This is a genomic window from Streptomyces sp. TBY4 (assembly GCF_024213195.1).
Lineage (GTDB): Bacteria > Actinomycetota > Actinomycetes > Streptomycetales > Streptomycetaceae > Streptomyces.
The window spans coordinates 115343-172575 of sequence record NZ_JANAVF010000016.1; the positions used below are offsets into that span (position 1 = coordinate 115343).

The window sequence follows — 57233 nt, forward strand, 5'->3', positions numbered from 1 at the left end:
GCTGGAACACCTCCAACCACGTCCCGGCGGCCAAGGCATGTGTGGCGCTCCTGTCGGACTGGTTCCCCGCGACCACCGGGGAGATCGTTCACGTCGACGGCGGGGTCAACATCATCGGTGCCTGATCGCTCGTCACACAATGTCGTCACGCTGTACGGACAAGGAGATCGACATGGCAGAGATAACCGGCGACGTCCGGGAAATCGTGAAGAAGATCGTCTGTGACATTCTGGAGGTCGAGGACGGAGAGCTGACGGAAACGACCGTCTTCTCCGAGGACTTCGGCGTCGACTCGCTGGCGATCATCGAGATCATGACGGCCATCGAGGATAGTCTCGACATCACCGTCGACCAGGGCGAGGCCAAGCGGATGGTGAGCCTGGCGGCCATCTACGAAGTCCTGGCCGAGGCATGACCGGTAGGTCGGAGCGGGTCGTCGTCACGGGCCGCGGCCTGGTGTCGAGCATCGGCATCGGCGTGGCAGAGTTCACCGCGGGGCTGCGGGCCGGTCGCAACGAGGTCGCGCCCCTCACCGCGTTCGACACCACCGGTTTCGCCTACGCGAACGGATCCGAAGTCATGGGGTTCGATCCCGCCGACTGGATCACCAGGACCCCGGTGGAGACGCTCGGCCGGGCGAGTGCCTTCGCCGTGGCCGCCGCCGGCATGGCCCTGGCCGAAGCCGGACTGGCCGGCGAGGACCTGCGGGACCGTCCGGGCTACATCGCCGTCGGTACCGCCGACGGCGAATCGCGGGACATCGACGCGCTGGCCGCCGAGACGGTGGCGCACGGAGTGGACGCGGTGGACCCGGAGCTCGTCGAGCGCGCAGGCACCCATCGGCTATCCGCCTCCATCGCATGGGAGTTCGAACTCGAGGACGCGGCCCCGATGACGTTCGCCACCGCCTGCTCGGCGGGCAACTACGCGATCGGGGACGGGTTCGACGCCATCCGGCTCGGTGACGCCGACTACGCCCTGGTCGGCGGCGCCGACGCCATCTGCCGCCGGTCGTTCGCCTCGTTCTACCGGCTGGGCATCATGTCCCCCGACCGGTGCCGCCCGTTCGACGCCGACCGCCGGGGCATCCTCAGCGGCGAAGGAGCGGGAATCCTGCTCCTGGAGAGCCTGAGCGCGGCACGGGCGCGGGGAGCGCACATCTACGCGGAGGTGCTCGGCTACGGGTTGAACTGCGACGCCCACCACGCGTTCGCACCCGAGGAGAAGAGCATCCAGGCGTGCATGGAGATGGCACTGCGCGACGCCGGTGTGCGGCCCGGCGATGTGGACCTGATCTCGGCGCACGGGACCGGCACCAAATCCAACGACGTGACGGAAGTGCGCGCGATCAAGTCCGTCTACGGTGACCGGCCACCGCCTGTCGTCTCCCTGAAGTCGATGCTCGGACACACCATGGGCGCGTCCAGCGCGCTCGGCGCGATCGCCTCGTCGATCGCGATCACCGAGGGCTTCGTGCCACCTACGGTCAACCACAGGACGCCGGACCCGGAATGCGACATCGACTGCGTTCCGAACCGGTCGGTTCCCGCTGACCTGAGCATCGTGCAGAACAACGGCTTCGCCTTCGGCGGCAACAACGCCATCGTCCTGCTGGGCCGCTACGAGGAACCTCGATGATCATTACTGCTTGGTCCGCCATGTCTCCGTACGGAACGAACGACCGCGACTTCGCGCAGAACATCGTGTCGGGCCCTCCGCTTCCCGACGGCCCCCGGCCGGTGCCGGACTTCGAACCGCGGGAGTTCCTCGGGCGTGAGGGCACCCGGACCATGAGCCGCGCCACGGCGCTCGCCGTGGCGACCGCCGCCCGTCTGCTCGCCGAGGACGACGATCGCGCGCGGACGGGGATGGTGCTGGGCACGACGAACGGCAGCGCGCAGAGCATCCTGGAGGTCAACCGGGCCTCGCTGCTCCGAGGGAAGCCGTACCACATCCAGCCGTCGGCCATCCAGAACGCGGCCATGAACAGCGTAGCCGGGCAAATCGCCATCCGGCACGGTCTCAAGGGACCGAACGCCACACTCGCCGGCGGCAGGACAACCGGGTTGCTGGCCCTCGGGTACTGCAGACGGCTGCTGCTGACGGGCCGTGCGGACACCATTCTCACCGGCGCCGTCGAGGAGCTCACCGAAGCGCGTTCCTGGGTTCGTGACGACACGGCCCCGCTGGCGGAAGGCTGCGCCATGCTCCGCTTGGAGCCGAGTGCGCCCCACGGCTTGGCCGAAGTGCTTGCCGTCACGTCAGTGGTGGCAACGGACGGCGACATCGGTTCCGCGGTGGTCAAAGCGGCGAACAGGGTTCTGACCCGCACGTCACCCGACCGCGTCTGGGCCGCTGTCGGCTCGGGAACGACGGATGACGCGGAGTCCAAGGCCCTGGTCACGGTGTGTCCGGAGGCGACGTTGCTTCCGCCACTGACGGAGACTCTGGGGCAGGTCCATTCCGCATCGGGTGCCTTCCAGTTGGCGGCCGTCCTGAGCCACGCCGCCGCCGCGGGTGCCGCTGAACGATTCGCCTTGCTCACCTCGGCCGAACCCCAGGGCATCGCGGTCGCCGCTGTCCTGCGGATCAAGGGAGATCCCATTGTCATTTGAGACCGCGTTCGCCGTCACGCCTTCGAGTTCGGGCTTCCTCGGAACGGTCGGCGAGGAATGGATGTTTGCGGGGCGCGTCTTCGGCGGCTGCGTAGCGGCGTTCGCCAGCGAGGTGGCCAGGGCCACCTCTCCGCATCTCGTGCTGGGCAGCATCCAGGGCTCCTATCCGCGAGCGGCATCGCCCGGCCCCATCGAAGGCCGCGTCGAAGTCATCAGGAAGGGCAGGAGCACCGAGTTGCTCCGCATCGAGTTGCTCCAAGGGGACGAACTGGTCTTCACCGCTGACGCCTGGATGGTCGATACCCGGCTGGTACCGGCCGACCAGACCGTCGCCGGCGCGGAACCTCCGGCATCAGCGCCCCTGGTGACGTGGCTGGAGGACGAGGTCGCCTTCTTCAAGAATCTCGAGGTCCGGGCGATCGACTACCCGCTCACCCCGGCCGGGCTGGGTGACGGTGTCCCCCGGTGCGAGGTCTGGGTGAGGGGCCGCCCGGACCTGATCGGTGAGGCGACCCACGGGGCGGCTGTCGACTTGCTGCTCTTCGATGCCTTCTTGCTGGAGTGCGTGTTCCGCAGTGAAGGAGTCGGCACCGTCCAGCCGATCACCCTGGATCTCGGAGTCCGCTGGACCCGGCACCTCCCGATCCACGCGTGGCGTCGCCTCACCACGGAAGCGACCCTCACCGAGGGGATCGCGCTGGCCGGGGGGACCACCCGGACCGCCGACGACACCCTCCTGTCGAGGGCCACCACTCTGGGGAGGCTGCTCCGGCGCGCCGACACCGAGGTGGAAGGAGGTCCGAGGCCGGTATGAAGATCCGCATCGGTATGGGGAACGTGCCCGTTCGCGGGGCGCCGGGCGGCGATCCCGATCCGGCCTGTCTGGTGACGGAGCTGGAGACACATGGGGTCGACTCCGTGTGGTTCTCGGACCTGGTCTCGGCGCCCGGCGTGGTCGATCCGCTGATCGGTGTCGCGTACGCGGCGGGTCTCACCGAGCGGCTGAAGCTGGGCATGAGCGTGATCGTCCTGCCCGGGCGCAACCCGGCGGTGGTCGCGGCGCAGCTCGCGAGCCTGGCAGCGCTCGCCCCGGGCCGCGTCCTGCCGGTCTTCGGCGTCCGCCCCGCCCGGCACGCCGACCGGACGGTGTTCCCCGTGCCGAACGAGCACCGCGCCGAGGTGTTCGAGGAGGCCCTGCGCGTGGTGCGGGCACTGCTGACCATGCCGGTCGTCACCCACCACGGCCGGTTCTTCCATCTCAGCGAGGCCTCGGTCGCCCCGCTGCCCGCCAAGCCCGTGGACCTGTGGCTGAGCGGCCGGGTGCCTGCCGCCCTGGACCGGATCGGACGGCTCGGTGACGGCTGGCTCGGCGGCAACATCACCCCGGCCGAGGCGGAAGTCTGCCGCACCTCGATCGTCCGCGCCGCCGACCGCGCGGACCGGACGATCGAGGAGGACCACTACGGCACCTACGTGACGATCGTCCAGGACGACGCCGAGGAGCACACCGTGGACGCCCTGCTGGCACGTCTGCGCCAGGACCGTCCCGACGTGGACGACCCACGCACCCTGCTCTGCTGGGGCTGGGACGACGCCCGGGAACACCTGCGCCAGTTCACCGACATCGGCCTGTCGAAGTTCGTGGTGCGCCCGGCCGGCACGGTGACGTCCCGCCGCGCCTTCCTCGAAGCGTTCACGACCGAACTGATGCCACTCGAGAACCGGTGACATCGCTGGTACTACAGCCGGAGATCTTGTGACCGTGCCCTGTCAGCGTTGACCGGGCACGATTTACCACGGCACCCTCGGCGGCCAAGCAGTCCCGCTTCTCGCAGACTGCGCAGGACAGCGGTAGGGGCCTCCTGAGCAGGGCTGTAGAAGCGGTATCCGGTCGTCCCGTCAACCCACGCCGGCCGCAGAACGCGGCAGTCGTCGTAGAAACGCAGGGCACTCGGAGCGAGACCGACTCGCCGCACGAAGGCGCTGATGCTCAGTAGTTCCGTGGTGCCGTCTATGGACCCGATTGTTGACCTTCATCCAACTTGAAGGTCAACTCACCCTTCGGCCGGGTTCCACGCCACCACCTGGCACGGGAGCTTCCTCAGCGTCAACCCCCGAAGGGCTTCCGAACTCGACCGCTTAGGTACGGCTTGAGTTCCTCGGGCTCGAGATCACGAGGCACAGGCATCCCGGGCAGCTCCCGCAGCGGGTCCAGGGAACTCACGTATGCGCGGGCCCACTCCAGCCACTGCCAGGTTGAGACTGCTTCCGGAGCTGTCGAACCACATGATGCGTCGATCCGGCGCTCCAGGGCATCGCAGTACTGGCTCAGCGCCCTCGCCTGATGCCAGTCATTCGCCTGCTCACGCAGGATAGTTGCGAGCTGGGCCTGGTCCGCTTGCTCCCGCGCCGAGTCCATCGCCGCCTGCCACCGGACCTTCCGGTCTTCCTCAGCCCGCTTCTCCTCGATCCGGCGTTGGACGTCCTCCCTCGAACGGACCTCGATCTCGCGCAGGACAGCTCCGAGGACGTCCTCCAGCCTCCACCGCTTCCGGTCGGCCCACTTGCCTTGGCGGCCCGATCGGCTGTACGGGAGCTCGACCATCAGACTCTGCGCCCGCTCCGGGTCCTCGGACTGGGGAAATTCCTGCTTGATGGTCACCGTGTACGTGAAGTCGCCGACGACCAGGTCCACCTCACCCTCGCGCCGGGGGGACCGACAGGCGATGGATGCGCCGCCGTACCCGTAGGCCCGGCTGCGGTGGCTCTCATCCATCGGGTTCTCCCGTACCCCGTGGCCACGCTTCACCGCCTCCGCACACAAGCCCTGGAACAGGCGAAGAGCCCTGCCCCGAAGAGCCGCGGACACGGCGAGCCGGTAGCGGTCCTCCTTGATAGCAGCCACCACGGGGTGAAGGGAACGCAGTTGGACGGGCACAGGGATGGGCGGCGCACTCTGCGGCCTCTCGCCCTTCGCGTTGTGATGCGGACCGTCTTCGAGAGAGATCTGAAGGTCGCGGTTCCACAGACGGAGCTTCTCGATGCGCTTCCCCGGCGGCGTGAGGTTGTGCCGCTTCGCGTAATCGACGGCCCGCCGATACTCGACCCCCGTCTCCTCGTCGGGCTCCGGGATGACCACCCTCCCTTCAGCCACGAGCCGCTCGACCAACTCCGCCGCCCTGGTGTACAGCGGATCCTCGGGATGGCGACCGTTCTCCAGATAGAACTTCCCGGCCGCGGTGACCTCGGCCCGCACCGAGCCGTCACGGCGCACAACGGCCAGCAGCCCTCGATCGCGCAGCGCATACGCGGAGAGCCGTTCAGTCGACGCCGAGCCCAACTCCGCGCCGGCATCCAGCCGCCGCAAGAGCGCTAGTTGGCGGTCGTTCAACGGGGACCAACGGCGCATGCGCCCACCTCACGCTCTCAACCGGCAGATACCTCCGCTCTACCGGCCATCGGCGGGCATCGCGCCGAGAACCGGCGAAATGACCCCGACTTGACCGGCATCGGCTAGATGTTCCATCCACGGAGATAGAGACGGCGACCAGGACGGCAAAAGACAGGCTGAGGGGTCTGACCCCTACCGCTGACGCGGGCAGCGGCTAGCCGAAATTGCTACGGAGTGCAACCGGTAGAGGCTCAGGCGCATCGAACCGGCAAGGCCGGCATTCGGCACCACGGCACGCAGAAAGCCGCCCCCCGGCCGGACACACGGTCCAGCCAGGGAGGCGGCTCACGACACTGACGCTGCGTCAGCTTAAGCTGACACCCCATCAGGAAACGGCTCCAATGAGCGTCGAACGAGCGTCACGAGCGTCACGAGCGTCAGATCAGCGTCAAGATATCGCCCGTAACGCCCACAACGCACATAATGCACATCGACAAACCCGCAGGTCAGGCGTCCTTCACGACCCGCTCCAGGATCGCCACGCACTCCACGTGGTGGGTCATCGACATCAAGTCGAGCACCTCCTGAGTCAAGGGGATCTCCGACATCCTTGTGCCCGAGGTCACGCCCCAACCAGGCACGAGACCGACCTGTCCTGACAGAGCCCAGCCCTGTGGGGCAAGACCGGACGGCTCTGCCCTCGAGGGTGGCCATGACGACGTCACCGCTGACGCGCCAAGTTCGGGTAGTTCGACGCAAGGAGGTCAACCGCCTCCTCCCAGCGGAAGCGGTCAGCACCGCCCCCGGATTTCGGGCGATGCGGCATGTAGCTGCCGAACATCACGCCCATCTCACGCAGCTCATCAACGCTGCGCCGATACGCGCGGTGGGCAGCGAGGGCGGTGTTCACGTAGGGGAGCACCACGGTGGGGATGCCCATGCCGGGTGCCTCGCAGAGGATGCCGAGGGCGAGGTTGTCCGCGAAGCCGGCCGCCCACTTGTTAACCGTGTTGAACGTGGCTGGTGCGACTGCGATGGCGTCGGCCCGCGGGTACGACCGCGCATCACCCGGTGAGCGCCAGGCAGAGCGGATCGGGCAACCGGTCTGGTTCTCGATCACCTGGCTGTCGAGGACGTCGAAGCCCTGTGGGGTGGCCACAACTACGACCTGCCAGCCCCGTTCCTGGGCGACGGTGATGAGTTTGCCGACATCGCCGGCGATCCCGGCCGCGCACACGATGACGTACAAGACAGACTTGCGCTGCGGCTCAGTCACGGGGCGCTCCCAGTCGACGGCTGAAGTGGCGGAACTCTGGGCAGCGTACGGCGGTGGCCCCGAGCAACAGCAGACTCGCCGAGCTCCCCCAGTCCCGCCTTGCCACTCCCCTGAGTAGCCTGTCGTGAGCGACGTTGGGCGGCCCCCGACCTGCGGTGCTCCTCTTGGCGAGACAGTGTCCGCTGGGGGGAATCTGGGGGGAATGAGGCCTCGTGGGGGGCGGCTGGGGGGAATCGGCTGCATATCCGGGGAGCAGGCTGAAAGACTCGGAAAGGTCGATCGCTGCAGGTCAGACCGCCTGTGCAGGCGATTTCCGCAGGTCAGCGGTGTGAGGGCGACGACTTCAAGAAGATCTCCTCGTGGGCCGCCATCCTCTTCGCCCCCACCCTGGTCGGCACCATCTACGGCATGAACTTCGAGGACATGCCGGAGCTGAAGTGGGCAGGGGGCTACCCTTTCGCAATCCTCCTGATGGCGGTCGTCTGCGTCAGCCTGTACGTCATCTTCAAGAAGCGCGACTGGCTTTAGGAGCAGGGGACCGGACCGTTCGTCGACGGTGCAACCACCGCGGAGAATCACGCTTTACGCCGCCGGCTGCCACACCCGCTGGTGGGCCCGGCTCACATCGCGCACGGGTCGCACCCACCCGCGACCCTTCTGTGAAGCGCGTGTGAACCCAGGGCGTTTTGCGCTGTCTGTTCACAAAAGCGAGGGTCCTTCGGGCTGCTGAATGCGCGGTGTGGTGCAGATCGGTGTGGGAAAGCTCTCTTTTTGCGTGGCGGTTCAGCGGTGAGGGTAGGCAGCGCTGGCCATCACTGTTCGATCTTGCAAGAAAGAGTTGTTTTGAATATCTCCACGGCGACTGTCGGCGTTGACCGGCGGGTGTTGACGGCTATTTTTTCTCGGCTTCGGACAGAGGAGGGACAGTCGGATCCATTGCCAGTCTATCGGCAACTCGCGAAAATGGGAGAGATTATCCCGGCACCATGGGGCGGATACATCGTCACGTCCTACGCTCTCTGTGACCAGATCCTTCGGGACAAGGCTTGGAATGTTCCCGACGCCGACTGGCGGACGAGCCACTCGGCTCGATGGAATTCACCCGCCTCACAGCAGATGGCCGCGTCCCTGCCGATGCTCAACCCGCCCCAGCACACGAGGGAAAGACGGTCCCTGGGGAGCCTCTTCCCCCACAGCTCGCTCGCAGCCCTGCGTCCGTCCGTGGAGCGGGCCGTCGACCGGTTGCTCGCCGAGTTTACGGACCAACTGCGCCACGGGCCAGCCGATTTCCACACAGTTGTCAGCGAAGAACTGCCCATCATCACCATCGGCGAGTGGATGGGGATACCTGCCGCCGACTATGGACTCCTACGCACTCTGACGCATGACCAGGTCTTCGCGCAGGAACTCTTCCCCACGCCGAGCCAGCTGACCCTCTCCGACAGTGCCACCAGGCAACTGAGAACGTACTTCACCGAGTTGATCCGTGCGCGCCGCAAGAATCCGGGGAGCGACCCGGTTTCGGCGTGGCTTCGGACCTGGGATGCGCTCGAACCTGACCGGGACCGCGCAGACGAAGCCGTTCACGCTCTCGCGCTCTTCATGATTCTCGCGGCGCTGGAGACGACTTCGCATGTCCTGTCCGCGTCGGTGCGTCTGCTCCTCGAACACCCCGAGCAACTGGAATCACTACGCCGTGACCCCGGGCTCATCCCGGACGCCGTCGATGAAGTCCTGCGCTACGACGCCCCCATCCACATGATCAGCCGTGTGGCCCCGACGGAGACCCGGCTCGGAGACATCCTGGTACCGGCCGGCCACATGCTGCAGCTCATGGTGGGGGCCGCCCATCACGATCCCGCACGCTACCCCGACCCCCATCGTTTCAGCCTCCGCCGCGGAGCCTCCCATCTGGCCTTCGGAGCAGGAATCCACTACTGCGCAGGCAACGCCCTGGCCCGGCTGGAAGCCATCACCCTGCTCACCTCGCTCCTCAGTCGCTCGATACGGCCGCGCCTGAGCGGGCCCCCACGATGGGCGCCCCGCGTAGCCTTCCGGCGGATGACGTCCCTGCAACTCACCCTCACCTGACCACCCACTCGAGAAACGAGACAAGGCCCCACATGTTCACGGATTTCAAGACCCTCCAGGTGAGCGACGAAGGGCCCATCCTCCGGGTGGAGCTCAACCGCCCCGAGACGGGCAACAGCGTCGACGGCCAGATGCTCAGCGAACTGCTGGTGGTCCTGCGCGCCCTGGAGGACGACAACACCGTCCGCGTGATGGTGCTGTCCGGCGCGGGAGACCATTTCTGCCAGGGGGGTGACCGCGCGGAGTTCCCCACGCTGCTGGAGAGGGATCCATCCGGCTCCGAGCTGAGGGCCCTCGCCGACAAGGCCCAGCGAGTGTGCTCGACGCTCTCACAACTGAGAGTTGTCACCATCGCCCGCCTCCACGGCGATGTCATAGGCGCCGGCCTCGGCCTCGCGGTCTTCTGCGATCTGCGCGTCGGAGCAGACACCTGCCGGTTCCGGATGCCGGAGGTCGGCCTCGGCGTCCCGCCCGCCTGGGGCGGTGTGCTTCCCCGCCTCGCCGAAGAGGCGGGGCAGGCTTGGGTTCGACGGCTCCTGCTCACGGCCGAGCCGTTCGACGCCGCCAGGGCGGAGCAACTGTCCATCCTGCATGAGGTGGTGCCTGCAGATGATCTCGACGCTGCAGTCGCGCGCTGGGCGAAGCCGATCATTCGTCGTGACCCGACTACCGTGCGGATCACGAAGGGCATGCTGAACGCGCGCGCCGGCGCAACGCAGCTTGCCGTCGCCTCGCACTTCGACGACGAGTTGCTGACGGCTGCTGTCGCCAGGCGGGCATTGCACCGGCGGTGACTTCAACGGAGCGAGGGAGAGTGGATCCGCTGCACCTTCCCAGCGTCCGCGGCGCTCCACAGGGCCGGCGTGCGGTGGTGCTGGGCTCGCCTGTTGCATGGTCTTCGCGGTGTTCGCCATGGAACGCGTCCGGCTGCACTGGAAGTCCTGGCGGGCCCGGCGGAGGTTGTCGGCGGTACGGGGCGGTTCGGCGGAAGACCCATCCGTCGGCGGGTGCTCGAACGGTACGGCGCGGCGGGCTTCGGCATCGTAGGACCCGCCCTCTTCAGTCCCGGTTCTTCCTGGGGGACCAGCCGTTGGCGAAGTCGCAGTTGAGGTTCGTCCAGTGGTGGAGGTCTGCGGGGGTGTGGGTGGGGTGGCCTAGGTCGGCCGTGGCCCGGGACCAGGGGTGCCACAGGCCGTCGGGGGCCGTGTAGCGGGTGGCGTGGTGGGTGCCCAGCCGGGTGTCCAGGCGGAGGAGCGCGCCCAGGGCTGCGGGCTGGTCGTAGGGGAGGTCGGTGCGCGGGAGGTAGCGGTCGAGGTAGGCGGTGAGGATCTCGGCGTCCGCGTGCGTGCCGAAGCGGGCCAGGGCGAAGCAGTATGCGGTGCCCGAGTGGCTGACCTCGCTGGCCAGGAGCAGGTCCGCGATGCGGGTCCGGAACCGGTCGCGGCGGCCGACGCCGATCAGCCAGGCGGCGGTGAGGCGCGCGCGCCATTCGTAGCCGAGGAGGGCTTGCAGTTCCGCGTCGGTGATCGCGGCGGCGTCGGCGATCAGGTGGCGGGTGAAGCGGGTGGCGTGCCGCCACCGGGGGCTCAGGAAGTGCCCGCTGTTCAGTACGAGGTAGCGCGGGAGGCCCGAGTACGTCCTCGTCACGTAGCTCTCGATCACGTGGACGTGGCCGGTCTCCTCGGGGTTCTGGAACGGCACGGGGTCACCTCTCCGGGTGCAGGTCGGTGCGGTCGATCCAGGTGGGGGTGACGAAGACGTCGTCGCCGACGGGAGCTTCGGCGGCCTCGAGGAGCGACCATGTGCGGGCCTCCTCGACCAGGTGCTCCCAGGGCTTCGTCCAGTCGTGTTCCCAGTCGGGGGTGGTGGCGGAGAGGCCGTACGCAGTGCCGGCCCGTACGCGCCAGAACTGGGAGTGGAGGATCAGCTGGTCGTGATCGGCCAGGTCGTCGACGATCCGCGCGAAATGGGCGGTGGGCCAGCCGGGGCTGTCCGCTCCGGTGCCGGCGCGGAGGCCGGCGGTCAGGGAGGGGACGACGGGGGTGCGGGCGCCCAGGTCGGTCAGGGCCCAGCGCAGGGCGACGGGTTCGCACTCGTCGGGAGGAGTACGCCGCTCCAGGCAGGCGCGGTAGGCGCGGCGCAGGGGCTCCACCGCTCCTTCGATCTCCAGGCCCGCCAGGGCCGTGGCGGCCCACTGGCGGACCGTGGGGTTCTCGCTGACGAGCAGGCCGATGAGCGCGGGACCGCAGCGTGGGTCGGCCACCTCCTCGAAGACCTCGATGGCCGTCAGCTGCCCGAAGCCGCCGAGGGAGGGGAGTCCGGCGATGACGGTGGGGACGGCCCCGGAGCGCATGTGGATCAGTTCCGCGCGGGCGTCGTAGGAGGCGCCGGATTCGCCGTCGAGCTGCTGGACGAGTCGCTCGATGTGGGAGGTCATGACGCCGGGTGGTCGCGGCGCCAGAAGGTGGGGAGCCACCAGCGGAGCACCGTGCGGTCGTCGGGCCAGGGGGTGCGTTCCTCGCTGTCCCAGTCCTCGAAGGAGTCGCGGGTCGGGTCGATGGGGCGCCAGGCGGGGTCGAGGGGCTCGTCCGCGGCGGGCGGGCGGACGTACTGGCGGCCGTGCTGGTCGCAGGCACCGAAGTCCAGGTAGTTCCGCTGGGCCTCGATCAAGGAGACCCGGTTCGCGCCGGTGGACGTGTTCGGCCAGCGGAACTGGATCCCGTCGTCCTCCCAGAAGCAGACGGGGCAGATCTCGTAGGAGCCCGGCATGTGGTCCAGCACGCGGTGCCCGCAGCAGGGACAGGGGTGGGGGCGGGGAGGGGAGTCGCTCACCCGTGCAGTCTCGTCGCAGGTGTGGTCCGTGCGCCATGGAATTCTCCGACCCCGCGGCCACAACCCGGGACACCCATAAACGGCCATCGGGAGCCGATGAGAGCGGCGGGGAAATGCACGGACCCAATTCGGCGCCTTTGAAGGTGTGGAGCAGAAAGGATTCGGAGAACATCCGATCACGGCCGTCCTCCGCTTTGCACTCGCCGTAACTCCGCGGGTGCCCGACGCCGTCGGTTCCGCTTCCGAGCAGCTGCTCCGGACGGCCGGCGGTGACTACGTCAGGTGGTCCAGCAGCCAAGGGCCCTGTGCCCGGGGGATCAGCAGGCGCTCCGGGTCGGCGGCGGCGGTGGCGCCGGCGTCGAAGTCCTCGTCGCCCAGCTCGTCGGTGATGTCTCCGATGGTCAGCTCGACCTTCTTCGGTGCTCCTCCCTCCGGGATTCCATCGCGGTGAGGGCGTACCGGACCGCCAGGACTCCCCTGCCGATGCCGCCGGCGGGCCGGCGGGGCGTCGCCGGTCTGCTCGGCCGACGCCCGCCGGAGGGCTTCGGTGACCGTCTCCGCCAAGTAGGCCAAGGGGGCGGCGCCGTCGGTGAATCCGAGCAGGATCAGATCGTGGCCGCGGGTGCGCACCGCTTCACCGAAGGAGGGCGAAAGAGCGACATCGCGCCGCCGGGCTGATAGTCGATCACGACTGAACTCCCCCTCGCAGAACCCGAGAAGGCGCGAGAAGCCCGGAGAACAGGCCACCCGGCAAGCGCCAACCGGCCGATCCGTCCGCCGGTCGCGTCAGATGCGTCACGTCAGATTCATCGCGTCCCGCTGGAACTCCCCCCAATCCGGGGCAACACCCACGAGAACGGCTCCATCACGGATTCCGCGATCCGATCCTCAAAAGATCCCGACAAATGGGTGCAAGGGCTCATACGCGGCCGGCACCGCCGAACCGGGGGCCCCTCAGCGGCCGGTGGGACCCGTCCGGGGTTCTGCCTGGCCGTTCTCCGGGGAGTTGTGAGAGATCGCCACTCCTCCCGTGAAGAACTCCTTAACGGATCGTTGTCGGGAGAGGTCCGGTGACGGCCGATGCGCGGGGTCGAAAGGCCATGTCAACCCCTAGCCGTGCCACTCCGGTTGGGCGGATGGAGCGCCATAGCGGGCGTCCGGGCAGGCGAAGATCCGGTGATAGCATCCCGGCATCTGTGATCTTGATTCATTTAGACACGGATGCTGATTTGGATCGGCGGCATGCTCTCCGCGTAACAGCAGGTGAACCGTGCCGATCAGCTGTGTTGCGGGGCCTCGCGAGGTGTATCTGCAGCCGTCCGCATGGCACGCGCCGGGAAAGGTTTCCATGAATCGAGACGCACTTGTGTGGTGCCTGGTTGCGGTGACGGCGATAGCCGTTGTCGCGGTCGTGGCACTCGTCGCCCGCAACAGAGCGCTGGGGGCGAAGAAGGAGCACACCGAGGCCGAACTGAGGAACCAGCTGCTCGCGGCGGACAGCCACCTGCACGCGTCGCGCACCGAGTTGCAGAGGTTCCGCCACGAGCAGGACGCCACGCTCCGCGAGGCCAAGGAAGCCGCGGAGGAGAACACCAAGGCCGTCCTCAAGGGTGCCGCCAGCCTCCTGCAGAGCCTCGCCGCCGAACAGACGACGCTCCTCGACGGCATCCAGCGCAAGTACGGCGGGCACACCGTCCTCAGCGACCTGCTGGACGTCAACCACGCCAACGCCCAGATGGCCCGCAAGGCCCAGGGCATCGCCGTCATGTGCGGTGCGCCGCTCGGCCGCCGCAACAGGGCCGCCAGCGTCTACGACGTGGTGCGCAGCGCCCAGGGGCAGATCCGCAACTTCCACCGGGTCGCCATCATGCAGCAGACGAGCCTCGCTCTGAAGGCGTCCGCGGTCGCACCCGTCGCCCTCGCCGTGGCGGAGCTGCTCGACAACGCCGCCAGCTTCTCGCAGCACGACGCACCGATCGAAGTGACCTTCCAGCGCGTCCAGAACAACCTGTGCATCGTCATCGACGACGCCGGCGTCAGCATGAACGACGAGGAGCGGCAGCGGGCCACCGCGCTGCTCTCCGGTGAAGTCGCCCCCCGTCTGTCGCAGCTCGGGACCCAGCCCAAGTTCGGTTTCCCTGTCATCGGCCTGATCGCGCGTCAGCACGGCTTCAAGGTCGACGTCACCGGCGTCTCCCGGTACGGCGGTGTCAGGGCCGTCGTCCTCCTGCCCGAGGAGCTGTGGACCATGGAGGAGATACCGCCCGTCCAGGAGGCTCCGGTCAGCGAGATCCGGCGCGCCGCCGAAAGCCGGCCGGCCCCGGTCCCGGCCGCTCCTGCCCCGATCCCGGTCCAGGGCGCCACGTCGCGCACGATGCACGGCCTGCCCAAGCGCGGCGCACGCCAGGCTCCCATCGCGAGCGTCCCCGATCCCGACGCCACGGCGCCGGCGCCTCGGGTCTCGGGCGAAACGGGCCGCGCCTCCGGGCGCAGCCTGGGGGCCTTCCAGCGCGGCACGCTCTCCGGCCGCAATCTCGACGCCACCTCGTTCGAAGGGCCCGAAGAGGCATGACCGCAGACCTCTCGTGGATGCTCGAGGACATCGTGCACAACGTGCCCCGTGCGCGGCACGCCGTCCTGCTGTCCGCCGACGGCCTCCCGCGCGGCGCGACCGAAGGCCTGGCCGAGAAGGACGTGCGCACCATCTCGGCGGCCATGGCCGGGATGCAGTCGCTCAGCCGGGCCACGGCCCACTTCGCCGGACCCGAGGAGGACCGGCAGTGGAACCAGACCATCATCGAGTTCTCGCACGGCTGGAGCTTCCTGATCGGGGCGGGGCAGGGTTCCTACCTGGCCGCCGCGGCCGCGCCCGATGTGGACATGCAGCAGATCTCCTTCCGCATGCACCGCCTCGTCGCCCGGCTGGGCAACAACCTCACCTCGCCGCCGCGGGTGAGCTCCGAGGACGCCGGAGGCCCCCGCGGGGGCGGCGTCCGGGAGCCGGGCCCCGGTGACGCGGGCTTCGTCCTGGGCGAGCTCGACCGGGTGATGTCCGAGGTCAAGGGTGCCCGCCACGCCGTGCTGCTGGGGTCGGACGGTCTCCCCCGCGGGGCGACCCGGGGGATGAGCCGCGACCTTGCGGACACGATCTCCGCGGCCATGACGGGCATCCACGCCTACAGCCGGGTCACGTCCCAGTTCGCGGGCGCCGTCGAGGACCCGGAGTGGCGCCAGACGGTCATCGAGTTCCAGCACGGCTGGATCTTCCTGATGGCCGCCGGCCCCGATGCCTTCCTGGCCGCCGCCGCCGAACACGACTGCGACATAGAGCAGTTCACCACGCGTCTGCACGAGCTGGTTCCCCGACTGACGGTGCCCGCCGCCGCCGCGGCACCGGGGAAGGGGACGGCCCGTGTCTGAGGGGTTCGAGCAGGACGAAGAGCTGGAACTGACCTCTCCGTTAGTCCCCCTCTTCGTGATCACGAACGGACGCGCACTGCCCCCGGACCACGAGTACGAGCACACGACGCTCGTGACCGCGACGGGTGCGGAGCACGGACAGGTCGCGGCGCGCACGCTGTCCCCCGAAGCGGGACGGGTCATGGACCTGGTCGCGAACGGCTACCTCTCCGTGGCCGAGGTGGCAGGGCACACGCACCTGCCCCTGGGCGTCGTCCGCATCCTGCTGGCGCAGTTGGAGGAGGACAACCTCATCCTCGCGAGGACACCGATACCGCGCGCCGAACGTGTCGACAGAGAGCTGGTCAGCGCAGTGCTCGAAGGCCTGAAGAATCGATTCGGAGCGTAACGCGTGTACCTGGATCCAGATGTCTCCCATGCGGTGAAGATCCTCATCGTGGGGCATTTCGGGGTCGGCAAGACCACCTGTATCGGCAGTCTCTCCGAGATCGAGCCCCTGCGGACCGAGGAAGAGATCACCGAAGCCAGCGTGGGTTTCGATGACCTGTCGGGCACGCCCGACAAGACGACCACCACCGTCGCCATGGACTTCGGCCGGCTCACCCTGAGCGACACCCTCGTCCTCTACCTCTTCGGAACACCGGGCCAGGAGCGCTTCAAGGAGATGTGGGAGGAGCTCTCGCGGGGCGCGCTGGGGGCGCTGGTCCTCGTCGACCCGGAGCGACTGCACGAGTCCTTCCCCGTACTGGACCTCGTCGAACGTTTCGGCCTGACGTACGCCATTGCCGTGAACCACTTCGAGGGCACCACGCACTACCCCCTCGACGAGGTGCACGAGGCCCTGAACCTCAGCCCCGAGACCCCTGTCGTGGAGTGCGACGTACGGGACGAGAACTCCTCCGCGCGGGCCCTCATCACCCTCGTGAAACACCTCATGTCCCAACTCGGCTAGGAGCGCAGGAATGCAACAGCCACGTGAACCGCACGAGATACCCCCCGGCTGCCCCGCGCACGGGAACGTCCAGATGTACGGCCCCGCCTTCGGGGCCGACCCGGACAGCCACTACGCACAGCTGCGTTCCCACGGTCCCAGCGCGCCCGTGGACATCGCTCCCGACGTCCAAGTCGAGCTGGTCACGAGCTACGACGCCGCCCTGTACGTCCTGCAGAACCCCGCCTCCTTCCTACGCGACTCCCGCCGCTGGAACGCGCTGAACGAAGGCCGCGTACCGGCCGACAGCCCGGCCCTGCCGATGATGGCCTACCGCCCCAACGCCCTCCTCAGCGACGGCGCCGCACACGCCCGGCTGCGGCGGGCCGTCACGGACAGTCTCGCCACGGTCAACGAGCACCAGCTCATCCGGCAGACGCAGCAGTCCGCCAACTACCTGATCAGCCAGTTCAGTACGGACATCCGCGGCCATGCCGAGCTGATGGCCGAGTACGCCCAGCCGCTGCCCCTCCTGGTCTTCAGCGAGCTCTTCGGCTGCCCGCCCGAGATCGGCGACCGCGTGATCGCCGGCATCAGCGGCCTCTTCGAGGGAACCCCCGGGGCCGACGAGGTGCTCGGCGGGGCGCTCACCGAGCTCATCGCCCTCAAGCGGCGGCGCCCGACGGACGACTTGACGACGCGCCTGATGGAGCACCCGGCCGAGCTGAGCGACGAGGAGGTGCTGCACCAACTGGTCACCCTGCTCTCCGGCGGCACCGCGCCGCTGGCCGCGGTGATCGGCACCAGCAGCGCCCTGTACCTCGGAGAGGACTGGCAGCTCGGACTCCCGGTCGAGGACGCGATCTCCCAGACCCTCTGGAACTACGCACCGATCTCCAACTACGCGGCCCACTACCCGACGCACGACGTCGAGCTCGGCGGCAGGGTGATCCGGGCGAACGACCCGATCCTCATCTCGTTCGCCGCGGCCAATACCGACCCGAAGCTGACCGAGCACCGGGAACAGCTCAGTGCAAAGGCGCACTTGGCCTTCGGAGCCGGCCCGCACGCCTGCCCCGCCAAGGACCCGGCCTTCATGATCGCTGTGACTGCCGTCGAGACGCTGCTCAACCAGCTTCACGACGTGGAGCTGCGCGTCCCGTTCAAGTCGCTCACCTGGGCGCCGAGTCCGTGGAGCCGCTCCCTGGTCACCCTCCCGATCCGTTTCACCCCGAAGGCCGTCGCGCAGGTATCCGGGTCGGCCACGTCGGCCACGTCGACCGGATCCCGCGCCACCGCCTGGCCGGCGGGGCCGAACGGGGGCCAGACGCCCCAGGCAGCCGCCCCCGCGCCCGCCCGCACCGACCTCCCCGGTACGCCCGCCCCTGCCGCGCCGCAGCCCAAGGGCGGCCTGTTCAGCCGCTTCCTGGCCTGGACCAGAGGCGAATGAGGAATCTGCGGTTCAGGTAACACCCGGAGTGGGCCCGGCCGCGGGCCAGGGCCTACTCCGGGCCCGTCCAGTCGAAGGTGATGTGCTTGCTGGACTGGCCCTGCCGGCTCCAGTGGAAGCCGAAGGCGTCGGCGCGGTCCGCGGTGGAGCGGCCCCAGGTGGCGACCTGTCCGGGGCCGGTCTCCGAACCCGGCAGGTTGGTCGACTGGACCCGCGCGCCCTCCGGTGTCGTCGGGCCGGTGAGGGCCACCGCACTGGCCTCGACGCGGCCGGGGATCGTGGCGCGCCAGCCGCCGAGGTCCTCGTCGACCTCGATCTCGATCGGGGCGAAGTCCATCCCGCGCATCTCGGGGCCGAACATGGCCACCATCTCGGCGGGCCAGCTGCCCGCCTGGCCACCGAAGATCATCTGGAGTGCTTCGCGCTGCGCGTCGTCGGCCCGCTCGTCGAGGAACACCGCCCCGTAGGAGTCGGTGTGCTCGGCCCACACGTTGCCGACGAAGGAGCCGAGCATGAGCACGTTGAGGCCGTCCAGCCGTACGTCGCCGTAGTGGCCCTCGCGGACGTGCCAGGCGAGGACCCCGTCGCATTCACCGTAGGTGGGCGGCTGGGCAAAGGAGCAGGGGCAGGGAACGTTGCACCTGCACGTGTCGAACCAGTCCCCCGCCGCGTGCCACCTGGGGACGGTCACTGTCGTCCCGGACACCGTCGTCTCGGACATCTCATCGCCTCCACATGACCCCCGTGCCGGGCGGGGAGCACAGGGGCGACTCCCCCGCCGGCCTCCACCACGGGCACTCGGCGGCACGGGTCATCACGTCACCCATTCTCCTCCCGGCTCCCGGGACGGTCAAAGCCGGAGCCGGAGCTCACCCCGCCATCCTCATCTCCTCCATCGGGGGAGCGTCCCCCATCGGCCCTCCGTCCTCCAGGCCCGGCAGCAGCCAGGGCTGGAAGGGGGCGAAGGCCGCCACGGCCGCCAGGACGAGGAAGGCGATCCCGACGGCCCGGCCGAACCAGGGGCCCCACCGCCAGAGCTTCTCCAGGAAGATCACCGCGGCCACCGCCGCCATGGCGGCCACGTTCATGAAGCCGAGCGGGATCAGGACGATCATCAGCCCCCAGCAGCAGCCGACGCAGTAGAGCCCGTGGTGCGCGCCGACCCGCAGGTCCTTCGCCCACGGCCGGAACCGCGCATACCGCAGCAGCTGGAACATCGGATTGCGGCAGTGCCGCAGGCAGACCCGCTTCAGCGGGCCGAACTGGTGCAGCCCCGCGAGGAGGAAGGCCCCGTACGCGAGCAGCCCGAAGCCGGTCCAGGCCAGCAGGTAGCCGCCGACGAACTCGGCTACGTGCGCCGCGCGGGCCGGGCCCGCCGACCGGTGGCCGATCCCCCGCACCCAGGTGAGGGCGACGGGCGCCACCGATGGCAGCATCATCGCCGCCATCATGACCACCCACAGCAGCAGGAAGAGCGGCAGCGCCAGCCCCATGGTGCCCGGTTCCGTCCCGCCCATGTGGCGGGCCTGCCCGATCGTGAGGACCCAGGCGAGTACGGCGATCAGCGCCATCAGCGTCCAGCCGAGCGCCAGATCGCGGCGCGGCAGCAGGACCCCCGGCCGGGCCGGCGCGGGCGGGGCCGGACGGACGCGCGGCATGGCGTACGCACCTCCGGGAATGCCGTGTCCCGAGAACACTTCCAGCTCAGCACAGAACCCGCGGGTCAGCGACGCGGCCGCCCCTGCGTGGCGCTCATGACTTCCTACAACCCTTTCCGGAAAGGGCAGTTGATTCGGCCACTCTTCCCGGAGCGGCACCCTGGACCCGGCCCGCGCCGATTACGATCACCGTGTGATGACAGCTTGGTCTCCTTCCGGCGGCCGGCCGACCCCCTCTCGTACGGGTCTGCTGGTGCTCGGCGGGCTGTCCTTGCTCCTCCTCACCCTGCTGGGCACCTGCTGCTCGGTGACGGGACACCACGGCGGAGCCTCGGCTCCGGCCCTCTCCGCATCGCCCGCGCATGCGGACGCGCACGCGGCAGCAGGGTCCGCCGCGGGCTGCTCCGAGGGCGAGGGGCATTCCACGGAACCGCACGAGAGCGCGCTCCGCGCTGCGGGCGCACGGCCGTGTGCCGTGGACGAGCCCGTCCTCGCGGGCGCCCCGGACGGGGGGCAGATCTCCCTGTCCCCCGGGTCCGCGCGACTGGCCGAACAGTCGAAGCGGCCCCCCGCCCCCTCCTCGGACCACCTCAGATCGCTGACCGTCCTCCAGGTGTAGCCGTCGGAGCCCTCCGACGACACCCCACGCGGTGCGGGATTCACGGGTCTGCCCCCGGGACGGCGATATCTTCGGCCTTCTCGGCTTCCGGCCTTCCCATCCATCCGGCCCCGCGCGCACCCGCCCGCGTCGCTCCTCCGCCCGTCGGCCCGAGAAGCGACTGCCGCACGGAGGACCTGTGCTCCGCTTCCCCCTGCCACGCTTAGCCCGGTCGGTCCCGTCCTGGCCCGGTGTCCTGCTCGCCTGCGCGCTGAGCGTGCTGCTCCTGGCCGCCGTCCACTGTTCCTCGTACCTCGTCAACGACGGCCACCAGCACCTGTCCCTTTCCGGACCGGCCGCACCCGCCGCACCCGTCTCACCCGCCGGACCCACCGCGTACGAGGAGACCCCGCGCGGTCCCGGGCTCCCGGACCGCCCCCGGCACGAGCACGGCTCCTCCTGCGTTTCCCCCTGCCTGTCCACCTGGGCCTCGGCCGCGGTGCAGCGCCCGGCGGAGGCGACCGCGGCCCCGGAGCCGCCCCTGCCCGGGGCGGCGGCGCACGCCACGGCCGCGACCGCCGCAGCGGCGGCCTCCGGCAGACCGTCCATAGCCCGTACCGGTCGCTCCAGACTGGCCGACGTCGGCCGGTGGCAGATCTAGGCCGCTCGTCGGGTCCCGCAGCGCCGCACGGCGCGCCGACCGCACGAGCAGTCCACGCCACCACGAACGCACGAACGAAGGCACAGCCATGCATTCTTCGACCGCCGACACCTCCTCCACGGGCCGCACGGCCCTGTCGGAACTGGTGGGCAACACACCGCTGTTGCGCATCTCCGAACCCCTCACCCCCGCGGGACGCGGCTTCTGGGCGAAGCTGGAGGGCTTCAACCCGGGCGGCATCAAGGACCGTCCCGGCCTGTACATGGTCGAACGGGCCCGCGCCCGCGGCGATCTGAAGCCCGGCGCGAGGATCATCGAATCCACCAGCGGCACCCTCGGCCTGGGCCTCGCCCTGGCCGGCATGGTCCACGGGCACCCGATCACGCTGGTCACCGATCCGGGCCTGGAGCCCTCCATGACCCGGCTGCTCGGCGCGTACGGCGCCCGGGTCGACATGGTCGGCGAGCCGCACCCCACCGGCGGCTGGCAGGAGGCCCGCCGCGCGCGGGTGCGGCAGCTCATGGAGCAGCACCCGGGCTCCTGGTGCCCGGACCAGTACAACAACCCCGACAACACCAGCGCGTACACCCCGCTCGCCCTCGAACTGGCCACCGAACTGCGGCACATCGACGTCCTGGTGTGCAGCGTCGGCACCGGCGGCCACTCCGCCGGGATCTCCCGCGTGCTGCGCCAGCTCTACCCGGACCTGAGGCTGGTGGGCGTGGACACCATCGGCTCCACGATCTTCGGGCAGCCCGCCCGGCCGCGGCTGATGCGCGGGCTGGGATCGAGCATCTACCCCCGCAACGTCGCCTACGACAACTTCGGCGAGGTGCACTGGATCTCCCCCGCCGAAGCCGTGTGGACCTGCCGCCAACTGGCCGGCTCGCACTACGCCACCGGCGGCTGGAGCGTCGGAGCCGTCGCGCTCGTCGCCGGCTGGCTGGCCCGGACGCTCCCCCGGGACGCGCGGATCGCGGCCGTCTTCCCGGACGGCCCGCAGCGCTACCTCGGCACCGTCTACGACGACGCCTACTGCGCCTCCCACGGCCTGCTCGATGCCCCGCCCGCCCCGGAACCGGACCTGATCGGCCGCCTCGACGAGAAGGAGGTCACCCGCTGGACCCGCTGCACCACCGTCGTCGACCCGCTCACCCTTGCCGGTGACGACACGCAGGAGCAGGACCGTTGAAGGACACGATCAAGCAGGTGCGCTCGTACGACAGCAGCGTCCAGCTCCTGATGGTCAACCAGTTCACCATCAACCTGGGCTTCTACATGCTGATGCCGTACCTGGCCACCCACCTGGCCGGGCCGCTGGGCCTGGCGGGCTGGCTCGTCGGGCTGATCCTCGGGGTCCGCAACTTCAGCCAGCAGGGCATGTTCCTCATCGGCGGGACCTTGGGCGACCGGCTCGGCTACAAGCCGATGATCATCGCGGGACTCGTGCTGCGCGTCATCGGCTTCGCGACGCTCGGCCTGGCCGAGTCGGTGCCCGCCCTGCTCGCCGCGTCGGCGGCCACGGGGCTGGCGGGGGCCCTGTTCAACCCGGCGACCCGGGCCTACCTGGCGGCGGACGCGGGTGAGCGCCGCGTCGAGGCGTTCGCCCTGTTCAACGTCTTCTACCAGGCGGGCATCCTGCTCGGCCCGCTGGTCGGCATGGTCCTGACCGGCGTGGACTTCAGCGTCACCTGCCTGGTGGCGGCCGGTGTCTTCGCGGTCCTGAGCATCGTCCAGATCCGGGCCCTGCCCGCCCGGCGCGCGGACCGCGCCGGCACGGCGGAAGGGGAGCCGGAGGGCGTCCTGCGGCAGTGGCGGGGGATGTTCGCGAACCGTCCGTTCCTGCTGTTCTCCCTGGCCATGATCGGCTCGTACGTCATGACCTTCCAGGTCTACCTGTCCCTGCCGCTGGAGGTCAGGCGGCTGGGCGGTGACGGGGCGTTCGCCGCCGGCGCGGTGGCGGTCCTGTTCGCCGTCTCCGGGCTGAGCACGATCGCCTTCCAGACCAGGGTCACCGCCTGGTGCAAGGCCCGGATGGCACCGGCCCGTGCGCTCACCTGGGGGCTGCTGGTCATGGGGACGGCCTTCCTCCCGCTGCTGGCGGCCTCGGCGGTGCCGGTGCCGGACGGCGGGGCGGGGCTGTGGCTGCTGGCCGGGGTGCCGTCGGCCATGGCGGCACTGCTGCTGGCGGTGGGGACGATGATCGCCTACCCCTTCGAGATGGACACCATCGTCCGGCTCGCCGGGAACCGGCTCGTGGCCACGCACTACGGCCTCTACAACACCATCTGCGGGATCGGCATCACCGTCGGCAACCTGGTGACCGGCATGGCGCTGGACGCGGCCCGGGAGGCCCGCGTGCCCGCGCTGCCCTGGGTGGCGCTCTTCCTGCTCGGCCTCGCCTGCGCGGCCGCCCTCCACGGGCTGCACCGCACCGGCAGGCTGTCGCCCGGACCGGCGGAGGGGGAGCGCAGGCCGGTGGCCGCCTGACCTGCGGCGAGGGGCTCCGGGATGCCGTCGGCCCGGGGCCCCCGCCGTCGGCGCGATCTTGACAAGTCTTCATGGGCATGACACCAGTGGGGCTGTACCACTCCCCCGTCCGTCAGCGGCACCACACCCCGAAGGGGGCGATCAGCGCATGCCCAGGCCCGAGAGCGCGGAACACGACCGCAGCGATGACAACTCCTACGACGTCGTCATCAGCGGAGCCGGCCTCGCCGGCAGTGCCGCGGCGATCCTCCTCGCCCGGCGCGGCGTCCGCGTCGCCCTGCTGGAACGCCGCTCGGACCCCGGGGCGTACAAGGTGCTGTGCACCCATTCGATCACCGCCAACGCCCTCCCGGTACTGGACGAGCTCGGCCTCGTACCGGAACTGGAGAAGGCCGGGGCCGTCCACAACGACGCGCGCTGGCACACCCGTTGGGGCTGGATCGAGCCGAAGCCCGCGCCGGGCGGCCCCCCGCTGCCGTACGCGTACAACGTCCGGCGCAGCACCCTCGACCCCTTGATCAGGTCCCGTGCCGCGCAGACCCCGGGCGTCGACCTGCTCCTCGGCCACCAGGTCACCGGGGTGGTCCGGGAAGCCGGCCGGACCGTGGGGGTGCGCACCTCGGCACCCGGGGGCGAGCGCGAGATCCGGGCCCGGCTGGTGGTCGGCGCCGACGGCAAGGACTCGGCCGTGGCGAAGCACGCCGAGATGCGCACCTGGACGCACCAGAACAACCGCTTCGGCTACCTCGCCCACTTCCGCGGCCTTCCGCTCCGCGACGGGATCGGCCACACCTGGTTCCTCGAACCCGACATGGCCTACGCGTTCCCGAACGACGACGGGGTGACCGTCCTCGCGGTGCTCCCGGACAAGAAGCGGCTCCCGGAGTTCCGCGAGGACCTGGAGGGCAGCTTCTACGCGTTCGTCCGCGCCCTGCCCGAGGCGCCGGCGATCGACTCCGCCGAGCGCGTCTCGAAGATCATCGGGACCGTCGACTACCCGCTCCACGACCGCAGGCCCACCGCACCGGGCCTCGCGCTCATCGGGGACGCCGCCCTGACCGGCGACCCCCTGTGGGGCGTGGGCTGCGGGTGGGCCCTGGAGTCCGCGCAGTGGCTCGCGGAGGCCGTCGCCCCGGCCGCGGCCGGCCGGGGCGACCTCGACAAGGCGCTCGCGCGGTACCTGCGCAAGCACCAGCGCAAGCTGCGCGGCCACCAGACGCTGGCGATCGACTTCGCCAAGTCCCGTCCGTTCAACCCCGCGGAGCAGCTGATCTTCTCAGCGGCGGCCCGCGACGCCGCCATGGCGCGGCACATGCACCGGTTCGGGTCCCGCCTGATCGGCCCGGTGCGCTTCCTGAGCCCCGCGGTCCTGGCCAAGGCCTCCTGGATCAACCTCAGACACCTCATGAGGAACGGCGGCTGAGCTCAGCCCGTACCGGCCGCGTCCCCGCCGCGGCCGGGCAGCAGGACGCGGACCGTGAGCCCGCCGCCCGCGCGGGGTGTGGCCACGATCTCGCCGTGGTGCGTGTCGGTGATCGCCCGGACCACGGCGAGCCCGAGGCCGAAGCCGCCGGAGCGCTCCCGGCCCTGGTGGAACGGCGCGAACAGGGCGGGCACCTCCTCCGGCGTCAGGAGCGGGCCGGTGTTGGACACCTCCAGGAACGCCCGGCCGCCCGCGGTGCCGGTCGCGAGCACGGCGGTGCCGCCTGGATGGTTGTGGCGCACCGCGTTGGCCAGCAGGTTGAGCGCGACCTGCCGGAGCAGCGCGGGGTCCCCGTCCACCGGCGCGTCCGCCGCGTCGAGCGTGACCCGGACCCCGGCGGTACGGGCGTCCTCGGCGAGCTCGTCCGCCGCGGCCCGGGCGGCCTCCGCCAGATCCGACGGACGCAGCGCCAGCGCGGCGCTCTCGGCGCGGGCCAGGGTCAGCAGGGCCGCGATCAGCCGCTCGATCCGCGCGTTGGCGTCCAGGGCGCGCAGCACGGCGGGGCGCAGGTCGTCCGGGACCCGGCCCCGGGCCAGGGGGATCTCCAGGGCGGTGCGCAGCACCGTCAGCGGGGTGCGCAGCTCGTGCGAGGCGTGCGCGGTGAAGCTGCGCTGGGCCGTGAAGCTGCGGTCGAGGCGGTCGAGCATGGCGTCGAAGGTGTCGCCGAGTTCGCGGATCTCGTCGTACGGGCCGTCGAGCGCGAGCCGCTCGTCCAGGCTGCTGCCGGTGCTGATCCGGCGTGCGGCCCCGGTCACCTGGTGGAGCCGGAGCAGGGAGCGGCGGCTCGCCCACCAGGCCAGCAGCGCGGCGAGCGCGGTGAAGACGGTGAGCAGCACGACGGACCGGGTCAGCAGGTCGCCCAGGATGGTGTCCTGGAAGTGGTCGAAGGCCCGGGACGGGGTCGTGACGGCGGCGTCGGTGGAGCCGGGGGGTGCTTCGGTGGAGCCCGGGGGCATCTCGGTGGCGCCGGGAGGTACTTCGGTGGAGCCCGGAGGCGTCTCGGCGGTGCCCGGGGGCATCTCGGTGGTGCCCGGGGGCACTTCGAGGGGCGCCTGGTCCGAGGGCCACGGGTCCAGTGTTCCCGCGGCCTCCGTGAGGAGGTCGCGGTTGGCTTCGATGAGCTGCCGGGAGCTGAGCCAGTTCAGCGCCAGCACCCCACAGCCGAGCACCGCGAAGACGGCCGTGGTCACCAGGGTCAGCCGGGCGCGCAGCGGCAGGCGCCCGGGGCCGCGGCGGCTCACAGCCGGTACCCGTAGCCGGTGTCGTGCACGATCAGGGGCGGATCGCCGATCTTGCGGCGCAGGGCGTGCACGGTGACCCGTACCGCCGTGGTGGCCGGGTCGAGCCCCGTGTCCCACAGCCGCTCCCGCAGTTCCTCGGTGGTGACCGGGGCGCCGTCCGCGGCCAGCAGCAGTTCCAGGACGCCCAGTTCCTTCGGCGTCAGGTTCAGCGGGCGGCCGTCGCGTTCGGCGACCCTGCGCACCGTGTCGAGGCTGATTCCGCGCCGGCTGAGCACCACCCCGGCACCGCCCGCGGCGGAGCGGCGGCCGAGCGCGCGCAGCCGGGCGACGAGCTCCAGGTAGGAGAACGGCTTGGTCATGTAGTCGTCGGCGCCCTGGCCCAGGCCCTCGACGAGGTCGGAGAGGGTGTCCGCGGCGGTGAGCATCAGGATCCGGGCCGGATGGCCCATCGAGGCGAGCGCGCGGCACACGGCGTCGCCGCCGAGTCCGGGCAGGTCCCGGTCCAGGATCACCACGTCGTAGTCGGCCTCGCCGGTCCGCCGGAGCGCCTCCAGGCCGTCGTGGGCGAGGTCGCAGACCATCCCCTCGTCGCGGAGCCCTTCGGCGAGCATCACGGCCAGTTCCCGCTCGTCCTCGACAATCAGCACCCGCATCGCGTCCCGCTCCGTTCGCCCGTGCCGCCGCCGTCCCCTCCGGGCCGGCGCCGGGGACCAGCCTGCCCGCAGCCGGGTTAGCCGGTGGTTAGGCGCGCGTTCACAGGTGGCTCACCGCGCCGGCCGTAGAACTGGGCGTTCATCAGCGACGCACAGGGAGTGTGGGACATGAGAAACGCATCCGCGATAGGCCGCCGGTCCGTACGGGGCCTGCGCACCCTGCCCGCCACGGCCGCCGCGGCCGCCGCCGTGGCCGCGCTGGCCCTGGCCGGCTGCTCGGCCGACGCCCCGGCGCCCGAGGTTGCCGGGGGCGAGCGCGGGGGGAAGGCCAAGCCGCAGGACGACAACGCGGTCCGGCGGGCCTGGGTGGACTGCATGCACAAGCAGGGGCAGACGAGCGTCGAGCAGGACAAGGAGGGCAACATCGGTTTTCCGGCGGCGAGCACGGACAGCGGCATGCCGTCCGGGTACGAGGACGCGGCCCGGCTGTGCGACGAGAAGGTGCCCGGCATCCACCAGGTGAAGAAGGCCGACAACGGCAAGTTCGTGGAGATGGCCCGCAAGTGGGTCGAGTGCGCCCGCAAGAACGGGTACGCGGACATGCCCGACCCCGGCGCCGAGGACGGGGTGGTCGTCGTCCCGCGCACCGTGTTCGACGAGGCGAAGTGGGACGCCGCCTCGCGTGCCTGCGACGCGCAGTTCCCGCTGCCCGGCTACCGGATCGGGGAGTGAGCATGACCCGTACGGAGGGACCCGTGGCGCCCGTGGAAGCCGACGAGCCCGTGGCACCCGTACGCAAGCGCCGGCGCGGCCGGATCCTCGTCCCCCTGATGCTGGTCGCCGCGGTGGCCGGGGCCGGGGCGGTCGCCGTCGCCCGCCCGTGGGAGCGCGGCACCGGCGGGGCCAACCGGTCGCAGGTGCAGTACGGCCTCGCCCCGGTCGAGCAGGGTTCGCTGTCCAGCGGCATCCAGCTCACCGGCTCGCTCGTCCACGACGCGCCCACCCCGGTCGTCGCGGCCGGCAAGGGCACCGTCACGGGGCTCCCGGCCGTCGGCGCCGTCGTCAAGGCCGGACAGAAGCTCTACGAGGTGGACGGACAGCCGGTGGTCCTGATGACCGGGGACCGCCCGATGTGGCGCGACCTGGGCCCCGGCGTTCCCGCCGGCTCCGACGTGGAACAGCTCGAACACAATCTGGTCGAGCTCGGCCACGCCAAGGGGCTCGGCCTGGCCGCCGACCAGAAGTTCACCCCGGACACCGCAACCGCCGTGAAGCGCTGGCAGAAGTCCCTGGGCGTCCAGGAGACCGGCGCGGTCCCCCTGGGCGCAGTCGTCATGCTGCCGCAGGAGTCCGTCCGCGTGCAGCAGGTCGGCGCGCAGCTCGGCGCCGTCCTGGGCGGCTCCCCGGTCGTGACCGTGACCCGCGAGGAGCTCGTGGTCACCGTGCGGCCGGCCGAGAACCAGCTCTCCCGGTTCAAGCCGGACGGACGGGTCCGGGTCAGGACGGCCGACGGTTCCGCCGTCGAGGGACGCATCCGGTCCCTGATCCGCGGCTCCGGCTCGGGCTCCGGCGCGGGCTCCGGCTCGGAGGACGGCTCCGGGGACGCTCCCGGTGGGGCCAAGACCACCGTGACCATCGTGCTGGACGGCCAGGAACAGGCGCAGCGGGCGGGGCAGTCCGCGGTGACCGTCACGGTGGTGGGCGACACCGCCGAGAACGCGCTCATCGTTCCCGTCACCGCCCTGCTCGCGCTGGACGGCGGCGGCTACGGCGTACGCGTCTCCGACGGCCCCGCGCCCCGGCTGGTCCGGGTCCAGCTCGGGCTGATCGCCGACGCCAAGGCGCAGATCACCGGCGATGTGAAGCCCGGCGCGCAGGTGGTGATCCCGAAGTGACCTCTCCCCTGGCGTGGGGCACCCCCGCCACGGTCCCCGCAGCCCCCGTCCCCGTCCTGGAGCTGTCCGGCATCGTCAAGGAGTACCCGGGCACACCGCCGCTGCGCGTCCTGCACGGCATCGGCCTCACCGTCGAAGCCGGTGAGCTCCTGGCCGTCGTAGGCCCGTCCGGTTCCGGCAAGTCCACCCTCCTCGCGCTGCTCGGCTCGCTCGACCGGCCCACCTCGGGCCTGCTGCGGTTCGAGGGCCGCGATCTGGGCGGTCTGTCCGACCGGGAGCTGGCCGCGCTGCGGGCGCACCGGATCGGCTTCGTGTTCCAGCAGTTCTTCCTGCTGTCCGGACTCACCACCGTCGAGAACGTGGCGACCGGGTTGCTGTACGCCGGGGTGCCGGTCTCCGAGCGGCGTGCCCGGGCCGTCGAGGCACTGCGCTCCGTGGGGCTCGGGCACCGGCTGGAGCACCGCCCCGACCAGCTCTCGGGCGGCGAGAAGCAGCGCGTGGCGATCGCCCGCGCGCTGATCGGCCGCCCGGCGCTGCTGCTCGCCGACGAGCCGACCGGAGCCCTGGACAGCGTGTCCGGCGCCGCCGTCGTCGACCTGCTGCACACCCTGAACGCGAACGGCACCACGGTGGTGGTCATCACCCACGACCGGGCGCTGGCCGCCTCGTTCCCCCGCCGGGTCGGCATCCAGGACGGCCGCATCGAGTTCGACGAACGCCTCCCGGAGCCCACTGGAGCCCACGCATGAAGACCCGTACGCGCGCCCGTACGCGCACACGCACCCGGCTGCGCCCCATGGACCTGCTGCGCCTGGGCATGATCGGGCCGCGGACCCGCAAGGTGCGTACCGCGCTGTCCGCGCTGGGCATCGCGCTGGGCATCGCGGCCGTGGTCGCGGTCACCGGCATCTCGAACTCCAACCAGCAGCACCTGCTGGCACGGCTGGACCAGCTCGGCTCCAACCTGATCACCGTGGCCCCCGGCAAGGGGCCCGACCAGCAGCCGGTGCCGCTCCCGCTCACCGCGGAGAAGATGCTCTCCGCCATCGCGCCCGTGCAGCGGACCACCGCCACCGGGGCCACGAAGGCCCAGGTGTACCGCAACGACCTGGTACCGGCGCAGCAGACGGGCAGCCTCACCGTGCTGGCCGCCCGCCTCAACCTGCTGGAGGTGCTGCGCGCCGAGCTGCGCGCCGGGCAGTGGCTGGACACCGCGAGCGAGAACCTCCCGGTGACCGTGCTCGGCGACCGGGCGGCCGAGCGGCTCGGCGTCACCGGACCCGGCGAGCGGGTGTGGCTCGGCGGGCAGTGGTACGAGGTCCTCGGCATCCTGGCCCCGAACGAGCTCGCCCCCGAGCTGGGCACCGCGGCCCTGGTCGGCTGGCCGCAGGCGGTCGCGCACCTGGGAGCCGACGGGAGCGCCGCGACCGTCTACCTGCGGTCGTACTCCGAACGCGTGCCGCAGGTCCAGGCGGTGGCCGCGGCCAGCGCGAATCCCGGCAGCCCGACCATGGTCGCGGTGAGCCGGCCCTCCGATCTCCTCCTGGCCCGCACCGAGACGGAGAACAGCCTCACGGCGCTCGTCCTCGTCCTGGCCGGAGTGGCCCTGCTGGTGGGCGGTGTCGGGATCGCCAACACGATGGTCGTCGGCGTGATGGAACGCCGCGGCGAGATCGGGCTGCGCCGCGCCCTGGGGGCCCGGGGCGGCCAGATCTCGGCGCAGTTCCTGCTGGAGGCCGTCCTGATGGGCTTTATCGGAGGGACGGGTGGACTGCTCCTCGGCGGACTGACCGTGTACGGCTACGCGCTGGTCCAGGGCTGGCCGGCCGCCATCCCCCTCTACACCCTGGTCGCCGGCCCCACGGTCTCGGTGGTGGTGGCCGCGCTCGCCGGGCTCTACCCCGCGCTGCGGGCCGCCCGGGCCTCCCCCACGGACGCGCTGCGCTCGGCGTGACCCGGGCGGATCCGGGCGGATCCGCCCGGGTCGGGGGGCGCCTTCTCCGTACAAGTGCGCAGGTCCGGGATAGGGTGCGCCGACGGACGGACACGGGTGGGCGGGGCGGGACATGACACTGCGGGACGGGGATCCGCGGGCGATCGGCGGGTATGTCCTGATCGCCCGGCTGGGTTCCGGCGGGATGGGGACGGTGTACTCGGGGCGGGCCGCTTCGGGGCGGCTCGTCGCGGTGAAGCTGGTGCACCAGCAGTTCGCCGACGACCCGGAGTTCCGGACCAGGTTCCGGCAGGAGGTGGCGGCCGCCCGGCGGGTGAGCGGGGCCTTCACCGCCGCGGTGGTGGACGCCGACCCGGACGCGGAGCGGCCCTGGATGGCCACCCAGCTGGTGCCCGGGCGCACCCTGCGCGCGCGGGTGAAGGCGGACGGGCCGCTGCGCGGGAGCGCGCTGCGGGTGCTCGCGCTGGGACTGGTGGAGGCGCTGCGCGAGCTGCACACCACCGGGGTGATCCACCGCGACCTCAAGCCGGACAACGTCATGCTGACGGACGACGGGCCGCGGGTCATCGACTTCGGGATCTCGCGGGCGGCGGGGCAGCAGACGCTGACCTCGACCGGGCAGATCCTGGGGACCCCGCCGTACATGTCTCCGGAGCAGCTGTCGGCCCCCGCCCGGGTGCGGGCCTCGTCGGACGTGTTCTCGCTCGGGTCGGTGCTGGTGTTCGCCGCGACCGGGCGGGGGCCCTTCGACGCGGAGTCGCACTACATGACGGCCTACCGCGTGGTGTCGGAGGCGCCGGACATCACGGAACTGACCGATTCGCTACGGGCCGTGGCCGCGGCCTGCCTGGCCAAGGAGGCGGCCGCCCGGCCGGGACCCGGCGAACTGCTGGACGCGCTGACGCGGATCCCGGCGGCCGACTGGGACAACCCGCGGAGGCCCGTCGAGGGCGAGAACGGGGCCGGGCTCCGGGCGGAGGCCGGGGGCGGGGCCGGAGCCGGGGCCGGGGCAGGCGCCGAGGCCCAAGCGGGAGCCGGGACCGGAGCAGGAGCGTGGACCGGAGTCGGAATCGGGGCAGGAGCAGCCCCCGGGAGCGGAGTTGGAGCCGGTACCGGAGCTGAAGCCGAGGTCGGCACAGGAGTTGGACCCGAGGCGGGAGCCGAAGTCCGGGCCGGAGCGGGGGCCTGGGCCGAGACAGATGCCTTGGCGCAGCCAGGAGTTGGAGTAGGCGCCGAGGCGGGAGCGTCGGCCCAGCCGGGAGCTGGATACGAAGCCGGGGCGGGAGCCTGGTCCCAGACGGGAGCTGGAGCCGAGGCGAGAGCCTGGCCCCAGACGGAAGTTGGAGCCGAAGCCGAGGCGGGAGCGTGGGCCCAGCCGGGAGTTGGAGCCCGATCTGGCGCGGAAGCCTGGTCCCAGACGGGAGCCGGGGCCGAGGCGGAAGTCAGGGCTGAGGCAGGCGTAGGGGCCGGCGGCGGTGGTGGCTCGTGGAGTGGTGAGGGGGCCGGTCCCGTAGGGGCGGGTGCTCCGGGGACCCTGGACGGAGCATCCGGCGAGGACACCGGCGGGTCGCTCACCCGGCACTCGGGGCCGCCGACCGGGCCGGCCGGGGACCTGGTGCCCGGGCGGACCCGCAGGCTCCGTAGGATCCGCAGGCCCCGTAGGCGCGTGCTCCTCGCGGGAGCGCTGGCGGCTTCGCTGCTCGCCGGCGGCGGGATCTACCTGCGCTTCTCCCCGCCGGCCGGCGGCGCGGGGGACAACGCGAAGGCTCCCGGGGCCTCCGCCGGTCCCTCCGGCACGCCCAGCCCCTCCGGGACGCCCGGCGGCGCCGCGGGGACGCCCGCCCCGCCGAAGCCGAACAGCCTCCTCCTCCCCTACGTGGCCACGGACGGCGGCAGCCCGGCCGGCAGCCGCTCCTACGCGGACGGCCCCGGCCGGCGCCCCGCCGGGTGGCGGGCCTGGGACGGCATCAAGGAGCAGGCCTCCTGCGTGTACGCGGACTCCTCGCTGGTGTGCACGGCCCCCCGCCACGACAAGGAGGTTCCGGGCGACACGCTCAGCCGGTACGCCGCATCCACCGGCGAGGTGCTGTGGGGACAGCTGCTGGAGGACTCCGCGGAGGGGCAGGCCCCGCTGGTGGCCCCCGGGGCCGTCGCCGGATCCCACACGGTGATCGTGCCCGGCAGCAAGGGGTTCACCGCGCTGGACCTCACGGACGGCACGCCCCGCTGGGAGTTCCCCACCAAGGAGAAGCTGAAGCGCGCGGTCCTGGACGCGGACGGCAGCCGGGTGTTCGCGGTCAGCGCCTCCGGTACGGTCACCGCCCTGGAGACCCGGTACGGGAAGCTGCTGTGGCAGCAGCCGGTGTCCGGCTCCGAGGACGGCTACCCGGCGCTGCGGGTGAACGCGGACCGCGTGTACGTACAAGGGCGCACCCAGAAGCCCGACATGGGGTTCCAGACCTTCGTGACGGCCCTCGACGGCTCCACCGGCAAGAAGCTGCCGTTCGGGACCCCCCAGGACGGCACCCGGTTCGCGATGCCCGGGACGTGCGAGACCCGCGGGCTGACGCTGGCCCAGGGCCCGAACGCGGCGACCGTCTTCCTGTGCAGCAAGGAGAACGGGGCCGGGGTGCTGCGCGGCGATCCGGCGGCGCGCCGGACCGCCGACCTCCCGTACGCGGGCACCACGCTGTCCGGGCCGGCCGTGGCCGGGGACGAGGTGTACCTGATGGCGACCTCGGCGGGCGGCGAACCGGGGTTCATGGAGCTCAACCAGGAGTCCGGCGGCGCCGTGTGGCGGGTTCCGCTGGCGCAGGAGTGCACCGACCCGGAGCGCCCGGAGGCCGCGAACGCGGTGGTGGTGACCGACGGGCTGGCGTACGTGCGCTGCCGGACCTCGGGGGTGGTCATCGACCTGGCCTCCCGCAAGCAGACCGGCCGGTTCACCGTCCCGGGCGGCGTCCGCGCGGGAACCGACGGCCCGTCCGGCTTCCTGGTGGTGGGCGGGATCGTCTTCACCCCGACCGCCAAGGGATGGTCCTCCGTCGAACCCTCGCCGGTCTAGGTGTGTTGCGTGCCGGCCCGGCTCACGGCCGGGATCCAGACGCTGCGCGGACTCTTCGCGGGAGCCCTCGCCCCGGCCTCGTAGCGGATCCGTGCCTGCGGGGTCCGCACACGCCGATTCCCCTTGCCGGGCCAGGTGGCCGGCCGGGGAATCGGCATGTGCGGGGGGACAGGGGCGGGGGGATCAGAAGAGGTCGGCGAAGAACTGGTAGCCGGTGGGGTCTCCGGGCATCTGCCAGTGGAAGCCCTGCAGGAAGAAGCAGGCCACGAAGTTGCTGACGGCGAAGAGGGCCAGGACGGCCAGGGTGAGGGTGGCCGCGCGGCGGAGGGCGGGCGAGCCGGCTGCGGCGTCCAGAGGTGCGGCCCGATCGGCCAGGACGAGGTTGACGCCGGCGGCGAGGGCGGCCAGGAAGAAGGTGATGGCGGCCCAGGTGTACAGGTGCAGGCCGAAGAGAGCGCCTGCGTACCCGGGGTCCCCGGGGGCGATGTGCATCAGCACCTGGGCGCCGGAGACGGTCCCGCCGATGAGGGCCGAGACGATGGCGATGCCCCAGCCGGAGGCGAACTCCCCGGTGGTCACGGCTCCCTTGCGGGAGCGGGCGATGATCATGGCGGGCCCCAGGGCGCTGAGCAGCATGAACATCCGCTGCAGGAGGCACATGGGGCAGGGGTACTCCCACAGCCCGAACTGGAAGACGTAGGCGCCGCCGATGGTGGCGCACATGCCGAGGACGTAGGCATGGGCGAACCAGAGGCCGAGGCGGTGCGAGAGCCCGGCGGTGACGTTGGTGGTGACGTTGGTGGTGACGTTGATGGACATTCCTGCTCCTCCTCAGAAGCTCAGGTTGAAGGCGCGGTCGAGGTGGGGGAGGAACGCGAGGAGCGTCACGCTCAGGGTTCCCGCCCACAGCAGGAGCCGATTCCTGCCCGGCCAGTCACGGAGGACCGCCAGGACGCATACGGAGATCAGGAGGAAGAGGATGGTGTACATGGTTTCCCTGCTTCATCGGAGGCTTACGCATTCATCCTCCGGCGGGGAGTTCCGGCCCGGTAGCGGCAACGGATCGATGGATCCATAGAGCAGATCTATGACCTCCCGGAAGCTACGCACCCATGGCGAGCTGCCTCCGGGCGAGGGCGTACAGGTCCCGGGCCGGACCGGCCGGACGCCGGCCGGTGGGCCAGACGGCGCGCAGCGAGCGGCCGAGTTCGAGGCCGGTGACCGTCGGGGACCGCAGGGTGCCGGCGGCGAGTTCGTCGGCGACGGCGAGCGAGCTGAGGACGGCGGGGCCGCCGCCGCCGGCCACGGCGGTCTTGATGGCGGTGGTGGAGGCCAGTTCCAGCAGGGCGGAGGGCTTCCAGTCGGGCAGGTGGGCCGTGATCGCGCGCTCGAAGGCGGTGCGCGTCCCCGATCCCGGCTCGCGCTGGATCAGCGAGGCGGCGGCGAGTTCGTCGAGGGTGATGGCGGTGCGCCGCGCCCAGGGGTGCGTCGGCGCCACCACGACGAGGAGCCGGTCCCTGGCCACGGCATGGCTTTCGAGCCCCTTCGGCGCGCGGGGGCTCTCGATGAAGCCCAGCTCGGCGCGGCCGTCCAGGACCGCCCGGGCCACCTCGGCGGAGTTGCCCGATTCGAGGGCGACGCTGGTGGCGGGATGCTGCGCCCGCAGCCCGATGAGCCACTTGGGGACCAGGTACTCGGCGACCGTCTGGCTGGCCGCGACCTTGAGGTGGGAGCTGCGCCGTTCGCGCAGGGCGCCGATGCCGGCGTCCAGCTCGTGCGCCGCGTCGATCACGGTCCGGGCCCACTCCGCGATCAGCGCCCCCGCCGGGGTGGGCTTCGAACCGAGCGAGGAGCGTTCCAGTACGGGAAGGCCGACGAGCTTCTCCAGGTAGCGGATGCGGGAGCTGGCCGAGGGCTGGCTGATGCCGTGCGCCTCGGCGGCCCGCCCCAGACTGCCGAGCTCGATGACGCTGAGCAGCAGGTCGAGGGCGGGAAGGTCGGGGACGCGCGGAGAGATGGGCATAGAGTCATCCTATGGATGCATCGATCCGGTGCCGCTACCGCGGCGCGTGACACCGGCAGATGGTGGATCCATGAGCACCAGGACCGCACTTTCCACACCCGCCGCATCCTCCGCCCCCTCGCGGCGCCGGCTGCTGCGGGATCTCGAACGCCCCCGCGACGCCTTCCGGCACCTGGGGCCGAACTGGTTCGCCTCGGTCATGGGAACCGGCATCGTCGCCAATGCCGCGGCCTCCCTGCCCCTGCGGTTCCCGGGGATGCGTGCCGCCGCCACGGTGGTGTGGGCGGGCGCGTCCCTGCTCCTGCTGGCGCTGTGCGCCGCCTGGGCCGTGCACTGGGCGCGGCACCGCGACCACGCCCGCGCCCACGGCGCCCACCCCGTCATGTCGCAGTTCTACGGCGCTCCCCCCATGGCCCTGATGACCGTCGGCGCCGGCACCCTGCTGCTGGGCAAGGACGTCATCGGCCTGGACGCGGCCGTGGCCGTCGACTGGACTCTCTGGCTGACCGGCACCGTGCTCGGCCTGCTGGCGGCCTTCGCCGTCCCCTACCGGATGATCACCCGGCGCGCGGCGGAGCCCGACGCGGCCTTCGGCGGCTGGCTGATGCCCGTGGTTCCCCCCATGGTCTCCGCCGCGATGGGCGCCTTCCTCATCCCCCACTCCGGAGCCGGGCAGCTGCGGCTGACCATGATCCTGGCCTTCGGGGTGGTGACCTGGGGATTCGCCATGCTGTGGCTGGCCATCGCGGCCGCCGTCACCGTGCGGACGGCCCGCTCCGGCGGACTGCCCTTCAACCTGACCTGGTGGGGGTTCACCTTCCCCGTGGGCACCTGCGTCACCGGGAGCACCGTGCTGGCCGCCCGTACCGGCGCCGACCTGTTCATCTGGGCCGCGGTCGCCCTGTACGTGCTCCTGGTCGCCGCCTGGGCCGTGGTGGGGCTCCGCACCGCGCGAGGCGCCCTGCGCGGCACCCTCTTCCTCCCTCCCGGCGCCCCTGCCGTCGCCGCCGCTCCCGCCCGCCTCGCCGCAGTGCGGGCCGCCTCGTGAACCTCGCGCTGGCCCCGGAGATCATGGCCCGCTGGCAGTTCGGCATCACCACCGTCTACCACTTCCTCTTCGTACCGCTCACGATCAGCCTGGCCGCCGTCACCGCGGGGCTGGAGACGGCCTGGGTGCGGACCGGGAAGGAGAAGCACCTCCACGCCACGAAGTTCTGGGGCAAGCTCTTCCTGATCAACATCGCGCTGGGCGTGGTGACCGGCATCGTCCAGGAGTTCCAGTTCGGCATGAACTGGTCCGACTACTCGCGGTTCGTCGGCGATGTGTTCGGGGCTCCGCTGGCCTTCGAGGCGCTCATCGCCTTCTTCCTGGAGTCCACCTTCATCGGCCTGTGGATCTTCGGCTGGGACAAGCTGCCGAAGAGGATCCACTGCGCGTGCATCTGGATGGTCTCGATCGGCACGGTCCTCTCCTCGTACTTCATCCTCGCGGCCAACTCCTGGATGCAGCACCCCGTCGGCTACGCCGTGGACAAGGCGACGGGCCGGGCGCGGCTGACCGACGTCCTCGCGGTCCTGACCCAGCACACCACGCTCGTCCAGGCCTGGCACACCCTGTCCGCCTCCTTCCTGACCGGCGCCGCCTTCGTCGTCGGGATCGCCGCCTTCCACCTGTGGCGGGCCCGGCGGAACCGGACCGGACCCGGCATGCGGACCGCCGTCATGCGTACGTCGCTGCGCCTGGGGCTCACCCTCGCGGTCGTCGCGGGCACGGCCACCGCGCTGAGCGGCGACAGCCTCGGCCAACTCATGTTCGAGCAGCAGCCGATGAAGATGGCGGCCGCCGAAGCCCTGTGGGACACCCGGGCACCCGCCCCCTTCTCCGTCTTCGCGGTCGGGGACGTGAGCCGGGGCCGCAACGACGTCGCCGTCGAGGTGCCCGGGGTCCTGTCCTTCCTCGCCCACCACGACTTCACCGGCTCCGTACCCGGCATCAACGACACCGCCCGCCAGGAGGCGGCCCGCTTCGGCGGGAAGCCCGAGGACTACGTTCCCGGCATCTTCATGACCTTCTGGGGATTCCGGCTGATGATCGGCTTCGGCATGGTTTCCTGCGCGGCCGGAGCGGCCGGCCTGTGGCTGACCCGTACGAGACTACGGCTCGACCCGAACCTGCGTACCGCTCCGGACGAAGTGCCCCGGCTGATGCTGACCCGGCGCCGCGAGCTCGGACCCCGGCTCACCCGGTGGGCCTGGCGGACCGGGACCCTGACCATGGGCTTCCCGTTGATCGCGAACTCCTTCGGCTGGATCTTCACCGAGATGGGCCGTCAGCCGTGGGCCGTCTACGGGCTACTGAAGACCGAGGACGCCGTCTCCCCCGGGGTCTCCACCACCTCGGCCGTCATCTCCCTGACCGTCTTCACGCTGCTCTACGCCGCACTCGCGGCCGTCGAAATCAGGCTCCTGGCCAGGTACGCGAAGGCCGGCCCGCAGACCGACGGGGCGTCCGACCCCGCAGCCGGACCCGCGGCGGGCCCCGCATCCGACCCCGCCCGGGCGCTCACCTACTGACCCGCCCCCACCCCACCCACGAGGACCACCCCGTGCAACTCCACGACCTCTGGTTCGTGCTCATCGCCTTCCTCTGGACCGGCTACTTCTTCCTGGAGGGCTTCGACTTCGGCATAGGCATCCTCACCGGGCTCCTCGCCCGCACCCCCCACGAACGCGGCGTGCTCCTCGCCACCATCGGTCCGGTCTGGGACGGCAACGAGGTCTGGATGCTGACCGCCGTGGGCGCGACCTTCGCCGCCTTCCCGGACTGGTACGCCACCTTCTGCAGCGGCTTCTACCTGCCCGTGCTCGCCGTCCTGGTGTGCCTGATCGTCCGCGGCGTCGCCCTGGAGTACCGGCACAAGCGCGAGGACGAGCGGTGGCGGCGCACCTGCGACCGCTGCGTGTTCTGGACCTCGCTGGTCTGCTCCGCCCTGTGGGGGCTGATCTTCGCCAACATGGTGCGGGGCGTGCCCATCGGCGCGGACGGCAACGTCACGGGCACCCCACTCGACCTCCTCCACCCGTACGCCCTCCTCGGCGCGCTGGCGACCCCGTGCCTCTTCACCCTGCACGGCGCCCTCTTCGCCGCCCTGAAGACGAAGGGAGTCGTACGGGACCGGGCCCGGGCCAAGGTCCGCCCCCTCGCGTACCTCACCACCACGGTCGCCGGCGCCTTCCTCTTCTGGACTCAGGTCCACAACGGCCGTCAGATCTACGGGCTCATCGTCCTGGGCGTGGCCGTCGTGGCGCTCGTCGCCACCGTCGGACAGAGCGCGGCTCACCGCGACGGCCGGGCGTTCGCCCTGTCCGCGGCGGCCGTTGCCGCCACCGTCGCCGTCCTCTTCCTCTCCCTGTTCCCCGACGTCATGCCCTCCTCCACCGACCCCGCATGGAGCCTGACCGTGGCGGGGGCGGCCGCGAGCCCGTACGCGCTGAAGATCCTGACCTGGGTCGCCGCGTTCATGACCCCGGTCGTCCTCGCCTACCAGACATGGACGTACTGGGTCTTCCGCAAGCGCGTCGGCTGACTTCGTCGGCTCCGGAACGGTTGCTCGGTTTGGAGGGTGCGGGGAATCTCAATACGATCCGGCGATGATCACTAGAAGATGGGTGAGGGCCAGTGCGTGCGGCCTGTTCGTCACCCTCGCTGCCGGGTTGTTCCCGGCAGGTGCCGCCGCCGGGGAACCGGTGGCGAAGGAAGCGCCCAAGGTCGAGTTGGTGCTCGACGTCAGCGGCTCGATGCGCGCGCAGGACATCGACGGGCAGACCCGGATGTCCGCCGCGAAACAGGCGTTCAACGAGGTACTGGACGCGGTACCCGCCGAAGTGCAGCTCGGCATACGGACCTTGGGCGCCAACTACCCCGGCCCCGACAGGAACCTCGGCTGCAAGGACACCAAGCAGCTCTACCCGGTCGGCCCCCTGGACCGGACCGAGGCCAAGACGGCAGTGGCCACGCTGGCCCCCACCGGGTGGACGCCCATCGGGCCGGCGCTGCTCGGAGCCGCCGAGGACCTCAAGGGCGGTGACGCCACCCGCCGGATCGTGCTCATCACGGACGGCGAGGACACCTGCGCACCGCTCGACCCCTGCGAAGTGGCCCGCGACATCGCGGCCCAGGGCATCCACCTGGTCATCGACACGCTAGGGCTCGTCCCCGACACCAAGACCCGCGACCAGCTGATCTGCATCGCCGAGGCGACCGGAGGCACCTACACCTCCGTACAGCACACCGCCGAACTCTCGGGCAGGGTGAAGCAGTTGGTGGGCCGGGCGGCCACTCCCGTGGTCAATCCGGTGGCCACCGAAGGCGCCCAGCAGTGCGGAGGCGCACCGGAGTTGAAGCCCGGGCTGTACAGCGACCGCGAGAGCTTCGGGCAGCACCGCTGGTACCGGGTCTCCGTGGCGCCCGGCAAGGAGCTGCGGGCCTCGGTCAGCATCGGGGCCGACCGCGCCGTGAACAACGACTACGGCGTGCTGCTGCGCGCCACGACCCCGAGCGGCCGGGAGATCGTACGCGGCCAGGAGGCCGGCGACGGGCGCACCGACCTGATCTCGACCGGGCTGCGCTACCCCAAGGCCGGGGATCCGGACGACGAGGAGCCGGCCGAGACGGTGTGCCTCCAGGTCAGCAACTCCTTCTCGGCGCCCGCCGCGGTCAAGACCACCCCGGGCATGCCGGTGGAGCTGACCATCGACGTCGTGGACGGCCCGGACGGGGCCTCCGACGTGGCCTCCTTCGGCCTCGGACGCGGCTGGTGGCTGCTCGGCGCCCTGGCGCTCACCGGCCTCCTCGCCGGACTGGTGTGGGGCTGGGTCTCCCGCTGGCGTATCACGGTCTGGAGGACCAACTGATGAGTGCCGTGAGACGTGAACGAAGCGCGGGAAGCCGGGTGCGGCGCACGCTGACCGCCGCCCTCCTCGTGGGCGGCGGCCTGCTCGGCGTGGCGGCCTCGCCGTCCCCGAGCCCGAGCGGCAGCGCGCAGGCGCCGACCGAGGCCGGCACGGCCTTCCGCACCGCCACCCCGGTCCAGTTGGACCAGGAGGCCACGGCCGAGGCCTCCGCCGGCGACTACCTCTACTGGGTGCTCCCCCTGGACTCGGGGCAGCGCGCCACCGTGAAGGCCTCGGTCACCCTGCCCGCCGCGGCCGGCCGGCACTCCGCCTCCACGTGGCAGCTCGACGTGTACGACGGACTGCGCCGACGCCAGCCCTGCACGTACGGCACGCAGAGCGCCACGGCCGCCAAGGACGCGGCCACCGTCGACCTGTCGTGCACCCTGCGCCCGGTCCGCTCGGGCGCCGACCAGTGGGCCAACGACGCGCTTCCGGGCGCCTATTACATCCGGCTCACGGTCACCGACCTCGCCCCGGAGGACCTCGGGCAGCCCGTACGGGCAAGCCTGCGGGCGGAGGCCCGGGACGTCGGCGGCGCCTACGCGGCCGACGAAGCCCTGGAGGTGCCGCTCGTCCCCGCGGCCGGCACCGCGTCCGGCATCGCACCCGCCGACGGCTGGTCGGGCACCTGGTGGTCGGACCGCTGGCTCTGGACGGCCGCCGGAGGCGTGCTCGCCGCCCTCGCGGGCATCGGCGGCTACCGCCTGACCCGTGGCGCGGGCCGCCCGGGGCGGGTGCCGACCGGCGTCTGACCCTGCACCCGCCCCGCCCCAGACCCGGGTGCGGGGCGGGTGGCTCAGGGCGCCGGCGCTCCGGGGCCTTCGTTGAGGCGGCCCCAGGTGAACGTGGCGGCGCCCGACGGCGGCAGAAGGTTCCGCCACACGGTGGGCATCTCCGCGGGATCGGTGAAGGTCGCGTTCACGAACTCCCCCCGCACCGCAAAGTCGGTCCCGGTGAAGGTCATCCGGCCCGCGAAGAACGTGCCCTTGAAGAAGGCCGGTCCGTCGAAGGTGGCGTGGTCGAAGGAGGCTCGTTCCTCGAAGCGGACCTGGTCGAAGACCGCGGTGGAGGCCCAGACGGTGGACGCGAAGGTGGCGGCCCCCTGGAAGGTGCTCCCCTTCCAGTCGCTGTGGCCGCGGAAGACCGCGTGCCCGAGATCGGCGGCCCCCCGCACCCGCACCCGACCCATCCGCGCCCTGTCCCACACCTCAGCGCGGGTCATGTCCAGGCCCTGCGCGAACACGGCCTCCTCGAATCCTGCGTCGCCTGCGAAGTCCGCCCTGAGGAAGCGCGCTTCGCGGTCGAACACGGCCGCGTCGAAGGTCGCGCCGAGGCGGAAGTCGGTCCGGCCGAAGGAAGCACCCTCCTTGAAGTGCACCGCGTCGAACACCGCCCGTCCTTCGAAGACGGCCCGGTCGAAGGAAGCGCGCCCCTCGAACTCGAATCCCGGCACCGCCCAGTCGTCGCCGAAGCGCGCCCGGTCGAACCGCGCGCGCCCCATGCGGACGTGCCCCGTCACCGGATCGCGCAGCACTGCCAGCAGCCGTTCGAGCAAGCCGTCGGCGAAGGTGGTGCCCCGCAGGTCCACCGGCGAGCCCGGACTCAGCATCGCGAGGTAACGGGTCCGGTCCGACTCCGTCACATGGGCCAGGCAGAGCAGACCGCCGGGCAGACGGATGCCGGTGCACCCGCCGGGATCTCCCGGGCTCCCGTAGTGGCAACGACCCCAGCCGATGACCGGGTCGTCGAAGCTCAGTTCGGCATCGATCAGCGCCCTCCCCACGTCGGCAGCGCCGCCGAGCAGGATCCACCCGCGCGTCGCCTGGCCCGTCACCGGTCCCGGATCCAGCGGCTCGGCTGCGAGGGATTCCAGCCCGCCTTCATCACGCAGCGATGAGCTCATCACGGGGATGACCCCTCCCCGCCCACCGGTCGCCTCCAGCCGCTCCCCCAGCGCCGCGGAGCGGACCAGACCCAAGGCCTCCCGCGCCGCCGGCCCCTGGATCCCACCCGCACCGATCGTGAAATCCCCTGCTGCCAGCGCCACTCCGAGCGAGAACTCCCGTTCGCCGGAGCCCCCGCGCAGCCGGGTCAGGGCCACGGACAGCTCGGACAGCACCGCCCCCGCCTTCCCCAGAGCTTCGGGGTCGGGCACCGGGAGGAGCACAACCCCGTCCTCCAACGGGGACAGAGAACCGAACACCTCGGTTTCTCTTCGAACCAGTTGGAGCAACTCGTGGATCTCCTCCTCCACGGAGCGGCCGGGCGCTGCCACGGCCACGACGGGCCGCACCGCCATGCAGATGCCGAGGATCGAGTACCCGATGCTCGCGTGCGCCGCCACGACCTCGCGGAACCCCGCCTGTTCCCACAGCGCCTGCCCCGTCAGGAACACCATCCGCTCCGGCAGCACGGTATGCACGATGCCCACCAGCAGGCCGTCGCGGGAGACCGGGGAGCCCTCGTAGTCAGCCCAGACCCCCGGTTCGGCGGACAGTCGGACGAGTTCCCCGTTGCGCTCCCCCTCGTACGGGAGGGCCTCGCCGGTCAGCGCCACCGCCTCGCCCTGGTCGGTCGCGCCGTCCACGACGAGGGGCTCCCCGGGGGCCGCGAACCCCTGCGCCCAGGCCGGCTCCGTCCAGTCCGCCGGGTCCACGAGGTCCACGAGGTCCACGTCGGAAACGAGCAGGAGCACCGGGGGCACCGCCCCGTCTCCCCAGACCTGGTGGCACAGGAATTCCTGCCCTGCGGTCCTGACCCACGCGAAGGTGGTCGTCTGCGGAGCCTGCGCCGCGTCACCTACCGTCAGGACCAGCCGGGGCGAGAGCAGCACGCCCACCGCCACCGGCTCCCTCTGCAATTCGAAGCGGACCCGCACCACCCGGTCGGCCAGCCCCGACACCGGTCCGGCGGCGAGGGCGAACGGCACGGCCCCCGGGGCCAGTTCGCGGCGTCCCCGGCCCCGGGGGCCGAGCCGGAAGGCCGTGAAGTCCCGGCCGGTGCTGCGGGTACGGGCCATGTACTCCCCGATCCGCCACCGCACCAGCTCCCGCACGTGTGCCACGTCGCCGCGCAGCTGCGATCCGAGCAGGGCTTCCCGTACGCCCGGCAGGAACTCGAACTGGACCTCGTCCGGGGACTGTTCGCCGTCCCAGGGGGCGAGCAGCCCGCCCAGGGCCACCTCGGCGAGGTGGCCGTGCTCGGACTCCCGGAGCAGGGAGCGGCGCACGAGGTTCATCACGGGCAGGGTGAGCGGTACGGCGGCCAGGTGGTCGGCGAGGCGCTGGGCCGTCGGTGAGGCGCTCGCGCGGAAGCGTTCCACCGCCTCCAGCGGGTCCGGGAAGAACCTCGGGTCCGCGCCCGGTGTCCCGTACGAGTTCCCGTACGAGGCCTCGCGCCCGGGCTCCGCGTCCAGGCGCAGGCACGCGAGGCGCCGCCAGCGGCCGTCGCCGGAGACCACGCGCACCAGCCGGGCCAGGCTTCCGGACGCGATGCCGACGACCGGGATCAGCGCTCCGCCGCCGCGGGCCCGCCGGGTCATCGGGACCCGCTGCCAGGAACGGGTGGCCGCCGCGGGCCGGTCCGCGCGCACGGCGAAGGGGACCGGCTGGACGGCCCCGCGGGTCCAGAGCCGCTCGGGCAGGACGTTCAGTACGGCCACGGCGTTGTGCGCCGACCACTGCCGGAGCACGCCGCGCAGCGGTGCTTCGCGCCACCCGGCGGCCACCGTGTCGGAGAGCACCAGGATCAGCCGGCGGCCCGCCGGGTCGACGAGCTCCAGGGGGTTGCGGGGCGGGCTGTCGCGGTGGTGCGCGACTCCGGGCGCGCCGCCGGGTCCGGTGCCGGTGAGCCGCCAGGTCCGTACGTCGCGGAAGACCCCGCTGCGGGTGAGGATCCCTCGCACCTCCTCCACCAGGTCGGACCAGAGCAGCATCGAGTGGTGGGAGTCGACGACCAGGGCCACGTCCAGCCAGCGGCTCTCGGCGGGCCGCAGGACGGGGGTGAGCACCATCCGCTCGATGCTGCGCTCGACGGTGAGCTGTTCGTCCAGCTCCTCCCCCGGCCCGCCGATGCCTCGGCGGCCGATCGGGCGCAGGGCGCGCATCAGGGCGAGCGGGTCGTCGAGGGTGGGGGCGCGCGGCAGCCGCACCGCGGTGCCCCGGCGCGCGTCCGGTGCGGGCGCACCCCCGGGGGCGCCTCCCGCGGGCCGGCCGGCGGCGGGGTCCGCGGGGCCGTCGGGGACGGGGGCGGGCCCGGCCGCGGGGAAGTACGGGACTCCCGGCCCGCCGGAGCGGCCGCGTTCCGCGTCGGGTAACTCCGCCTCGGTGCCGGCCGGTTCGGCTCCGTCCTCGGGGTCCGGCCCGGGGGGCTCCGGGGGGCGGGCGGCGGCGTCCACGCGGGTCGCGAGCCACAGGATGTCGGCGACCTCCTCCGCCCCGAGCACGGGGCGCGGGGCGCCTTCCCCGGCGCCCTCGGCCAGGGCGGCGAGGAGCTTCTCGATCACGCGGAGGGCCCGGTGAGGTGGTGCATGACGGTGGCGAGGAAGCGTTCGCGGTCGCCCGGGGCTGACCAGGCCCCGGCCAGGCGCAGTTGGATGGCGTTGAGGAGCTGGTCGGTGGCGAGGTCGCCGTCCTCCGCGCGCTCCAGGAAGCTCCGGACCAGGTCGCGGTACTCGTCGCTGTTCTCGATGTCGACGCCGAGCCGGCCGCGCACGATGCGGGCGAGCTTGTCGGGTCCCGGCGGGTCCAGGTGGAGTCGGACGCAGCGGCGCAGGAAGGCGGGCGGGAAGTCGCGTTCGCCGTTGCTGGTGAGGACGACGATGGGGAAGTACCGGCACTGGACCCGGCCTTGGGAGATCCGGACGACCTCCTCCGTGTCCTCGTCGTCGGTGCCGATGGCGACGGTGGGGGCCTCCTTGACGAGCCGGGCGAGTTCGGGGATGACGAAGCCTCCGTCCTCGAAGACGGTGAGGAGGTCTCCGGGGAGGTCGATGTCGCTCTTGTCGATCTCGTCCACGAGCAGGACGCGGGGGCGGTCCTGGGGCAGGAGGGCCGTGCCGAGGGGGCCCAGGCGCAGGTAGCGGGCGATGGACGGGCCGCCGTCGGCGGCGCCGGAGGGGCCCGGGGCGCCGGCGGCCGCGGCGATCGGCGGCGCTCCGGGTGTGCGCAGCTGCTCCAGCCCCGCTTCCTGGAGCCGGCCGATGGCGTCGTAGAGGTACAGGCCGTCGCGCAGGACGGTCCGGCTGGTGACCGGCCAGTGCAGTACGGGGCCGAGGCCCAGGTCGGCGGCGATGCTGGAGGCGAGCGTGGACTTGCCGACACCCGGTTTGCCGGTGATCAGGAGCGGCCGGCGCAGGTGCAGGGCCGTGTTGACCACGTCCTTCTCCAGCTCGTCGGGCACGTAGCCCTCGCCGCGCCGCCAGGTCCGCTCCCAGGCCGGTCCCTCACGGCCCGGGGGCGTGTACCCCGGGTCGGGGACGCCCTTGAAATCGCGCCAGGGCGGTGGCGGTCCGGCCTCCAGCCTGGCCCGACGCTCGGCGGCCTCGCCGGCCCCTTGGTACAGCCACCAGTCCTTCACCACAGCCTCTGCTTCCTTCGTCGGTGTCGCGGACCGTCGCCGCGGGCGGTCATCGGGGTCGGTGTCGGGATGGGGAGCGGGATCGGGGGCGGAATCCGGGGCGGAATCGGGAGCGGGTTCAAGCCAGGGACCGGAGGGTGAGGGTGTCGTCGGGATCGTCCCACAGGAGGACCAACCGGTCTCCCCCCAAAGGCTGTCGGCGCTCGCCGCCGGGGGCGCCCGCGCCCGCGACGGCCGCCTCCCGGCGCACCGCGCGCACGCGGGCGGGCAGCGCGAGCACGTCGAGCGCCCCGGGGTCGGGCGGCCGCCCGTCCTCGCCCGGGGGCGCCAGCAGATCGAGCAGACTGCCCGCGGCCCCGCCCGGGGCGGGGCGGTGCCAGAGGGCCACCGGGACTCCGCCTTCGAGCACCGCCTCCACCACCGCCGAGGTCCGGGCCCCTGTCCGGGTGTGCGCCAGGACGCATGCGGGCGCCGGTCCCGCGCCCAGTTCCATGCCGAGCCCGTCCTCCGCGTCCGCGTCGGCCACCACCCGGACCGCTTCCGGGTGCCGGCCGCCCTGGGCCCACAGCCAGCGCCATTTGCCGCGCCATTCGGCGCCGGTGTCCTCGCGCTCCTGCGGGCAGCGCACCACCACCTGGTGGAGCACGCCCAGGGGCCGGGTCCGCCCGCCCGGGCCGCGCGGGACCGGCCACTGGTCGAAGTCCAGGTCGAGCAGCTCGTACGGCACGTGGAACTCGATCCGCTCCACCGCCCCGGACGGCCGCCCGGCCGCCGCCTCCGCGCCCAACGTCCGCACGATCGCGCCGAGTTCCCGCACGAGTGCGTCCCGTACGGCGTCCAGCCCGACCGGCTGCCCCTCCGATTCCCAGATGTGCTCGGTCGCCTCCCGCCGCAGCCACATCCGGGCGAGGAACCCGTCCTCGCCTCCCGGCGGAGTCTCCAGCCGTACGTGCAGGGCCGCCCTGCGCGGCGGCGGGGGCGGGGGCGGCAGTGCGGGCAGGCCGAGGCGTTCGCGGGTGGCGCGCACCCAGTCGCGCACCCGGGCGGCCCACCGCGCGTCCCCCGACGCGCCCTGCTCCCCGAGGAACCGTACGAAGGGCACCGCGAGCGGCATCCCGCCCGGCCCGCCGTGGCGTTCGTCGAGGTCCTGGGCCACCTCCAGCAGGGTGTCGCCGGGCAGGCCGCCCTGGACGGGGGCTGCGCAGCCGGCCGCCCTGAACGCCCACAGGTACGCCTCGTAGGCGCAGCGCGGCAGGTCGCGGTCCTCGAAGAGCTCGCCGAGCCCGTCCCAGGCGCTCTGGTCGAGGCGGCCGGCGCGCGGCGGCGCCATGCCGGGCACGTCGTCGTCGAGGAAGGAGGAGGCGTTCCAGTCTCGGTCCACGACGAACTGCGGGAGCTGCCATCCCTCGCCGCGATCGCGCAGGTCCTGGAAGGCGTGGTGGATGGAGCGGGCGGTGTCGGCGAGTCCGGACACGGCCTCGCGCACGGTACGCCCGCCGATGTCGGCGAGGAGCTGCTCGGTGAAGCGGCCGGCGCCGCGCTCGGCGTCGTTCTTCGCGGCCTCGCCCTCGCGGGAGGCGTACAGCCGGAACTGGCGCCGCCCGGGGACGGTGGCTCCGCCGCCGTAGTGGTTGGTCCCGAAGTTCCACCGGGTGTCGCGGGGCGCGTCGACCCGGCAGGCGTCCACCAGGGCGGCCTGGTAGCGGAAGAGCTCGCGCTTGACGAGGCTGGTGCGCCACCAGCGCAGTGCGGCGTCGAGGTTGAGGTGGCGGATCTGGCTGGGGACGGCGTCCGCGCAGGGCAGCAGCAGTTCGCCGCGGTGCGGTTCGACGAATCCGTGCCCGGCCCAGAAGATCAGGAGCAGATCGCCGTCGCACGCGGGGAGTTCGTCGAGCAGCACCGACTTCACGTTCGCCTCGGTGGCACGGCGGTGCGTGCCGCGCAGCGCCTCCATGCCCGCGGAGCCCGACCAGTCGAGCGAATCCGGGTCGTCGAGCGGGGACAGCAGCAGCCGTACGTGGCCCGGTGGCACCTCCCCCGGCCCGGTGAGCCAGCGGGCGAACCGCAGGGCGTCGGCGGCCGGTCCGCGCAGGTTCCAGTGATGGCTGACGTCGTAGCGCTCGACCCCGGCGACGAGCGCGAAGGTGCGCGGTCCCAGCTCGGGGGGCAGGGAGTCGAGGGGGTTCACCCGATCTCCGCTTCGGCCACCGCCTGTTCGATGCGTGCGTAGAGGGAGTCCTGTTTCCAGTAGGCGCTGTGGCAGGCCGGGAAGGGCTGGCGGCTGCCGATCTCCTGGTCGCTGACGCGCGGGTCGCCGGGGAAGACGGGCTCGGCGAGGTAGGAGAGCACGTCCTGGCGGTCGTAGACGTTGAGCCAGCGCGGGAAGGCGTACGGGAGGCTGGTACCCGGCACCACCCCTGCCAGGGCGCCGAGTTCGTAGAGGAAGGGTGCCTGCGAGCCGACGGTGACGAGCAGTTGGACTCCGGGGACCGGCTCGCCGCGGGCGGCCGCGAGGGCGAGGAGGTCCACCAGGGCGATCCCGCCGAGGCTGTGGCCGATGAGGACGGTCGGCCCCGGTTCGGCGGTGATCCGCTCGTGCAGGAACGCGCGGAGGTCGGCGCCCCGGGCCTGGTAGCGCAGGATGTCGCCGAGGGCGGGGGTGGCCCCGACGGTGAGGGAGCCGCGCCAGGCGTTGAGCAGCGGCTGGGTGGTGACGCGCATCGCGAGCCGGCCGAGGACGGCGGCGGCGCGGGCGCCGGGCACCCGGGCGTCGCCGCCGAGGCGGGCGGTGATCAGCTCGACGAGCCGGTCGCGTTCGGCACCGGTGCAGTCGGCCTCGGCTCCGGCCGAGGCGTGTGCGGCGGCGGTCACGGCGCGGGCCAGGGCCTTGGCCAGCTCCCGGGCCTCCGGCTCGCCGGCGGCCCGGCTCCCGGCGCGGGCGGCCTCGGCGGAGCGGGAGACCGCCTCCAGGGCGGCGGGGAACCCGGGGGCGAGGCCGGCGCCGAGGAGCAGGGCGGCCTGTTCGCCGCCGTCGGGGACCCCGGCGGCTGCGAGTTCGGTGAGAAGGTCCAGGACGCGGTCGCCCGCGGAGCGGACGCCGGGCATGGCGAAGGGGTCCCGGTCGCTGTCGGGCTGCCCGTCGGGCCCGCCGCACGGGTCGCCGTAGGGGTCCGCGCCGGCTCCGGCTTCCCAGCCGGCTTCCGCCAGGACGCGCAGCTCGCAGAGCGGGTCGGCGAACAGCAGCCCCCACTCGGCGGTCTCCTCGTCGTCCGCGCCGGGGGCCGTGCCGGGGGCGCCGAGTCCGGGGACGGAACGCCCCTGGGCGCTGAGGGTGGCGCCGTAACGGTCCCCCCAGAAGCAGGAGTCGACGCCCGCCCCGGGGAACCGGGCGGTCAGCCGGTCCCGGACCAGGGCGAAGAGCAGGTCGTGCCGCTCGCGCCGTACCCCCGTGCCGTGCACAAACAGAAATCGCATCGCGGTTCCGCCCCCTCGCACCGTCGTCCCCGCTCGGCACGATAGCGCCGCGCGGCGAGCAGAGCCCTCGGAACGTCGAGTCCGCCTTCCCCACACACCTATCAATCACCTGTCACATGTGAAATATTACTCCCGCTCCGGCCCCTTCGACCGACCGGAACCTCCAGAAAGGTCAGCTACGTTGCGCAGACTCGCTGCGGTGGGAGCGGCGATATCACTCGCCCTCCTCGCCGCCCCCGCGCTCGCCGCCACCGCACCCCCGACCCCTCCGCCGACGTCGGCGCCGACACCGACGCCCGCCGGGCAGGAGCAGGCCCACCGGGCCGCCCCGCCGCCCGCGCCCCTGGAGCTCCAGCGCCAGGCCCTGCGCCGCCAGGCCCTCGAGGAAGTGGCCGCGGGCCGCCCCGGCGGCCTGCGCGCCGAGGCCGACGGCACGCTGCCGCGCAAGGCCAGGATCGGCAAGCGGTACGTCGAACTGGCCCAGGAGCGCAAGGACAAGGTCTTCGTGATCCTCGCCGAGTTCGGCGACCAGGTGGACAACACCACCGAGTTCGAGGGCAAGCCGCGCTTCGGCGGCACTCCCGGCCCGGCGCACAACACGATCGGCCGGCCGGCCGCGGACGACAACCACACCCTGTGGCGCAAGGACTTCGACCGGTCCTTCTACGAGAAGCAGTTCTTCTCCACCGACCCGGGGTCCGCGTCCCTGCGCGCCTACTACCGGCTCCAGTCCTCCGGCCGGTACGACATGGACGGCATGGTGACCGACTGGGTCAAGCTCCCCTGGAACGAAGCCCGTTACGGCACGGACAACTGCTCCGAGTCCGGCCAGTGCCGGACCAACTGGGACATGATCCGGGACGCCACCGATTCCTGGTACAAGTCCGAGCTCGGACAAGGCCGTACGCCCGAGCAGATCAAGGCGCAGCTCGCCGAGTACGACGTGTGGGACCGCTACGACGCCGACCACGACGGGAACTTCGACGAGCCGGACGGCTACCTCGACCACCTCGTCGTCGTCCACGCGGGCAAGGACGGCACCTGGGGCGGCGGCGCGCAGGGCAAGGACGCCGTGTGGGCCCACCGCTGGTTCGCCTACTGGAACCAGGCCGGCAGCGCCGGCCCGGAGGGCAACAAGGCCGGGGGCACCCCGGTCGGGGACACCGGCATCTGGGCCGGGGACTACCTGACCGGCGGGGAGAACAGCGGCGCGGGCCTCTTCGCGCACGAGTTCGGGCACGATCTGGGTCTGCCCGACCTGTACAGCTCCGACGGGGACAACAGCGTCAACTACTGGTCGCTGATGTCCTCGGCGTCCTACCTGGGCAAGGGCCGCAATTCCACCGGCGAGTTCCCGGGCGACCTCGACCCCTGGAGCAAACTGCAGCTGGGCTGGCTCCAGTACACGGAAGCCGACGCGGGCCGCACCACGCGGGCCACGCTCGGGGTGTCCGGCTACAACACCGAGGACCCGCAGGCCCTGCTGGTGCACCTGCCGCCGTCCACGACCACCACCGAGCTGACCGACCCGTACGAGGGCGGCAGCCAGTGGTGGAGCGGCACCGGCGACTTCATGGACAACACGCTGACCCGCACGGTGGACCTCTCGGGGACCGCGGCGGGGACGCCGGCCCGCCTGGACGCCCGGGTCTGGTACGACATCGAGCAGGACTTCGACTACCTGACGGTGGAGGCCTCCACGGACGGCGGGGCCGCCTGGACGGCGCTGCCGGGCACGGTGGACGCCGCGCCGATCGGCGCGAAGGGAATCTCGGGCACCTCGGCCGGCTGGACCCAACTCTCGGTCCCGCTGACCCAATTCACTTCTCGCTCCGTCCAGTTGAGGCTGCGCGTCACCTCCGACAGCAACACCCACGGCAAGGGGGTCACCTTCGACGACATCCGCATCACGGCGGGCACCGACGACCGGGTACTGCTGCGCGACGGGGCGGAGCAGGGCGCGAACGGCTGGACGGCGGTCAAGTGGTCCCGTACGGAGGGCCGCACGGGCAGCGAGCAGCACCCGCGCGCGTACTTCGTGGAGAACCGCCGCTACACCGGCTACGGCAGCCTGCTGAGGACGGGGCCGTACAACTTCGGCTTCACGGGCGACAAGGTGGAGTTCTACCCGTACCAGCAGGGCGTGCTGATCTGGCTCTGGGACACGGCGTACAGCGACAACACCACCAAGGCGCACCCCGGCGGCGGCATGCTGCTCCCCGTCGACTCCCGCCCGCAGCCGCTGGCCCACGCGGACGGAACGCTCCTCAACGCACGCGCGCAGACCTTCGACGCCCCCTTCTCCCTCGGGAGCAGCGACCGGATCGTCCTGCACAAGGCGGGCGTCCCGACCGTGATCCCGGCCCGGAGCGGCGTACCGGTCTTCGACGACCGCCACGGAACGTACTGGAACGCGGGCCTGCCGCAGCTCGGCGTCAAGGTCCCGGACACCGGGACCCGCCTCACGGTGGTGAAGGAGGCCGCGGGCGGGGCCCTGACGACGGTGCAGCTCAGCCCGTCGAAGTGACCCGCCGAAGCTGAGAGCCGGGGGGCGCAGGGGTGGCGGGGACCGCCCCTGCGCCCTCCTCTCGCGCCGCTACACGACGCGGCGCGCGCCCCGGTCCGCCGGTGGGCCGTGGTGGGCCGGATAGGCGGTGGTGTCCGGGTCCGTCGCCAGGTGGCGCTTGGACAGGACGCGGACCATCGTGACCGGGTCGAGCAGGGTGCCGGGCGGACGGGTCAGCGAGAGCACGCCGAAGAAGCGGGAGGCGATCGCCTGGTCGGCGTTGGCTCCCGCCATCACCCGGGACATGTAGCGCTGCAGGATCCGCGTGGACCGGTCCGGCGGCGGCCCCTCCGTCACCGGGTACCGCATGTCCTCGCTGGTGGCGATCTGCCAGGGCACCGCGGCCGCCGCGACGGTCCGGCGCTGGATCCGGTGGGAGGCGGCGGCGATCTGCGCCGGGTCCAGGGTGCGGATCTCCTTGGCCAGGGCCTCCGCGGCGAGCGCCGCGACCGTCATCCCGTGCCCGTAGACGGGGTTGACCCGGCAGGCGGCGTCACCGAGGACCAGGAACCCGGCCGGCCAGCGCTCCAGGCGCTCGAAGTGGCGCCACTCGTTGATGTTGTTCCGGAAGGCGGTGGGCGAGGACAGCGGGACCGCGTCCCGGATGGCGTCGTACAGGGCCGGACTGCGCAGGGTCCGGGCGAAGGGGAGGAACTCCTCCTCCCGTGCGGACGGGGCGTGTTCGCCGTTGCCGACGAGGGTCACCAGCCAGCGCTTCCCGTCCAGCGGCATCAGCACCCCGCCGCGCGGGAGCTCGGGCCGGCCCTGGACGTACATGCCCTGCCAGCGCCGTGCGGGATCCTCCGGTATCTCGAAGTAGCGGCTGCTGTACCCGAGATGGGAGTCGTAGCGGGTGACGGCCGGGGCCGGGTGGCCGAGCGCCGCCAGCCAGGCGGGGGCCTTGGAGGTACGGCCGGTCGCGTCGACGACGAGGCGCGCGTCCAGCCGCTCGCCGCCGCGCAGTTCCACGCCGGTCACGGTACGGCCGTCCGGCCCGGCCACGAGTCCGGTGGCGGTCGCACCGGCCCGGACCCGGACGCGTGCGTTGCGCAGCACCTCCGCCCGCACCGTCGAGTCGAGCAACTCCCGGCTCGCGAGCAGTACTCGGGCTCCGGAGACCGGCCCGAACCAGTCGGCCGGGCTGAGCCAGAGGAAGTCGCGCGGCGAGTCGTAGAGTCCCGCCCCCGCGGCGACCAGCTTGCCGGTGATGCCCGGCAGCATCAGCTCGATCAGCTCCACACCCCGCGCCCACAGGATGTGCGCGTGCCGGGACTGGGGTATGCCGGGCCGGAACACCGGCTCCCCAGCGGGCAGTTCGTCCCGCTCGATCACGGTGACCCGCGAGAACCGCATCGCGAGCACCCGCGCGGTCAGCAGCCCGGCCATGCCGGCGCCGAGGACCACGGCGTGGTCCCCGGCGCTGCCCCCGCTGTCTTCTGCGAAGGGCGGATCGGCCTGCGGGCCGGTGGTACGTAGGTGGTTGTCCGTTGCGTCGTCGTCCATGCCGTCCAGTGTGACGGCCGGAGCCGCTCCCTGGTCAGGGCCGGGTCGGGGCGGACAGAGGCTCGACGGGGGCGGACGGGCTCATACCGGGGCGCGCCGGCCGGGCCCCGGCGAAGGGGGTGCCGTCCTCCGCCCGCTCAGGGGCAGAGGACGGTCCAGGTCACCTTCACGTGCCCTGCGCCGTCCCCGCGGAACTCGCTGGTACGGGTCCCCGGCCGGTCGGTGTACGGATCCCAGGCCACCGTGCCCCGGGCGACCAGGTCGTCGGCCGAGGAGGCGTCGTAGTCCCAGAGGAGGACGCCGATCTCGAACGGGCCGGGTCCGTACGCGGCCCCCGAGCCGACGCGCTGGTAGAAGTACGGGTCGGGGTTGGTGCGGTTGCCCTGGTTGGGGAAGGTCGACGGGTCCGAAGCGGAGCGCGACCACACCGCGGTGCGCGCACCGTCGCCGGTCCGGACCGCGATGTCCCCGTAGAGCGCGGGGCGGGTCGTACCGTCGTCGAAGTAGGTCAACTCCGCCTGGTCCAGCCGGATCCGGCAGGCGGGTACGCCCTGCGCCGGGGTGACGGTGTAGGTGACGGAGGCTTCGCCGCCGTCCACGCCGGACATCCTGGCGGTGAACCGGCCGAAGCCGAGGGCCGGGTCCCAGTGGACGCGTCCGGCCGCCATCACGTCGTCGTTGTTCCCCGCGCTGTAGTCGGCGTCGGTGAGGTAGGCGGTGACGGTCGCCCGGCCGCTGAAGACCTGGCTCCGGGTGGAATCGTCGAGCCCGAACCACGGGTCGTGGTCGGGGAAGGCGGTGGCCCCGGAGCGGTCCCGGCGCCAGAGGGAGCGGGCGGTCCCGTCGGTGGTCAGCGTGAGCCCGTCGTACAGCTCGGGGGCGTTCTCGCCGCTGGAGGTGAACCGCGCCGAGTCGACGGTGATCCGGAACGGCCCGCCCTTCAGCTCCACTTCGCTCACCGGATCCTTGGAGAACTCGGCGACGATCCGGCTCCGCACCCAGTCGTTGCCGAGCAGCCCGTAGTGCGAGGGGCAGCCGCTGTCGCCCACCGGAAGGACGTGGTTGACGGCCCCCGCCAGCTCGGTGGAGCGCGGGGCCCGGCTGTCACCGGGCGGGATCTGCTGGTCGCAGGTGGAGCTGAAGGTGGTGTAGCGGGTGGCACCCGGGGTCTCGTCGCCGGCGTTGAGGGAGTTCAGGAAGGGGCTGCCGGGGGTCATGTCCGCGAGCGAGGCGGCATGGATGTCGCAGAAGGTGGCGAAGGGCCCGCAGGGCGCGGCGTCCCCCGCCCCGTGATTGGGCCCGCCGAGCGAGACCCAGGCACGGACCCGTGAACTCCCGCCGTCCTTCAGATACTTGCGCGTCAGCAGCGAGCCCATGCTGTGGGCGACCACGTTGACGGGGCGACTGCCGAACCGTTCGTCGAGAAAGGCGCCGAACCGGGCGGCGTTGGCTTCATTCGTGGCGGCCCAGTCGTAACCGAACTCGGCGAGGTCGCTGGAGAGCCACCCCTGGGCGTGCAGATGGTCCTCCAGCCCGTCGAGGGAGGCCGCGGTGTCCCCGAACCCGTGCACGAGAACGACCGGCGTACGTTGCTGCGCGCGACTGGCGGCCTGCGCCGCGGGGGCGGTGAGGAGGGCACCGACGACCGCCGCGACGACGGCGGCGAGGACGACGAGCAGGACGGATCTGCGCATGGCTCTCCCGGGGGGATGCGGCCCGACAGCCTGAAGTGACTGGCGAGTAGCAAGCTAGCTCCCGGGGATTCAAGGCGGTAGAGACGCGTACGAGACTCCTGCGAGCTGTCCGGAAGCCCCCGGAGCCGTTCGCCGGACTTGTCACCCCGGGTCCACTTCGGCCCGCCGGAGGAATACAGCCCGGCCCGGCCCACGGGCCTCCCGCTGCGCGGGGCCGTCCCCTACCCGCCCTTCGCCCGTTCCCCGGGCGCTGCCCGGACCCGCGCCTCAAACGCCGGCGGGGCTGGGGTGTGTCCCCGGGCTCCGCCCGGACCCCGGTCCTCAAACGCCGGACCGGCTGGGAGGGGGTACCGGGCTGCGCCCGGCCCCCCTGGGGCTCCGCCCCAGACCCCGCGCCTCAAACGCCGGCGGGGCTGGAATTGCCCTGCGGGCAATCCAGCCCCGCCAGGCGAAAACCCAGCCCCTCCCGCGGTTGAGGAGCGGGGGTCCGGGGGCTGGCCCCCGGGAACGGCGCCGCACCCGGCAACGGGTCCGGGCAGAGCCCGGGGAACGGTGGAAGGGCGGGTAGGGGACAGCCCAATCCCCCTCCCGCATCCACGCGGGGGCCGAGGCCAGCCCAAATCCAGCCCGTCCGGCGTTTGAGGACCGGGGGTCCGGGGCGGGGCCCGGGCGGGAGGGGGCCGGGGTGGGACCAGTAGGCTGCGGGTCCACCCGCTTCCGTACCCCGAGGTCCACCCAGTGAGCTCCGCACCGCCCCCCACCCCCGTCTCGCTCGTCGGCGTCGGCGCAGACGGCTGGGCCGGGCTCACCACCCCCGCGCGAGCCGCCCTCGCCGGGGCCGAGGTGCTGATCGGCGGCCCCCGGCAGCTGGACCTGCTGCCGCCCGGCGAGTGCGGCGGCACCCGCGTGGCGTGGCCCAGCCCGCTGCGCCCGGCGGTGCCGAAGCTGATGGCCGAGCACGCGGGCCGCCGCATCGCGGTGCTGGCCAGCGGCGACCCCATGTTCTACGGGATCGGCCGCGCCCTCTCCGAGGAGCTCGGTCCCGACGCCCTGCGCGTCGTCCCGCACCCCTCCTCCGTGTCCTACGCCTGCGCCCGCCTCGGCTGGCCGATGGAGGACACCGAGGTGGTCACCGTGGTCGGCCGCCCGGTGGCCCGGCTCGCGGCCGCACTGTACGAGGGCCGCCGCGTCCTGGTGCTGAGCGCCGGAGCACTGACCGCAAACGAGATCGCCGCTCTCCTTCGAGAGCGGGGCTTCGGCCCCAGCCGGATGCGCGTCCTGGAACAGCTCGGCTCCGAGCACGAGGACACGTACGAGGGCCTCGCCCAGAGCTGGCAGCACCCGCCCGGCGACCCCCTCAACGTGATCGCCGTCGACTGCCGCCGCGACCCCCGCGCCGAAACCCCCCGGCTCGGCGCGACCCCCGGCCTCCCCGACGCCGCCTACGAGCACGACGGCCAGCTCACCAAGCGCCACGTCCGCGCCGCGACCCTGTGCGCCCTCGCCCCCGCCCCCGGCGAACTGCTGTGGGACATCGGCGGCGGCTCCGGCTCCATCGGCATCGAGTGGATGCGCACGCACCCCTCCTGCCGCGCGGTGACCGTGGAGCGGGTGGCCGAGCGGGCCGCGCGGATCACCCGTAACGCGGCCGCGCTCGGCGTGCCCGGCCTGCGCGTGGTCACCGGCTCCGCGCCCGGCGCACTCGCCGGACTGCCCGCCCCCGACGCGGTGTTCATC

Annotated in this window: 50 protein-coding genes and 1 pseudogene (2 of these 51 running past the window's edge); 31 read left to right on the plus strand and 20 right to left on the minus strand. The window is 72.1% G+C overall.

All coding sequences use genetic code 11. From position 1 onward, the window contains the following. The 6 genes in view from fabI to NLX94_RS30545 are tightly spaced (at most 47 nt apart) and all read left to right on the plus strand, a layout consistent with a single transcriptional unit that may run on beyond the window. Nucleotides 1–125, plus strand: the 3' end of a protein-coding gene (gene fabI / locus NLX94_RS30520; protein WP_254386338.1) for an enoyl-ACP reductase FabI. It extends 652 nt beyond the left edge of the window; the window shows 125 of its 777 coding nt (coding positions 653–777); the start codon falls outside the window, past its left edge; the stop codon is at nt 123–125. A gap of 47 nt (nt 126–172) precedes the next feature. Continuing rightward, nucleotides 173–415, plus strand: a complete 243-nt coding sequence (locus tag NLX94_RS30525; protein ID WP_254386339.1) for an acyl carrier protein — start codon at nt 173–175, stop codon at nt 413–415. Then, the gene (locus NLX94_RS30530) at nt 412–1638 is read left to right on the plus strand and encodes a beta-ketoacyl synthase (protein ID WP_254386340.1); all 1227 of its coding nucleotides are present in this window, start codon (nt 412–414) and stop codon (nt 1636–1638) included. Before NLX94_RS30525 ends, NLX94_RS30530 begins: the two co-directional genes overlap by 4 nt. Next, nucleotides 1635–2615: a beta-ketoacyl synthase N-terminal-like domain-containing protein gene (locus NLX94_RS30535; RefSeq protein WP_254386341.1), complete on the plus strand. Its 981-nt coding sequence runs from the start codon at nt 1635–1637 to the stop codon at nt 2613–2615. The genes NLX94_RS30530 and NLX94_RS30535 overlap by 4 nt, the downstream gene beginning before the upstream one ends. Continuing rightward, on the plus strand, nt 2605–3429 hold the full coding sequence (locus NLX94_RS30540) for a thioesterase family protein (protein WP_254386342.1): 825 nt from the start codon (nt 2605–2607) through the stop codon (nt 3427–3429). Before NLX94_RS30535 ends, NLX94_RS30540 begins: the two co-directional genes overlap by 11 nt. Further along, complete coding sequence (locus NLX94_RS30545) at nt 3426–4343, plus strand: TIGR03854 family LLM class F420-dependent oxidoreductase (RefSeq protein WP_254386343.1); 918 nt, start codon at nt 3426–3428, stop codon at nt 4341–4343. The genes NLX94_RS30540 and NLX94_RS30545 overlap by 4 nt, the downstream gene beginning before the upstream one ends. A gap of 11 nt (nt 4344–4354) precedes the next feature. Here the strand turns inward: NLX94_RS30545 and NLX94_RS30550 are convergent, their stop codons facing one another. From NLX94_RS30550 to NLX94_RS30560, 3 genes are all read right to left on the minus strand, one after another. Then, nucleotides 4355–4639, minus strand: a complete 285-nt coding sequence (locus tag NLX94_RS30550) for a MerR family transcriptional regulator (RefSeq protein ID WP_374684047.1) — start codon at nt 4637–4639, stop codon at nt 4355–4357. A gap of 83 nt (nt 4640–4722) precedes the next feature. After that, nucleotides 4723–6024: a hypothetical protein gene (locus NLX94_RS30555; protein WP_254386344.1), complete on the minus strand. Its 1302-nt coding sequence runs from the start codon at nt 6022–6024 to the stop codon at nt 4723–4725. Between the two features lie 703 nt (nt 6025–6727). After that, nucleotides 6728–7282 (minus strand): flavoprotein, encoded by a 555-nt coding sequence (locus NLX94_RS30560; protein ID WP_254386345.1) that lies wholly within the window; start codon nt 7280–7282, stop codon nt 6728–6730. 342 nt (nt 7283–7624) lie between these two features. Between NLX94_RS30560 and NLX94_RS30565 the strand changes: the two are divergent. From NLX94_RS30565 to NLX94_RS30575, 3 genes and pseudogenes are all read left to right on the plus strand, one after another. Then, a pseudogene (locus NLX94_RS30565) lies at nt 7625–7810 on the plus strand (CorA family divalent cation transporter); the annotation flags it as partial. Between the two features lie 693 nt (nt 7811–8503). Beyond that, nucleotides 8504–9373, plus strand: a complete 870-nt coding sequence (locus NLX94_RS30570) for a cytochrome P450 (protein WP_308402585.1) — start codon at nt 8504–8506, stop codon at nt 9371–9373. Nucleotides 9374–9405: 32 nt separating this feature from the next. Continuing rightward, nucleotides 9406–10167 carry an enoyl-CoA hydratase/isomerase family protein gene (locus tag NLX94_RS30575; protein WP_254386346.1) on the plus strand — a complete coding sequence of 254 codons (762 nt, stop codon included), beginning with the start codon at nt 9406–9408 and terminating at the stop codon, nt 10165–10167. Between the two features lie 265 nt (nt 10168–10432). Here NLX94_RS30575 and NLX94_RS30580 read toward each other — a convergent pair whose 3' ends face one another. The 4 genes from NLX94_RS30580 to NLX94_RS30595 all read right to left on the minus strand — a co-directional run bounded on the left by NLX94_RS30580 (nt 10433) and on the right by NLX94_RS30595 (nt 12835). Next, nucleotides 10433–11074, minus strand: coding sequence for a DUF6000 family protein (locus NLX94_RS30580; protein WP_254386347.1), 642 nt, complete (start codon nt 11072–11074; stop codon nt 10433–10435). 4 nt (nt 11075–11078) lie between these two features. Further along, nucleotides 11079–11810 carry a HEAT repeat domain-containing protein gene (locus NLX94_RS30585; RefSeq protein WP_254386348.1) on the minus strand — a complete coding sequence of 244 codons (732 nt, stop codon included), beginning with the start codon at nt 11808–11810 and terminating at the stop codon, nt 11079–11081. Next, nucleotides 11807–12205, minus strand: a complete 399-nt coding sequence (locus NLX94_RS30590; RefSeq protein ID WP_254386349.1) for a CPCC family cysteine-rich protein — start codon at nt 12203–12205, stop codon at nt 11807–11809. Before NLX94_RS30590 ends, NLX94_RS30585 begins: the two co-directional genes overlap by 4 nt. A 273-nt stretch (nt 12206–12478) precedes the next feature. Further along, the gene (locus NLX94_RS30595) at nt 12479–12835 is read right to left on the minus strand and encodes a hypothetical protein (protein ID WP_254386350.1); all 357 of its coding nucleotides are present in this window, start codon (nt 12833–12835) and stop codon (nt 12479–12481) included. Between the two features lie 718 nt (nt 12836–13553). On the opposite strand from NLX94_RS30595, the gene NLX94_RS30600 reads away from it, so the two are divergent. From NLX94_RS30600 to NLX94_RS30620, 5 genes are read left to right on the plus strand one after another with little or no spacing between them, the layout of a single operon-like run. After that, nucleotides 13554–14777 (plus strand): ATP-binding protein, encoded by a 1224-nt coding sequence (locus tag NLX94_RS30600; RefSeq protein WP_254386351.1) that lies wholly within the window; start codon nt 13554–13556, stop codon nt 14775–14777. Further along, nucleotides 14774–15625: a roadblock/LC7 domain-containing protein gene (locus tag NLX94_RS30605; RefSeq protein WP_254386352.1), complete on the plus strand. Its 852-nt coding sequence runs from the start codon at nt 14774–14776 to the stop codon at nt 15623–15625. Before NLX94_RS30600 ends, NLX94_RS30605 begins: the two co-directional genes overlap by 4 nt. Further along, complete coding sequence (locus NLX94_RS30610; RefSeq protein ID WP_254386353.1) at nt 15618–16013, plus strand: DUF742 domain-containing protein; 396 nt, start codon at nt 15618–15620, stop codon at nt 16011–16013. Before NLX94_RS30605 ends, NLX94_RS30610 begins: the two co-directional genes overlap by 8 nt. Nucleotides 16014–16016: 3 nt before the next feature. Next, the gene (locus NLX94_RS30615; RefSeq protein ID WP_254386354.1) at nt 16017–16577 is read left to right on the plus strand and encodes an ATP/GTP-binding protein; all 561 of its coding nucleotides are present in this window, start codon (nt 16017–16019) and stop codon (nt 16575–16577) included. Nucleotides 16578–16587: 10 nt separating this feature from the next. Continuing rightward, nucleotides 16588–18006 (plus strand): cytochrome P450, encoded by a 1419-nt coding sequence (locus NLX94_RS30620; RefSeq protein ID WP_254386355.1) that lies wholly within the window; start codon nt 16588–16590, stop codon nt 18004–18006. Between the two features lie 52 nt (nt 18007–18058). Here the strand turns inward: NLX94_RS30620 and NLX94_RS30625 are convergent, their stop codons facing one another. Together NLX94_RS30625 and NLX94_RS30630 are read right to left on the minus strand one after the other, a co-directional pair. Next, entirely contained in the window at nt 18059–18727 is a 669-nt protein-coding gene (locus NLX94_RS30625; protein ID WP_254386356.1) for a DUF1326 domain-containing protein, read from the minus strand. 148 nt (nt 18728–18875) lie between these two features. Next, nucleotides 18876–19664, minus strand: a complete 789-nt coding sequence (locus NLX94_RS30630) for a DUF2182 domain-containing protein (RefSeq protein WP_254386357.1) — start codon at nt 19662–19664, stop codon at nt 18876–18878. A gap of 193 nt (nt 19665–19857) precedes the next feature. Between NLX94_RS30630 and NLX94_RS30635 the strand changes: the two genes are divergently transcribed. From NLX94_RS30635 to NLX94_RS30655, 5 genes are all read left to right on the plus strand, one after another. Continuing rightward, nucleotides 19858–20283, plus strand: a complete 426-nt coding sequence (locus NLX94_RS30635; RefSeq protein ID WP_254386358.1) for a hypothetical protein — start codon at nt 19858–19860, stop codon at nt 20281–20283. A gap of 178 nt (nt 20284–20461) precedes the next feature. Next, nucleotides 20462–20923 carry a hypothetical protein gene (locus tag NLX94_RS30640; RefSeq protein ID WP_254386359.1) on the plus strand — a complete coding sequence of 154 codons (462 nt, stop codon included), beginning with the start codon at nt 20462–20464 and terminating at the stop codon, nt 20921–20923. 88 nt (nt 20924–21011) lie between these two features. After that, complete coding sequence (locus NLX94_RS30645) at nt 21012–22115, plus strand: PLP-dependent cysteine synthase family protein (protein ID WP_254386360.1); 1104 nt, start codon at nt 21012–21014, stop codon at nt 22113–22115. Beyond that, complete coding sequence (locus NLX94_RS30650) at nt 22112–23413, plus strand: MFS transporter (RefSeq protein ID WP_254386361.1); 1302 nt, start codon at nt 22112–22114, stop codon at nt 23411–23413. Before NLX94_RS30645 ends, NLX94_RS30650 begins: the two co-directional genes overlap by 4 nt. Nucleotides 23414–23561: 148 nt before the next feature. Further along, on the plus strand, nt 23562–24836 hold the full coding sequence (locus NLX94_RS30655) for an NAD(P)/FAD-dependent oxidoreductase (RefSeq protein ID WP_254386362.1): 1275 nt from the start codon (nt 23562–23564) through the stop codon (nt 24834–24836). 2 nt (nt 24837–24838) lie between these two features. Here NLX94_RS30655 and NLX94_RS30660 read toward each other — a convergent pair whose 3' ends face one another. Together NLX94_RS30660 and NLX94_RS30665 are read right to left on the minus strand one after the other, a co-directional pair. Then, nucleotides 24839–26137 (minus strand): HAMP domain-containing sensor histidine kinase, encoded by a 1299-nt coding sequence (locus NLX94_RS30660; RefSeq protein ID WP_254386363.1) that lies wholly within the window; start codon nt 26135–26137, stop codon nt 24839–24841. Next, the gene (locus tag NLX94_RS30665) at nt 26134–26790 is read right to left on the minus strand and encodes a response regulator transcription factor (protein WP_254386364.1); all 657 of its coding nucleotides are present in this window, start codon (nt 26788–26790) and stop codon (nt 26134–26136) included. Before NLX94_RS30665 ends, NLX94_RS30660 begins: the two co-directional genes overlap by 4 nt. A 168-nt stretch (nt 26791–26958) precedes the next feature. Here NLX94_RS30665 and NLX94_RS30670 point away from each other — a divergent pair, with 168 nt between their 5' ends. The 5 genes from NLX94_RS30670 to NLX94_RS39495 all read left to right on the plus strand — a co-directional run bounded on the left by NLX94_RS30670 (nt 26959) and on the right by NLX94_RS39495 (nt 33703). Further along, the gene (locus tag NLX94_RS30670; protein WP_254386365.1) at nt 26959–27522 is read left to right on the plus strand and encodes a hypothetical protein; all 564 of its coding nucleotides are present in this window, start codon (nt 26959–26961) and stop codon (nt 27520–27522) included. 2 nt (nt 27523–27524) lie between these two features. Next, a complete protein-coding gene (locus NLX94_RS30675; protein ID WP_254386366.1) occupies nt 27525–28685 on the plus strand; it encodes a peptidoglycan-binding protein in 1161 nt (386 codons plus the stop codon). Further along, entirely contained in the window at nt 28682–29434 is a 753-nt protein-coding gene (locus NLX94_RS30680) for an ABC transporter ATP-binding protein (protein WP_254386367.1), read from the plus strand. Before NLX94_RS30675 ends, NLX94_RS30680 begins: the two co-directional genes overlap by 4 nt. Continuing rightward, a complete protein-coding gene (locus tag NLX94_RS30685) occupies nt 29431–30639 on the plus strand; it encodes an ABC transporter permease (RefSeq protein ID WP_254386368.1) in 1209 nt (402 codons plus the stop codon). The genes NLX94_RS30680 and NLX94_RS30685 overlap by 4 nt, the downstream gene beginning before the upstream one ends. A gap of 112 nt (nt 30640–30751) precedes the next feature. Next, entirely contained in the window at nt 30752–33703 is a 2952-nt protein-coding gene (locus NLX94_RS39495) for a protein kinase (protein WP_308402587.1), read from the plus strand. A 183-nt stretch (nt 33704–33886) separates the two neighbouring features. Here NLX94_RS39495 and NLX94_RS30700 read toward each other — a convergent pair whose 3' ends face one another. From NLX94_RS30700 to NLX94_RS30710, 3 genes are all read right to left on the minus strand, one after another. Next, nucleotides 33887–34522: a disulfide bond formation protein B gene (locus NLX94_RS30700; RefSeq protein ID WP_254386369.1), complete on the minus strand. Its 636-nt coding sequence runs from the start codon at nt 34520–34522 to the stop codon at nt 33887–33889. A gap of 12 nt (nt 34523–34534) precedes the next feature. After that, nucleotides 34535–34693, minus strand: a complete 159-nt coding sequence (locus NLX94_RS30705) for a hypothetical protein (protein ID WP_254386370.1) — start codon at nt 34691–34693, stop codon at nt 34535–34537. 112 nt (nt 34694–34805) lie between these two features. Next, a complete protein-coding gene (locus NLX94_RS30710) occupies nt 34806–35726 on the minus strand; it encodes a LysR family transcriptional regulator (RefSeq protein WP_254386371.1) in 921 nt (306 codons plus the stop codon). 70 nt (nt 35727–35796) lie between these two features. Between NLX94_RS30710 and NLX94_RS30715 the strand changes: the two genes are divergently transcribed. The 5 genes from NLX94_RS30715 (at nt 35797) to NLX94_RS30735 (ending at nt 41434) form a co-directional block, all read left to right on the plus strand. Beyond that, nucleotides 35797–36774, plus strand: coding sequence for a C4-dicarboxylate ABC transporter (locus NLX94_RS30715; RefSeq protein ID WP_254386372.1), 978 nt, complete (start codon nt 35797–35799; stop codon nt 36772–36774). After that, nucleotides 36771–38300, plus strand: a complete 1530-nt coding sequence (locus tag NLX94_RS30720; RefSeq protein ID WP_254386373.1) for a cytochrome ubiquinol oxidase subunit I — start codon at nt 36771–36773, stop codon at nt 38298–38300. The genes NLX94_RS30715 and NLX94_RS30720 overlap by 4 nt, the downstream gene beginning before the upstream one ends. 32 nt (nt 38301–38332) lie before the next feature. Continuing rightward, entirely contained in the window at nt 38333–39313 is a 981-nt protein-coding gene (gene cydB / locus NLX94_RS30725; protein ID WP_254386374.1) for a cytochrome d ubiquinol oxidase subunit II, read from the plus strand. A gap of 64 nt (nt 39314–39377) precedes the next feature. Next, the gene (locus NLX94_RS30730) at nt 39378–40640 is read left to right on the plus strand and encodes a VWA domain-containing protein (RefSeq protein WP_254386375.1); all 1263 of its coding nucleotides are present in this window, start codon (nt 39378–39380) and stop codon (nt 40638–40640) included. Beyond that, a complete protein-coding gene (locus NLX94_RS30735; RefSeq protein ID WP_254386376.1) occupies nt 40640–41434 on the plus strand; it encodes a hypothetical protein in 795 nt (264 codons plus the stop codon). Before NLX94_RS30730 ends, NLX94_RS30735 begins: the two co-directional genes overlap by 1 nt. Nucleotides 41435–41478: 44 nt before the next feature. Here NLX94_RS30735 and NLX94_RS30740 read toward each other — a convergent pair whose 3' ends face one another. From NLX94_RS30740 to NLX94_RS30755, 4 genes are all read right to left on the minus strand, one after another. Then, nucleotides 41479–45186: a pentapeptide repeat-containing protein gene (locus NLX94_RS30740; protein ID WP_254386377.1), complete on the minus strand. Its 3708-nt coding sequence runs from the start codon at nt 45184–45186 to the stop codon at nt 41479–41481. Next, the gene (locus tag NLX94_RS30745; protein ID WP_374684048.1) at nt 45183–46259 is read right to left on the minus strand and encodes an AAA family ATPase; all 1077 of its coding nucleotides are present in this window, start codon (nt 46257–46259) and stop codon (nt 45183–45185) included. Before NLX94_RS30745 ends, NLX94_RS30740 begins: the two co-directional genes overlap by 4 nt. A gap of 118 nt (nt 46260–46377) precedes the next feature. Beyond that, the gene (locus NLX94_RS30750) at nt 46378–48447 is read right to left on the minus strand and encodes a caspase family protein (RefSeq protein ID WP_254386379.1); all 2070 of its coding nucleotides are present in this window, start codon (nt 48445–48447) and stop codon (nt 46378–46380) included. Then, complete coding sequence (locus NLX94_RS30755) at nt 48444–49733, minus strand: alpha/beta fold hydrolase (protein WP_254386380.1); 1290 nt, start codon at nt 49731–49733, stop codon at nt 48444–48446. The genes NLX94_RS30750 and NLX94_RS30755 overlap by 4 nt, the downstream gene beginning before the upstream one ends. 199 nt (nt 49734–49932) lie before the next feature. Between NLX94_RS30755 and NLX94_RS30760 the strand changes: the two genes are divergently transcribed. After that, nucleotides 49933–52260 carry an immune inhibitor A domain-containing protein gene (locus NLX94_RS30760; protein ID WP_254386381.1) on the plus strand — a complete coding sequence of 776 codons (2328 nt, stop codon included), beginning with the start codon at nt 49933–49935 and terminating at the stop codon, nt 52258–52260. A 69-nt stretch (nt 52261–52329) separates the two neighbouring features. Here the strand turns inward: NLX94_RS30760 and NLX94_RS30765 are convergent, their stop codons facing one another. Both NLX94_RS30765 and NLX94_RS30770 read right to left on the minus strand, forming a co-directional pair. After that, complete coding sequence (locus tag NLX94_RS30765; RefSeq protein ID WP_254386382.1) at nt 52330–53802, minus strand: NAD(P)/FAD-dependent oxidoreductase; 1473 nt, start codon at nt 53800–53802, stop codon at nt 52330–52332. A 137-nt stretch (nt 53803–53939) separates the two neighbouring features. Next, nucleotides 53940–55496 (minus strand): triacylglycerol lipase, encoded by a 1557-nt coding sequence (locus NLX94_RS30770; RefSeq protein WP_254386383.1) that lies wholly within the window; start codon nt 55494–55496, stop codon nt 53940–53942. Nucleotides 55497–56234: 738 nt separating this feature from the next. Here NLX94_RS30770 and cbiE point away from each other — a divergent pair. Beyond that, nucleotides 56235–57233, plus strand: partial view of a precorrin-6y C5,15-methyltransferase (decarboxylating) subunit CbiE gene (gene cbiE, locus NLX94_RS30775; RefSeq protein WP_254386384.1) — the 5' portion only. 282 nt of this gene lie beyond the right edge of the window; 999 of the gene's 1281 nt are visible here — the first part of the coding sequence; the start codon lies at nt 56235–56237; its stop codon lies off the right edge, out of view.

Coding starts and splice junctions, on each gene's coding strand:
- NLX94_RS30525 (WP_254386339.1), top strand. CDS start 173: ATGGCAGAGATAACCGGCGACGTCCGGGAAATCGTGAAGAAGATCGTC.
- NLX94_RS30530 (WP_254386340.1), top strand. CDS start 412: ATGACCGGTAGGTCGGAGCGGGTCGTCGTCACGGGCCGCGGCCTGGTG.
- NLX94_RS30535 (WP_254386341.1), top strand. CDS start 1,635: ATGATCATTACTGCTTGGTCCGCCATGTCTCCGTACGGAACGAACGAC.
- NLX94_RS30545 (WP_254386343.1), top strand. CDS start 3,426: ATGAAGATCCGCATCGGTATGGGGAACGTGCCCGTTCGCGGGGCGCCG.
- NLX94_RS30555 (WP_254386344.1), bottom strand. CDS start 6,024: ATGCGCCGTTGGTCCCCGTTGAACGACCGCCAACTAGCGCTCTTGCGG.
- NLX94_RS30575 (WP_254386346.1), top strand. CDS start 9,406: ATGTTCACGGATTTCAAGACCCTCCAGGTGAGCGACGAAGGGCCCATC.
- NLX94_RS30585 (WP_254386348.1), bottom strand. CDS start 11,810: ATGACCTCCCACATCGAGCGACTCGTCCAGCAGCTCGACGGCGAATCC.
- NLX94_RS30600 (WP_254386351.1), top strand. CDS start 13,554: ATGAATCGAGACGCACTTGTGTGGTGCCTGGTTGCGGTGACGGCGATA.
- NLX94_RS30605 (WP_254386352.1), top strand. CDS start 14,774: ATGACCGCAGACCTCTCGTGGATGCTCGAGGACATCGTGCACAACGTG.
- NLX94_RS30620 (WP_254386355.1), top strand. CDS start 16,588: ATGCAACAGCCACGTGAACCGCACGAGATACCCCCCGGCTGCCCCGCG.
- NLX94_RS30625 (WP_254386356.1), bottom strand. CDS start 18,727: ATGTCCGAGACGACGGTGTCCGGGACGACAGTGACCGTCCCCAGGTGG.
- NLX94_RS30630 (WP_254386357.1), bottom strand. CDS start 19,664: ATGCCGCGCGTCCGTCCGGCCCCGCCCGCGCCGGCCCGGCCGGGGGTC.
- NLX94_RS30645 (WP_254386360.1), top strand. CDS start 21,012: ATGCATTCTTCGACCGCCGACACCTCCTCCACGGGCCGCACGGCCCTG.
- NLX94_RS30655 (WP_254386362.1), top strand. CDS start 23,562: ATGCCCAGGCCCGAGAGCGCGGAACACGACCGCAGCGATGACAACTCC.
- NLX94_RS30665 (WP_254386364.1), bottom strand. CDS start 26,790: ATGCGGGTGCTGATTGTCGAGGACGAGCGGGAACTGGCCGTGATGCTC.
- NLX94_RS30670 (WP_254386365.1), top strand. CDS start 26,959: ATGAGAAACGCATCCGCGATAGGCCGCCGGTCCGTACGGGGCCTGCGC.
- NLX94_RS30675 (WP_254386366.1), top strand. CDS start 27,525: ATGACCCGTACGGAGGGACCCGTGGCGCCCGTGGAAGCCGACGAGCCC.
- NLX94_RS30685 (WP_254386368.1), top strand. CDS start 29,431: ATGAAGACCCGTACGCGCGCCCGTACGCGCACACGCACCCGGCTGCGC.
- NLX94_RS39495 (WP_308402587.1), top strand. CDS start 30,752: ATGACACTGCGGGACGGGGATCCGCGGGCGATCGGCGGGTATGTCCTG.
- NLX94_RS30700 (WP_254386369.1), bottom strand. CDS start 34,522: ATGTCCATCAACGTCACCACCAACGTCACCACCAACGTCACCGCCGGG.
- NLX94_RS30705 (WP_254386370.1), bottom strand. CDS start 34,693: ATGTACACCATCCTCTTCCTCCTGATCTCCGTATGCGTCCTGGCGGTC.
- NLX94_RS30710 (WP_254386371.1), bottom strand. CDS start 35,726: ATGCCCATCTCTCCGCGCGTCCCCGACCTTCCCGCCCTCGACCTGCTG.
- NLX94_RS30715 (WP_254386372.1), top strand. CDS start 35,797: ATGAGCACCAGGACCGCACTTTCCACACCCGCCGCATCCTCCGCCCCC.
- NLX94_RS30730 (WP_254386375.1), top strand. CDS start 39,378: ATGATCACTAGAAGATGGGTGAGGGCCAGTGCGTGCGGCCTGTTCGTC.
- NLX94_RS30735 (WP_254386376.1), top strand. CDS start 40,640: ATGAGTGCCGTGAGACGTGAACGAAGCGCGGGAAGCCGGGTGCGGCGC.
- NLX94_RS30755 (WP_254386380.1), bottom strand. CDS start 49,733: ATGCGATTTCTGTTTGTGCACGGCACGGGGGTACGGCGCGAGCGGCAC.
- NLX94_RS30765 (WP_254386382.1), bottom strand. CDS start 53,802: ATGGACGACGACGCAACGGACAACCACCTACGTACCACCGGCCCGCAG.
- NLX94_RS30770 (WP_254386383.1), bottom strand. CDS start 55,496: ATGCGCAGATCCGTCCTGCTCGTCGTCCTCGCCGCCGTCGTCGCGGCG.